52 protein-coding genes (1 of these 52 running past the window's edge) are annotated in these 57,671 nt (G+C 33.0%); 41 read left to right on the top strand and 11 right to left on the bottom strand.

The window, feature by feature from the left end:
• Window positions 1–763 carry the 3' portion of a UDP-N-acetylmuramate dehydrogenase gene (gene murB / locus FHQ18_RS04225; protein WP_149265929.1) on the top strand. 101 nt of this gene lie to the left of the window's left edge, so only the last 763 of its 864 coding nucleotides appear in the window; its start codon lies beyond the left edge, outside the window; the stop codon is at window positions 761–763.
• Here murB and FHQ18_RS04220 read toward each other — a convergent pair.
• From FHQ18_RS04220 to FHQ18_RS04210, 3 genes are all read right to left on the bottom strand, one after another.
• A complete protein-coding gene (locus FHQ18_RS04220; protein ID WP_149265928.1) occupies window positions 756–2,222 on the bottom strand; it encodes a hypothetical protein in 1,467 nt (488 codons plus the stop codon). The two genes, murB and FHQ18_RS04220, sit on opposite strands and share 8 nt — an antisense overlap.
• A gap of 79 nt (window positions 2,223–2,301) precedes the next feature.
• Entirely contained in the window at window positions 2,302–3,522 is a 1,221-nt protein-coding gene (locus FHQ18_RS04215) for a cation:proton antiporter (RefSeq protein WP_149265927.1), read from the bottom strand.
• Entirely contained in the window at window positions 3,506–4,612 is a 1,107-nt protein-coding gene (locus FHQ18_RS04210; protein ID WP_149265926.1) for a hypothetical protein, read from the bottom strand. The genes FHQ18_RS04215 and FHQ18_RS04210 overlap by 17 nt, the downstream gene beginning before the upstream one ends.
• 443 nt (window positions 4,613–5,055) lie before the next feature.
• Between FHQ18_RS04210 and FHQ18_RS04205 the strand changes: the two genes are divergently transcribed.
• The 17 genes from FHQ18_RS04205 (at window position 5,056) to larC (ending at window position 17,297) form a co-directional block, all read left to right on the top strand.
• Window positions 5,056–5,325, top strand: coding sequence for a metal-sensitive transcriptional regulator (locus tag FHQ18_RS04205; RefSeq protein ID WP_149265925.1), 270 nt, complete (start codon window positions 5,056–5,058; stop codon window positions 5,323–5,325).
• Window positions 5,326–5,327: 2 nt separating this feature from the next.
• On the top strand, window positions 5,328–5,837 hold the full coding sequence (locus tag FHQ18_RS04200; RefSeq protein ID WP_149265924.1) for an alpha/beta fold hydrolase: 510 nt from the start codon (window positions 5,328–5,330) through the stop codon (window positions 5,835–5,837).
• A gap of 13 nt (window positions 5,838–5,850) precedes the next feature.
• Complete coding sequence (locus FHQ18_RS12605) at window positions 5,851–6,021, top strand: hypothetical protein (protein WP_188020337.1); 171 nt, start codon at window positions 5,851–5,853, stop codon at window positions 6,019–6,021.
• Window positions 6,011–6,490 (top strand): 2-C-methyl-D-erythritol 2,4-cyclodiphosphate synthase, encoded by a 480-nt coding sequence (gene ispF / locus FHQ18_RS04195; protein ID WP_149265923.1) that lies wholly within the window; start codon window positions 6,011–6,013, stop codon window positions 6,488–6,490. The genes FHQ18_RS12605 and ispF overlap by 11 nt, the downstream gene beginning before the upstream one ends.
• Window positions 6,487–7,227 (top strand): DUF3108 domain-containing protein, encoded by a 741-nt coding sequence (locus FHQ18_RS04190; RefSeq protein ID WP_149265922.1) that lies wholly within the window; start codon window positions 6,487–6,489, stop codon window positions 7,225–7,227. Before ispF ends, FHQ18_RS04190 begins: the two co-directional genes overlap by 4 nt.
• A gap of 16 nt (window positions 7,228–7,243) precedes the next feature.
• A complete protein-coding gene (locus FHQ18_RS04185; protein WP_149265921.1) occupies window positions 7,244–7,732 on the top strand; it encodes a BCAM0308 family protein in 489 nt (162 codons plus the stop codon).
• Between the two features lie 435 nt (window positions 7,733–8,167).
• The gene (locus tag FHQ18_RS04180) at window positions 8,168–8,806 is read left to right on the top strand and encodes a pyrimidine 5'-nucleotidase (RefSeq protein WP_149265920.1); all 639 of its coding nucleotides are present in this window, start codon (window positions 8,168–8,170) and stop codon (window positions 8,804–8,806) included.
• A gap of 3 nt (window positions 8,807–8,809) precedes the next feature.
• A complete protein-coding gene (locus tag FHQ18_RS04175; protein ID WP_149265919.1) occupies window positions 8,810–9,430 on the top strand; it encodes a J domain-containing protein in 621 nt (206 codons plus the stop codon).
• 2 nt (window positions 9,431–9,432) lie between these two features.
• A complete protein-coding gene (locus FHQ18_RS04170; RefSeq protein WP_149265918.1) occupies window positions 9,433–9,984 on the top strand; it encodes an ATP-binding protein in 552 nt (183 codons plus the stop codon).
• Window positions 9,981–10,337, top strand: coding sequence for a response regulator (locus tag FHQ18_RS04165; protein ID WP_149265917.1), 357 nt, complete (start codon window positions 9,981–9,983; stop codon window positions 10,335–10,337). Before FHQ18_RS04170 ends, FHQ18_RS04165 begins: the two co-directional genes overlap by 4 nt.
• The gene (locus tag FHQ18_RS04160; RefSeq protein WP_149265916.1) at window positions 10,334–10,693 is read left to right on the top strand and encodes a hypothetical protein; all 360 of its coding nucleotides are present in this window, start codon (window positions 10,334–10,336) and stop codon (window positions 10,691–10,693) included. The genes FHQ18_RS04165 and FHQ18_RS04160 overlap by 4 nt, the downstream gene beginning before the upstream one ends.
• Window positions 10,693–11,766 carry an HDOD domain-containing protein gene (locus tag FHQ18_RS04155; RefSeq protein WP_149265915.1) on the top strand — a complete coding sequence of 358 codons (1,074 nt, stop codon included), beginning with the start codon at window positions 10,693–10,695 and terminating at the stop codon, window positions 11,764–11,766. Before FHQ18_RS04160 ends, FHQ18_RS04155 begins: the two co-directional genes overlap by 1 nt.
• Window positions 11,753–13,309 (top strand): PP2C family protein-serine/threonine phosphatase, encoded by a 1,557-nt coding sequence (locus FHQ18_RS04150; protein ID WP_188020336.1) that lies wholly within the window; start codon window positions 11,753–11,755, stop codon window positions 13,307–13,309. The genes FHQ18_RS04155 and FHQ18_RS04150 overlap by 14 nt, the downstream gene beginning before the upstream one ends.
• Window positions 13,310–13,325: 16 nt before the next feature.
• Entirely contained in the window at window positions 13,326–14,006 is a 681-nt protein-coding gene (gene ubiE / locus FHQ18_RS04145; RefSeq protein WP_149265913.1) for a bifunctional demethylmenaquinone methyltransferase/2-methoxy-6-polyprenyl-1,4-benzoquinol methylase UbiE, read from the top strand.
• 20 nt (window positions 14,007–14,026) lie between these two features.
• Window positions 14,027–15,490: a menaquinone biosynthesis decarboxylase gene (locus FHQ18_RS04140; protein ID WP_149265912.1), complete on the top strand. Its 1,464-nt coding sequence runs from the start codon at window positions 14,027–14,029 to the stop codon at window positions 15,488–15,490.
• Window positions 15,480–16,127, top strand: coding sequence for an endonuclease III (gene nth / locus FHQ18_RS04135; protein ID WP_149265911.1), 648 nt, complete (start codon window positions 15,480–15,482; stop codon window positions 16,125–16,127). Before FHQ18_RS04140 ends, nth begins: the two co-directional genes overlap by 11 nt.
• A gap of 3 nt (window positions 16,128–16,130) precedes the next feature.
• Window positions 16,131–17,297, top strand: a complete 1,167-nt coding sequence (larC, locus tag FHQ18_RS04130) for a nickel pincer cofactor biosynthesis protein LarC (protein ID WP_149265910.1) — start codon at window positions 16,131–16,133, stop codon at window positions 17,295–17,297.
• A gap of 144 nt (window positions 17,298–17,441) precedes the next feature.
• Here larC and FHQ18_RS04125 read toward each other — a convergent pair whose 3' ends face one another.
• Window positions 17,442–17,834: a NifB/NifX family molybdenum-iron cluster-binding protein gene (locus FHQ18_RS04125; protein WP_188020335.1), complete on the bottom strand. Its 393-nt coding sequence runs from the start codon at window positions 17,832–17,834 to the stop codon at window positions 17,442–17,444.
• A gap of 118 nt (window positions 17,835–17,952) precedes the next feature.
• Here FHQ18_RS04125 and FHQ18_RS04120 point away from each other — a divergent pair, with 118 nt between their 5' ends.
• Entirely contained in the window at window positions 17,953–18,696 is a 744-nt protein-coding gene (locus FHQ18_RS04120; protein WP_149265908.1) for a sulfite exporter TauE/SafE family protein, read from the top strand.
• 29 nt (window positions 18,697–18,725) lie between these two features.
• On the top strand, window positions 18,726–19,373 hold the full coding sequence (locus FHQ18_RS04115) for an FmdE family protein (RefSeq protein ID WP_149265907.1): 648 nt from the start codon (window positions 18,726–18,728) through the stop codon (window positions 19,371–19,373).
• A 773-nt stretch (window positions 19,374–20,146) separates the two neighbouring features.
• Here FHQ18_RS04115 and FHQ18_RS04110 read toward each other — a convergent pair.
• Complete coding sequence (locus tag FHQ18_RS04110; protein WP_149265906.1) at window positions 20,147–21,394, bottom strand: acetate kinase; 1,248 nt, start codon at window positions 21,392–21,394, stop codon at window positions 20,147–20,149.
• Window positions 21,395–21,407: 13 nt separating this feature from the next.
• On the bottom strand, window positions 21,408–22,382 hold the full coding sequence (gene pta / locus FHQ18_RS04105) for a phosphate acetyltransferase (RefSeq protein WP_149265905.1): 975 nt from the start codon (window positions 22,380–22,382) through the stop codon (window positions 21,408–21,410).
• A 268-nt stretch (window positions 22,383–22,650) separates the two neighbouring features.
• Between pta and FHQ18_RS04100 the strand changes: the two genes are divergently transcribed.
• The 17 genes from FHQ18_RS04100 to FHQ18_RS04025 all read left to right on the top strand — a co-directional run bounded on the left by FHQ18_RS04100 (window position 22,651) and on the right by FHQ18_RS04025 (window position 42,600).
• Complete coding sequence (locus FHQ18_RS04100) at window positions 22,651–23,553, top strand: DMT family transporter (RefSeq protein ID WP_149265904.1); 903 nt, start codon at window positions 22,651–22,653, stop codon at window positions 23,551–23,553.
• Complete coding sequence (locus FHQ18_RS04095) at window positions 23,522–24,412, top strand: DMT family transporter (protein ID WP_149265903.1); 891 nt, start codon at window positions 23,522–23,524, stop codon at window positions 24,410–24,412. Before FHQ18_RS04100 ends, FHQ18_RS04095 begins: the two co-directional genes overlap by 32 nt.
• Window positions 24,405–25,277 (top strand): DMT family transporter, encoded by an 873-nt coding sequence (locus FHQ18_RS04090; protein WP_149265902.1) that lies wholly within the window; start codon window positions 24,405–24,407, stop codon window positions 25,275–25,277. Before FHQ18_RS04095 ends, FHQ18_RS04090 begins: the two co-directional genes overlap by 8 nt.
• Complete coding sequence (gene lgt / locus FHQ18_RS04085) at window positions 25,278–26,231, top strand: prolipoprotein diacylglyceryl transferase (RefSeq protein ID WP_149265901.1); 954 nt, start codon at window positions 25,278–25,280, stop codon at window positions 26,229–26,231.
• The gene (locus FHQ18_RS04080; protein ID WP_149265900.1) at window positions 26,218–26,775 is read left to right on the top strand and encodes an HD domain-containing protein; all 558 of its coding nucleotides are present in this window, start codon (window positions 26,218–26,220) and stop codon (window positions 26,773–26,775) included. The genes lgt and FHQ18_RS04080 overlap by 14 nt, the downstream gene beginning before the upstream one ends.
• Window positions 26,775–27,806 (top strand): Holliday junction branch migration DNA helicase RuvB, encoded by a 1,032-nt coding sequence (gene ruvB, locus FHQ18_RS04075; protein ID WP_149265899.1) that lies wholly within the window; start codon window positions 26,775–26,777, stop codon window positions 27,804–27,806. The genes FHQ18_RS04080 and ruvB overlap by 1 nt, the downstream gene beginning before the upstream one ends.
• Window positions 27,793–29,118 (top strand): DNA repair protein RadA, encoded by a 1,326-nt coding sequence (gene radA, locus FHQ18_RS04070; RefSeq protein WP_149265898.1) that lies wholly within the window; start codon window positions 27,793–27,795, stop codon window positions 29,116–29,118. The genes ruvB and radA overlap by 14 nt, the downstream gene beginning before the upstream one ends.
• 88 nt (window positions 29,119–29,206) lie before the next feature.
• Window positions 29,207–29,974 carry an enoyl-ACP reductase FabI gene (gene fabI / locus FHQ18_RS04065; protein WP_149265897.1) on the top strand — a complete coding sequence of 256 codons (768 nt, stop codon included), beginning with the start codon at window positions 29,207–29,209 and terminating at the stop codon, window positions 29,972–29,974.
• A gap of 12 nt (window positions 29,975–29,986) precedes the next feature.
• Window positions 29,987–31,075, top strand: a complete 1,089-nt coding sequence (locus FHQ18_RS04060) for a M20 metallopeptidase family protein (RefSeq protein WP_149265896.1) — start codon at window positions 29,987–29,989, stop codon at window positions 31,073–31,075.
• Between the two features lie 40 nt (window positions 31,076–31,115).
• The gene (dprA, locus tag FHQ18_RS04055) at window positions 31,116–32,219 is read left to right on the top strand and encodes a DNA-processing protein DprA (RefSeq protein ID WP_149265895.1); all 1,104 of its coding nucleotides are present in this window, start codon (window positions 31,116–31,118) and stop codon (window positions 32,217–32,219) included.
• On the top strand, window positions 32,219–32,632 hold the full coding sequence (locus FHQ18_RS04050) for a DUF494 family protein (RefSeq protein ID WP_149265894.1): 414 nt from the start codon (window positions 32,219–32,221) through the stop codon (window positions 32,630–32,632). The genes dprA and FHQ18_RS04050 overlap by 1 nt, the downstream gene beginning before the upstream one ends.
• Before the next feature lie 45 nt (window positions 32,633–32,677).
• Entirely contained in the window at window positions 32,678–35,014 is a 2,337-nt protein-coding gene (topA, locus tag FHQ18_RS04045; RefSeq protein ID WP_149265893.1) for a type I DNA topoisomerase, read from the top strand.
• Window positions 35,015–35,017: 3 nt separating this feature from the next.
• A complete protein-coding gene (gene trmFO / locus FHQ18_RS04040; protein WP_149265892.1) occupies window positions 35,018–36,319 on the top strand; it encodes a methylenetetrahydrofolate--tRNA-(uracil(54)-C(5))-methyltransferase (FADH(2)-oxidizing) TrmFO in 1,302 nt (433 codons plus the stop codon).
• A gap of 584 nt (window positions 36,320–36,903) precedes the next feature.
• The gene (locus tag FHQ18_RS12600) at window positions 36,904–37,788 is read left to right on the top strand and encodes a tyrosine recombinase XerC (RefSeq protein ID WP_246798636.1); all 885 of its coding nucleotides are present in this window, start codon (window positions 36,904–36,906) and stop codon (window positions 37,786–37,788) included.
• Entirely contained in the window at window positions 37,789–38,838 is a 1,050-nt protein-coding gene (ispG, locus tag FHQ18_RS12595) for a flavodoxin-dependent (E)-4-hydroxy-3-methylbut-2-enyl-diphosphate synthase (RefSeq protein ID WP_188020333.1), read from the top strand. It begins immediately after the preceding gene.
• A gap of 214 nt (window positions 38,839–39,052) precedes the next feature.
• Window positions 39,053–40,888, top strand: coding sequence for an ABC-F family ATP-binding cassette domain-containing protein (locus FHQ18_RS04030; RefSeq protein ID WP_149265891.1), 1,836 nt, complete (start codon window positions 39,053–39,055; stop codon window positions 40,886–40,888).
• A 134-nt stretch (window positions 40,889–41,022) separates the two neighbouring features.
• The gene (locus tag FHQ18_RS04025; RefSeq protein ID WP_149265890.1) at window positions 41,023–42,600 is read left to right on the top strand and encodes a DEAD/DEAH box helicase; all 1,578 of its coding nucleotides are present in this window, start codon (window positions 41,023–41,025) and stop codon (window positions 42,598–42,600) included.
• 406 nt (window positions 42,601–43,006) lie between these two features.
• Here the strand turns inward: FHQ18_RS04025 and FHQ18_RS04020 are convergent, their stop codons facing one another.
• Window positions 43,007–44,962 carry a flagellin N-terminal helical domain-containing protein gene (locus FHQ18_RS04020; RefSeq protein WP_149265889.1) on the bottom strand — a complete coding sequence of 652 codons (1,956 nt, stop codon included), beginning with the start codon at window positions 44,960–44,962 and terminating at the stop codon, window positions 43,007–43,009.
• Window positions 44,963–45,413: 451 nt separating this feature from the next.
• Between FHQ18_RS04020 and FHQ18_RS04015 the strand changes: the two genes are divergently transcribed.
• Entirely contained in the window at window positions 45,414–47,027 is a 1,614-nt protein-coding gene (locus tag FHQ18_RS04015; protein ID WP_149265888.1) for a VCBS repeat-containing protein, read from the top strand.
• A 181-nt stretch (window positions 47,028–47,208) separates the two neighbouring features.
• The gene (locus FHQ18_RS04010) at window positions 47,209–48,435 is read left to right on the top strand and encodes a hypothetical protein (protein WP_149265887.1); all 1,227 of its coding nucleotides are present in this window, start codon (window positions 47,209–47,211) and stop codon (window positions 48,433–48,435) included.
• A 244-nt stretch (window positions 48,436–48,679) separates the two neighbouring features.
• On the opposite strand, the gene FHQ18_RS04005 is transcribed toward FHQ18_RS04010, so the two are convergent.
• On the bottom strand, window positions 48,680–48,943 hold the full coding sequence (locus tag FHQ18_RS04005) for a GIY-YIG nuclease family protein (RefSeq protein ID WP_342788482.1): 264 nt from the start codon (window positions 48,941–48,943) through the stop codon (window positions 48,680–48,682).
• 80 nt (window positions 48,944–49,023) lie between these two features.
• Here FHQ18_RS04005 and istA point away from each other — a divergent pair, with 80 nt between their 5' ends.
• Complete coding sequence (gene istA / locus FHQ18_RS04000; protein WP_149265869.1) at window positions 49,024–50,463, top strand: IS21 family transposase; 1,440 nt, start codon at window positions 49,024–49,026, stop codon at window positions 50,461–50,463.
• Window positions 50,464–50,480: 17 nt separating this feature from the next.
• Window positions 50,481–51,227 carry an IS21-like element helper ATPase IstB gene (istB, locus tag FHQ18_RS03995; protein ID WP_223144583.1) on the top strand — a complete coding sequence of 249 codons (747 nt, stop codon included), beginning with the start codon at window positions 50,481–50,483 and terminating at the stop codon, window positions 51,225–51,227.
• Between the two features lie 954 nt (window positions 51,228–52,181).
• Here istB and FHQ18_RS03990 read toward each other — a convergent pair.
• From FHQ18_RS03990 to selA, 3 genes are all read right to left on the bottom strand, one after another.
• Window positions 52,182–53,756 (bottom strand): ATP-binding protein, encoded by a 1,575-nt coding sequence (locus FHQ18_RS03990; protein ID WP_149265885.1) that lies wholly within the window; start codon window positions 53,754–53,756, stop codon window positions 52,182–52,184.
• A gap of 385 nt (window positions 53,757–54,141) precedes the next feature.
• A complete protein-coding gene (gene selB / locus FHQ18_RS03985) occupies window positions 54,142–56,001 on the bottom strand; it encodes a selenocysteine-specific translation elongation factor (protein ID WP_149265884.1) in 1,860 nt (619 codons plus the stop codon).
• Window positions 55,977–57,338 (bottom strand): L-seryl-tRNA(Sec) selenium transferase, encoded by a 1,362-nt coding sequence (gene selA / locus FHQ18_RS03980; protein WP_149265883.1) that lies wholly within the window; start codon window positions 57,336–57,338, stop codon window positions 55,977–55,979. The genes selB and selA overlap by 25 nt, the downstream gene beginning before the upstream one ends.
• Between the last annotated feature and the right edge of the window lie 333 nt (window positions 57,339–57,671).

The following is a 57,671-nucleotide window of genomic DNA, read 5'->3' as shown; positions in this document are numbered from 1 at the left end:
AATTGAAACTATTTCATGGGCAAAAAGTAAAAAATTATCTTATGAAATAATTGGTTTTGGTTCAAATGTCCTTTTTATGGATGAGGGGTTTGAAGGGGTGGTTGTTTCTACAGCTTTATTAAATAGGTGGATTCTGGATAAAAAAGAATTTCTTGTCGCTGGATGTGGTGTGGGTTTGATGGAACTTGTGGAGTTTGCTGTTCATAAAGGAATAGCTGGATTTGAAAAACTTGCCGGTATTCCTGGATCTGTGGGAGGAGCTGTTAAGATGAATGCAGGTGCTTTTGGAATCGAAATGAAGGATATTTTGGTTGATTGTCTGGTTTATGATATAGATAAAAACGATGTTGAAGTAATTAAAAATGAAGATTGCGTTTTTTCATACAGAAAGGCAAAAGGACTGGAAAATAAGATAATTTTGAGTGCCAGGTTTCTACGAAAAAGAGGTGAGATAAAAGAGTTAGAAAAGATTAAAAATGATATCCTTGTTAGGAGGGAAGATAAGCAACCTCTTGAGTTTGCTTCATGTGGTTCGGTTTTTAAAAGGCCAACTGGAGATTATGCTGGTAGGTTGATTGAAGAAGCCGGATTAAAAGGGTTTTCCATTGGTGGAGCCAAGGTTTCTGAAAAACATGCGAATTTTATTGTAAATTGTGGCGATGCAAAATCAAAGGATATTCTTGCAATAATAGATCATGTACAATCAACTGTTTATAAAAAATTTGGTATACTTTTAGAGCCTGAAGTGAAAATAATCAAATAATGTGCTCATTTTTTATTGTTAGGTCATACTCTGGGATTTCTATTCTCTTTATCCCTTCTTTTGTTAAAATAAGTCTTACTTTGTAAAGATGTTTTTTATCTTCAGACTGAAATTCAATTACTAGATTAATGTGATATACTTTTGAGGCTTCAATCTTTTTAAGAGAATCTTCAGAGATAGAATATAAAATTAATGTAGGATCATCCATTTTTTTTGTAAATTTATTAATATTAAAGCGTACAATGTCATTTAATCCTTCAATTTTATCTTTAAAAGAATTAGTTATTTTATCGTTATAAAGTTTGATTTTTTTCTCATATTTTAAAATATTTTCTCCTAAATACCATGTTGTGAGATTGCTATCAGTTTTTTTTAGCCTAGTTTCAAGAATTCTTTTTGGTACGTCATTTTCAGAAACAAAGCGTACCCTTTCTTTATAAAAGCCAAATAGTCGAAATCTTTCAAGGTCATATATTTTATTTCTAAAATCATAGACTTTTTTGAAAATAAATCTATTGTCAAACATTTGTTTAAAGAAATCTTTTATTCTATCTTTGAACATATAGCTTACAACGAGAGCAACAAAAAATGACATGGTCAGGTTGCCATATTTTTTTTGTGAAATGAAAGCTATTGAAGTGGCAAATATCATTGCAATGCCTGCCGCAATAGCATAGGCGAAATGTCTAAGTTCTGTGGCATCTTCTTTTCTCTTCTGTGATAAAAAAAGAATGTTGTAAAAAAACTTTTTATATACAGAGTATTTGTAAATGAGCTCTTCATTGTTTGCATCGTTTGATGTCACCACTGACATTCCTTTTTCAGCTCTATATTGGGATTCTTTTTTTAGAAAATCCTTAATTTTTGATGTTATTTCAACTTTGTTTTCAGGAAGTAAAAGTTTAAGAATACGGAAAAGATAAACATCTGTTAAAAGACTACTGTATTCATCTGTAAATTTGAATAAATCAATTAATCTTTCATTTTTTGCATACTGGTAAAAAAGTGAAATTTGCTTGATGACTTCTCTGAAAGTACTTACATCTTTAAGAAGCTCTATTATAGATTCTTTTTTACACTCAGCTTTATTTAAAATTTTTGAAAAATCTCTTAAATATGCTCTATAAGAGCATATAGTCATTTTAAGTTCATAATTAATGTGATCAAAATGCTTGTCTATAACTAGTTTTTGCTCTTTTAAAAATATGTGAAGTTTTTCAAGCCTTGAAATTAGACTTTTAAGTGTGTCTTTTGGTGTAATTAATCTTACGTAGCTATAAAAGTCTTCAAAAAAATGATGATTTGTATATGTGTATTTATTTATACCAAGATTTTTAGGGATAAAAAAATAAATATTTATATTGTATTCAGTATTTTTCTTTTTATTGTTAATAAGGTAACCTAATTTTATTTCAAACTGATTTTTGTCATGGATTCTGACAAGTTCATTAATATTCACAGAAGTCTCCTCATCGATATATAGTTAATTTATATTATAAGGCACTATTTAGCAAATGAATATTATCAAAATGGTTTTTTTATTCGTATTTGTTGAGATAAATTTTGAATAGAATTGGACCTATAATTTGATTAATACTGATAATAGCAAAAAGAAGGGTGCTGAAATGATTTCCCCACTGGAATGAATCTGCAATGATTTTTGTAAAACCGATACTCACTCCAGCTTGGCTTATAAAACCGAATGTGGAATATGAGGATGCTTTTTTATCGATTTTACAAAGATTACCTGATAGGTATGCGGAGATATAGAGTAACAGCGTCCTCAAAAGAAATATTATAACTGCAATAAAAATCATGTTTTTCAGTGCTCCCAAGTTGATAGAAGCACCTGCTGAGAAAAAGAAAACAAGAAGGATAAGCTCAAAGTTTGTCTCGAAAATTTCATTAATTTGATGTCCAAACTTAGAAAGATTGTTTACAATGATGCCTGCGAAAAGAAATATTAGCAAGTTATTTAAATGAATAACGGATGAAACAAGGCTTGTACCAACAAGTATAAGCAGAAAGAAAGAACCATTATTAATGTTGATAAACTTCATGTAAAGGATAATAATTATTCCTATACCGATTCCGAAAAGGCTTGAATATACTTCTTTTAGAAAAACAGAAAATACAGAGTTTCCACCTTTTGTAGAAAAAAAGGAAAGGATTGAGGTAAACAATAAAATTATCATTATATCTTTAATTATAGCTGATGTAAGAACCAATGAGGAAAGTGTGTTATGAGCTTTAGTCTCTTTTATTATTGATACAGTGGTGGAAGGAGATGTGGCATTGAAAATTAATGTAAGAAAGAGAATTGGGGCTAAAAAGGCAAAGTCGGGTATAAAAATTTTAAAAACCAGAAAAAGCAACGGTGCTGCAAATATGGATAGAATGATTACTTGTAAAATTGTAAACTTTCCAAAATTTAAAAATTCTTTTAGGTTACTTTTAAAGTCTATTTCACATCCAGCTACTAATGCAATCATTCCTAAGGCGATTGAATCTAAAAACTTTGTTTTTAGAAGAAGTTCATTGTTAAAAATATTCAATACAAATGGGCCTAATATTAAACCAATTATGAGAAAAGAGGATAATCTTGGAATTCCTATGGGATAAAATGTTTCTGCTGTGATAAGTGCAATGAGAAATGAGATTCCAATACTCAGTGTGTAATGCAATTCTATGGTATTATTAATAATAATAGCAATTAATGTTAATATAATAATAAGAAAAAGTCTATTGACTAAGTTCATTTTTCAGTTCCACAAAGTTGTAAATTTCAAGGATTATAAAAGTTATAATCAGAGGGACTAAAAAGATTATCAGATTGGATATATTCATAATTTTTAGGTCAAAAATAATGATTGCCGGTATGATTCCAATATTTGAAAGATTTATTTTTGTATCACTATCTTTGTAAATTAGCTTTTCAAAAAGAATTTTTGCTAACATTTTTCGAACTATCAAAAATGATAGGCAAATTAATATGGATAGAAGTAAATAATTAAAATTAAATATACTAAAACTTGATGCCAGGAAAATTCCCGTAATTATAAAAATAATGATATAAATGAATTTGTCTATAAAACTGATGGTATTTAAAAATATATCACCAAGTTGAATATTTGCCATTAACAATCCGGCAATAAATCCGGTCATGAGTGGGGATAACTTTATAGACAGAGAGATTCCTGTAAAAATTATTACAATTAAAAAGTTCAATGTATAAATTACTCTTTTGTCGTTAAAATGCATTGTTTTGGTTATTACAAGAATTATTATTGAAACTAAAATAAGAGTAAAGATGAGATTGTAATACTGTATTTTTAATGAAAAGAAGATCGTATATGAAAGGAGAGAGAAGAGAGGATATAAAGAGATTAATACCATATTATTGTAAGTATTTGTTTTTTTATTTTTTAACAATTTGTTAAGTAAAATATAGCTAAAAGGAAAAGTGGTATTAAAAGCAATGGATAAAGAAATGTATTTATCGCTGAAGAATGAGAAAATTGTACAAAGAAATAAGAGATGTAAAATATATATCAAAAAAAGAAAAATGTAAAAACGGTAATTTATACTTTTCAAAAGAGATAATTTAAACTGGGAGCCAAGCAACATACCAACAAGGACATTTAAAAACGCTAAATAGGGTAAAAAATCGTATTTATCAGTGAGATAGTATTTTGATAAATAGTATATAATTATTCCAACTAAGATATATTCGAAGTTAAGATTTAGTAAGTATGACAGAAGGTTATCTTTTTTACCTTTAGCAAGGTAAAGGAGTGAACTAAAAAAAGCAATTGCGAAAATAATCATCGAAGCGAAGAATTCATTCATAATTAATTAATATCATAAACAAAATCTTTAAACAACTAAAAACATTCTTTTTACTTTAAAGTTCAAAGTTCAATGTTCAACGTTCAAAGTTCAATGTTCAACGTTCAAAGTTCAATGTTCAATGTTCAAAGTTCAATGTTCAATGTTTAAGGTTGAGGTTAAGGTAATTGATGATTTTTGCTGAGATGTTAGTTGATGGTTATTTGAGATGGGAAATAGATATTTATAGTTATTCATGGTTATTTCACGCATCACGTGTTACGATTTACGAGAAAAGATTTACACAGTTTTTGTTACAGAGTATCTTTTTCTATTTCTCCACCTCTCCATTTCCCTACTTTACTTGAGAAATAGGGTTATTAGCAAAAATTGAAGGGACATCAGGTTTAATAGTGTTGACTTCTTATAATTTAAAAGCCAAATTAAAAGGAAGGGAGGTTATTATGTTTGGTGAAGATTTGAAAAAGGATTTATTGACAAGACTTGCCAAAATTGAAGGACAGGTAAGAGGGATTGCAAAGATGATTGAAAGTGATAAATACTGCATTGATATAATAAACCAAGTTTCAGCTGTGCGGGGAGCTTTGGATAAGGTGGCTTTAAAAATTTTAAAGAAACATGTTAATACATGTGTTGTGAATGCTATAAAATCAGATAAGTCAGAAGAGATAATTGAAGAGCTCATTAAGACCATTGATAGGTATTTGAAGTAAATATGAAGTTAGTAGTTTTTTCTCATGGTAAAGAAGGAACACCAGACGGAATAAAAATTAAGAAATTATCCAATGTAGCAATTGAAAGAGGTTGGAATGTTATTAGTATAGATTATCAAGGTATTTATGACCCTGAAAAAAGGGTAAAAAAGCTTTTAAATTACATTCCTGAAAATTATAAAAAAATTGTTTTAGTTGGTTCAAGTATGGGAGGTTATATTTCTCTTGTAGCAGGTAAAAAGATTAAGCCTGATGGGATATTTTTACTAGCTCCAGCTGTGATGATAGAAAATGAAATTTATTGTGAAAAGGAGCCTTTTGTAGAGAAGAGTTTAATTGAAGTAGTTCATGGTTATAAAGATAGTATTATCTCTGTAGACAAAATCTTTAATTATTGTAAAAAATACAGTATACCTCTTCATCTAGTTGATGATGAACACAGATTATTGAGATGTATAGATGAGATTGTAAAAATTTTTGAAAACTTTTTAATAAAAGTAGACTCAATTTAAAAGGGGTGGTTGAATGGAGAAGAGTAAGATAACATGTGCTGTTTGTGCATGGAGAGAGCACTGTCAGAAAAAATACTATATAAAAGATCCAGCACGTTGTCCTGATTTTACAAGGGATTTGACAATTCCTGAAGAAGATGAAGAAGAAAAAGAAGAAATAGAAGAGAAAAAAGATGAAGATTAAGACTGGGATAGGCTTTGATGTTCACAGGTTTTGTGAAGGCAGAAAATTGATTCTCGGCGGTGTAGAAATTCCATATAAATATGGGCTTCTTGGGTATTCGGATGCTGACGTGCTAATTCATGCCATTATTGATTCCATATTATCTCCAGCCTGTGGACTTGATATAGGGAAAGTATTTCCTGATAACGATAAAAGATATAAGGATATCGATTCAAAAGTTTTGTTGGAACATGCTGTCAATATGGTAACTGAAAAAGGTTTTTATATATCTAATGTTGATTGTACAGTTATTGCTGAAGCACCCAAGATTTCACCATTTATTGACAGGATGCGCGAAACTCTTTCAGCAATATTAAAAATTGAGTATAATGACATTACAATTAAAGGAACTACAACTGAAAAATTGGGGTTTACTGGTAGAGGTGAAGGTGTAGCTGCTTTGGCTGTGAGTACTTTGATAAAAGAATGAAAAATATTTTTTTTATAGTTTTTATTATTTTTTGTATAACTTTTGCTTCGCAAGTATTAGCGGAAGAAAAGTTAACTGTATGTTATAAAGCTTACTACTTTATACCTCTTGGTGAAGCTTGTATTGAATACAGTTTTGATTCAGACAAAATTAAAATATCAAGTTATATCAAGACGAATACGCTGATTTCATTAATTAAACGGATTGATAATAAAGGATATTCATTCCTTGATTTGAAAAGAGGGGTATATCACTTTAACTTTTTTCAGAGGGAAGGAAATTATAAAAGGGATCATATTTATACGTACAGCCATACAAAGCTTAATTATAAGATTATAAAGTTTAAAAAGGGTAAAAAGCATATTAAAGAAGGAGTGGTGAACAAAAAGTATGTTTTTGATCCGTATTTTTATTCATTAAATTTACAGTGTGGGTTACATAGAAATAATTTTAATCTTTTTTACGATAAAAGGACTTATAACATTTCAACTAATGAGACTAAAAGAGAAGGTTACAGAAAAATTAGACTAAAACCTGACATTAAAACTTCTGGTTTATTAGTGCCTAAAGGGTATTGGTGGATTTTTGTTAATGAAGATATGATGATGGAGAGAGTGTGGGTTGAATTCACGATAGGTAAAGCTAAGTTGAAAAGTGTGAGTGTGGATGGGGACAGAAATTTGATAAAGAAAATATGCGATAAACTGGTAAATGTTTATTTATTGTGGTATAATTAAATAATGGGGGTGTCCTATGAGAAGAGAAAAGATAAAAATGCTTTCATATTTGAAGTTTACTGAAGATTCTGACGATCCTTACAGATGTGAGTATCCAAACAATTCATATTGCACAGAATGTGACATTGTCTATATTGACAAAAACTGGAAACTTAAAGCTGATAATGAGTTTAAAAAGAATCCCATTGTGTGTCCTGCATGTAAAAAAATAAAAGAAGAATACTACGAAGGTATTTTGTATTTAAAAGGGAATTTTGTACTCGGTCGTAAAGATGAAATATTGAATTTAATAAGAAATGAAGAAAAAAAACAAAGAGCTAGGACTGCACTTTCAAAAATTGGTAAAATTGTAGAGAATGCTGAAGAAATAGTTGTTTACACTACAAATGATAGACTTGCTTATAGAATAGGAAAAGCCCTCTTTAAAGCGTATAAAGGTGAATTAACAATAAGATGGTCAGATGATAATATATTTACTAGGGTTTATTGGGAGAGAAATGACTAAAACCTTTAAAGATTTTTGTGGGTAGATAGGAAAGAGTAGGGAAGGTTAGAGTTTTTCCAACTTTTATTAACAGGAGAATTATTTCTTATAGTTGTCAATTATAAAAGGGGATATAGAAAAAGTTCAAAGTTCAAAGTTCAATGTTCAAGGTTCAAAGTTCAAGGTTGAAGTTAAGGTAAATGATGTTTTTTGAACGTTGAGACGTTAGTTGATGGTTATTTCACGCATTACACTTCACGTTGTTACAGCTTTCCTGTCACGCTTCACGATTTACGAAAAAAAATTACGCAGTTTTTGTTACAGAGTTGCTTTTTCTATTTCTCCACTTCTCCACCTTCCTACTTTCCTTGAAAAATAAGGTTATTTGAAAAAATGGGTTAACGGCAAAATTTATATAAATATTGAGTTATTTTATTTTTCATTTAAAATATAGTTATGAATGAATTTGAGTATCTAATTTTTGATTTAGACAATACCCTTTATAATCCTAAGAAAAATGTTCTTAAAGAAGTGGATACCTTAATTAATGATTATATGATTAAAAAGGTTGGTATCCCGCCGAATATTGTAAATGAATTAAGAAAAGAATACCGTGATAATTATGGAACAACCCTGAATGGATTAATAAAGAATTATTCCATCAATCCTAACGATTATTTAGATTATGTGCATGATATAGATTATTCCAGATTGATTAAAAAAGATGAGTTGCTTCTAAAGATATTGAGAGAATTTGATCAGAAAAAGATTGTTTATACAAACGGTTCAAGAAAACACGCTTTCAAAGTTTTAAAACATTTGGGAGTACTTGAAGAATTTGATGCAATTTATTCTATTGAGGATCTAGATTATAAACCCAAACCTTTTGTGGAAAGTTTTTATAATTTTTTAAAAAAGAGTAAAGTGAAGCCGGAAAAATCCTTGTTTTTTGAGGATATGGAAGTAAACCTTAATGGAGCTAAAAAGATTGGCTTTAAAACTGCTTTGGTTTGGAAAAAAAATGTAAACTTTGATTATAATTTTGATTCCATTTATGATATAATTCAATTGAAGTTACTTACTAACAAGGTTTGACAGATGAATGATATCAAAACATGCCTAAATTTGTTGGGTTTGGATGAAAAGGCATCTATTGCAGAGGTAAAAAAAAGGTATTTTGAACTTGCAAAATTGCTCCATCCAGATGTGAATAAAAGTACACAAGAAGAATTTATTGCAGTTACAAAGGCTTATAAATATTTAATGCAGGTGATGAAAGGAGAAGAAGTAACGGACCCAAATATAGAGATATATGAAACAAAAAGAGAAATAAATTATAAACAGATTGCGAAAAAATTTTTTGCTACAGGTGTAAAGCATTATAAAGAAGGTGATATAAACAATGCGCTATATATGTTTGAAGAAGCATACAGAAGAGACAAAAATACAAAGTATAAGAAATGGATAATAAAGTGCTACATGTATAAAGATCGACGTCTTTTTGATGCAAAGCAACTCTGTTTGGAGTTGATAAGGGAAGAGCAGTGGGATCCAGAGAATTATGTATTATTGGGAGATATCTACAGTAAGAAAAAATTATATAAAGCTGCAAAAGAGTATTATAATAAAGCTATAGAGCTTGGTTATCCAAAAGATAAGTTAAAAGATAAATTGGTTGAAGAGAAAAAAGGGGTGTTTGGAAAATTCTTTAAAAAATAGATATGGATAATTGGAATATTTTAAAAGAAATAAACAATTACTTTTTACATAATATCAGAACGCAGCTTTCTATAATAATAAGTGGTATAGAATTATTAGACTTTGATGAAGAGTTTGAAAATTTGCGAGATTCTATAAGTTTTTCAGCTTTTTTGTTAGATATTTATGATGCTTTAATGGGTAACTTATTAGATATTTTAACAAATAAAATTCAAGCTGAAACAACTTTGTTTGAGTTATCTGATCCTGTTGAAAAGCTGATTGGTATGTTTAACAGTTTTAAATCAAACAATGTGAAATTTATTTTAGAGAAAAAAGAAAATTGTAAGGTAAAATTAAATCTTTATGTTTTCAAAAATGTTATAGGGGTTCTTTTGGCAGAATGTGTTAAAGAATCTTTTGGTGAAGTAAAAATAGAGGTTGATAAGATGTCTGTCAACTTATTAGTAGATGGAGATAAGTTGAACTCTTTTCTCTTTAAAATAAATAATTTGCTGGAAAAATATAACATATCGATATATAAAAATGGATACGTTAAGGTAAAAGTATTATGAAAATAGTAATTGCTGATGATGAACTGAGACTTAGAAAAATTGTTGCTATGCATTTGAAAAAGAGCGGTTTTGAGGTTTACGAAGCAAATAATGGAAAAGATGCCGTTGAGTTAGTTGAAAAAATAGTTCCGGATGTAATTGTTTTAGATATTAATATGCCTGTTATGGATGGATTTCAAGCTGCAGAAGAGATTAAAAGGAAAGATAATTTAAAAAATATACCGATAATATTTCTTACTGCAAGATCTGATATGGAATCGATGCAAAAAGGGGATGAGCTGAATGCTGCTCATTATCTGACAAAACCTTTTAGTCCAAAAGAATTAATAAATAAAATTAGGGGGTTGGTATGAAGAAGATGATTTTTGTACTTGTGTTTGTTTTTATGGTAGGAGTTTTTAGTAATTCTTATGCAGAGACAAGAGGTGGAGTAATACTCCAAGATACTGCATACGGTGCATTAACCGGTGCAATAATAGGGACTGCTCTTTTAGTTTTTCAAGAAGATCCAGGAGATCATCTTGAATATATTACTTATGGTGCTGCAGCTGGTGCAATTGTGGGAGCTATTTATGGTGTTTACGAAGCGACTGCATTAGTGGAGATAGATAAAAACAAAAATGTAAAAATAGCTATGCCTACAATCATTAATGAGAAAAAAGGGAGAGAGCTTACTTCTAGTGTGAATATATTAAAAGTTCATTATTGATGAAGTATAGAGTTTTTGGGACTCTGGAAGATATCGCTCATTTTAAGAGGATTCTTCCAGAGTCCCTTATAGTTAGTAGTGATGATTTTGATTTTCAAATATATGTGATTGATGATGTAAAGACTTTATTGAAAATACCTAAGTCATTTCAAAAAAAGACTTTTTTTTATGTTAAAGTCAAGGATCAGAAAATCTTTGAAAAATTAAGTTTATATAAAGTGAATGGTATAATATATCCACCATTAGATAGGGATAAAATCATAAAAAAGTTAAATATTAACCTAAATAGATTGTCAGAAAGTGTTGAAATCATAAAGTCAAAAGTGATTGCTAAAGCTGAGAGTCTACCCGCTTTACCAAGTATAATCCACAGGCTGTTACAATTGACAACCAATGATAAGTCCACTTTCAAGGAAGTAATAGTTGAGGTGAAAAAGGATCAGGGGCTTGTGGGAAAAGTTTTAAGAATTGTAAACTCTCCTTTCTATGGGATTAGAAAAGAAATTACAAGTATAGATAGAGCAGCGATACTCCTTGGTATGAACACAATAAAAAATATTGCTCTTGCGGCTTTTAGTATGGATCTTTTTAATAAAAATTTAGCTAACTATAACACAGATTCTAAAAGCTTGTGGTTACATTCATTTGTTGTAGCAAGGATTGCTGAGGAGATAGGCAAATTACATAATAATTTAGATGCAGATTCATTATATTTAGCTGGTTTGATGCATGATTTAGGGAAAATTGTTTTGGTGGACTTTTTAACAAAACCAATTAGTTCTGCTAGAGAAGAAGATGAGATGTTTGGTATAAATCATGCTGAAACTTCTGCCTTAATTTTAAAAAAGTGGAATGTGGATGATTCTATCGTAAATGCAGTGAGAAATCATCATACAATAGTTAATGATGACCATTATTCTTTAGCAATTTATTATGCAAATTTGTTGAGTAAAGCTGATGTTGATTTTGAAAATATTATAAATGAATTATGTGAAAAGCTTGGTATCAGTCTTTTTGACTTAAGTCCAAGGGTGGAAATGGTGTTAAAAGAGAATTATGATGAATTTTTCTGATTTAAAAAGTTTGGTATCATTATATGAAACGGAATCATTAAATATTTTTATCCAAAAGTTTTCTAAATTTCTTAAAAATCTTTCTATAAATAAGTTTATCATCTTCAAAGTTGAAGGGGTTATAGCAAAACCTGTAATAAATAATGGAATTGAGTTCAATTCGTTTATAGATTTGAGCGATATTGAAAGGGACTTTGTTATCTTAGAAGACGTGAGGTTAAATGTTTTCGATGAGCTTTTAGAAGCTAATCTTATTCTAAATTTAAAGTATAAAAATCAATTTTTTTACACAGTTTTTATACAAGAAAAACTAGATAATGAGATTATTGATTACTTAGATATGGTGATGCCTTCCATTGGTAGAAAAGTTTATGAATTGGTTGCCTCTAAAGAGAGATTAAAAGCATTTATTGGATATCAACAGAAGATAGAATTTATTAAAAAAGCAAGATATATATTGGGGCTATTAGAAGAAGATGAAATACTATCAAAGTCATTAATATTTTTTATGGATACTTTTTCTGCAGAAGCGTCATTATTAAAGAAAGGAGAAGAATATAGGTTTATTGGTTTACAGGAAAATGATTTAGATGAGATTTTTCTAGAAGGTGAATCGTTGAAAAATTATATTGATAAGAGTTTTGATACTGTTTTTATTGAAGGTGGAATATCTACAAATAAGTATAATATAGATAATATCTTTTTAATTCCTCTTGAAGCAGAGCAAATAAAAATTTGTTTATTTAATATTAAGTACGATTTTATTCCAGACAAGGAGTTTGCAGAGCTTATTTCCTTAATCTTAAAGATTGCTTTAGAAAATGCTAAAAGACTGAAGGATATTTTAAAGTATAAATTAGAAGAGCAAGAGATTAACCATACAATAGAAATTTTAAATAAATTTAGTAGGCAAAAAATCGACTATGAAGATGAAAATATAATTGTTACTGGTATAAATATCCCTGCTAAAATGGCTGGTGGTGATTATTTAGAATTTAGGAAAATTGATAATGATTACTATTTTGCTATTGCGGATGTTTGTGGAAAGGGGTATTCGGCTTCTATCTTAACTGTAGTATTAAGCACTTTTTCAGATTTAGCTTTTGATAAAAATGACTTTGTAAAAAAATTAATGAAATTAAATAAATTTTTATGTGAAAAAAATTTGGATGGTAGGTTTATAACAGCCTTTATTGCTTATTTCGATAAGGTAAGTTCCTGTCTTTATTATCAATCGTTTGGCCATGAACCAGTTTTCTTGTTGAAAAAAGGAAAAATTGTAGAGTTAGATTCAGAATATTTACCTCTTGGAATTTCCGAAGAAGAGTATGTTGTGGAGAAGATAAAAATAGATCCTGGAGATACATTTTTTATATATTCAGATGGAATTGTAGAGTATATTCAATATGATGAAATAAAATTTAAATTGAAAAATAATGGAAAATATGAAAAAAATTTTGTTTTGAATTTATATAAAGAACTTGTAAAAAATAAAGATACCCAAAGGGATGATTTTACCTGCATGTACACTTATTTCAAATGATTATTGAGGAGGCTGTGTGAACGAACAATCCGAAAAAATAAAAAATATGTTTGATAGCATTGCGCATCGTTATGATCTGTTAAACAGACTACTTTCTTTCAGAAGGGATGTTTATTGGCGTAAAAAAGCAATTGAGCTTTTAAATATTCATGATGGGGCAAAAATACTTGATCTTGCATGTGGTACAGGGGATATGCTCATAGAGTTGCAGAGAAGGACTAAGAAAAGCATACTGATTGGTGGAGATTTCAGCTTTAATATGCTGCAAATTGCTCAGAAAAAAGTTGATAACGTGTTTTTGTCTGTTGCTGATGCCCATAGGTTACCTTTTAAGGATGAGTCTTTTGATTTTATTACAATAGCTTTTGGATTTAGAAATGTTACTGATAAAGATGTTGGATTGAAAGAAATGTTTAGGGTTTTGAAAGAGGGTGGGAAAGTATGCATTTTGGAGTTTTCTCAGCCTGAAAAGAAGTTTTTTTCCTCTATTTACAGATTTTATTTTACTAAAATTTTACCATTTATCGGTGGTTTGATTTCAGGTAATAGAAAGGCTTATGAATATTTACCAGATTCCGTATATAAATTTCCCAAAAAGGATAAATACAGGGAGATGATATTAAACGCCGGATTTAAAAGAGTTGAGTTTAACCCTCTTACTTTTGGGATTTGCGATGCAACCATTTGTTGTAAGTAAAAGAATGTTAGGAGGTATTGATGGCTTATAAAGATTTAAGAGAATTTATAAAGGTTTTAGAACAAAAAGGTGAACTTGTACGAATAAAAACAGAAGTAGATCCTATTTTAGAAATTACCGAAATTACAGATAGAGTGTCAAAAAAATATGGTCCGGCTTTGCTCTTTGAAAATGTAAAAGGGAGTGAGCATCCTGTTTTGATAAATGCTTTTGGCTCTTTTAAAAGGATGAACCTTGCCCTTGAGGTTGAGAGCTTGGATGAGCTGGGCGAGAGAATAATTAATCTTATCGACAGAAATGTTCCTCAAAACTTTTTTGATAAAATAAAATCTTTGCCTATGTTAATGGAACTTAATCAGATTATCCCAAAAATTGTGAAAAAGGGAGTTTGTAAAGAGGTTATTTTAAAAGGGGATGAAGTAGATCTTTTCAAATTTCCTATTTTACAATGTTGGCCGAAAGATGGGGGGCGTTTTATCACATTGCCTTGTGTTTTTACCAAAGATCCGGAAACAGGGGCAAGAAATTGCGGAATGTATAGGATGCAGGTTTATGATAAAAACACCACAGGTATGCATTGGCACATTCATCATCATGGTGCAGATCATTTTAGAAAAGCAAAAAGAATGGGGCTTGATAAATTAGAAGTGGCTGTAGCATTGGGTGCGGATCCTGCTGTGACTTATGCAGCCACTGCTCCGGCTCCAGATGGTATTGATGAAATGTTGCTTGCCGGATTTATCAGAAAAAAACCGGTGGAGCTTGTAAAATGTGAGACGGTTGATTTAGAAGTGCCAGCAAATAGTGAAATTGTCATAGAAGGTTATGTAGATGTAAATGAATTGAGGTTGGAAGGTCCTTTTGGGGATCATACAGGTTATTATTCTTTGGCTGATATGTATCCCGTTTTTCATGTCACTTGTATTACTCACAGAAAAGGTGCCATTTATCCTACCACTATTGTTGGTAAGCCCCCTATGGAAGATTGTTATATGGGGGTTGCAACAGGAAGAATATTTTTGCCGCTTTTGAAGAAACAGGTGCCTGAAATTGTGGATATGGCGTTGCCATTGGAAGGAGTTTTTCACAATATCATGTTCATTTCCATTGATAAAAAATATCCAATGCATGCAAAAAAGATTATGAATTTTGTCTGGGGTACAGGTCAGATGATGTTTACAAAGATGATTGTGGTGGTGGATAAGGATGTAGATGTACAGAATACTTCTGAGGTGCTCTGGAGAATGGGTAACAATGTGGATTGGAAAAGAGATATTGTGATTATGGAAGGTCCTCTTGATGCTCTTGATCATTCATCCCCTTATGCATTCTGGGGTGCAAAAATAGGTATTGATGCCACCAAAAAATGGCCTGAGGAGGGGCACAATAGAGAGTGGCCTGATGATATTGTGATGAGTGAAGATATTAAAAAACTTGTTGATGAAAAATGGGATGAGTACGGAATTAAATTAGATGATAAATAAAAAGAAAATAGTTGAAGAATTAATCAGATTTCTTGATGAAAGATATTCTGATGCAAAATGTAGTCTAGATTATGTAAATCCTTTTCAACTATTAATTGCCACGATATTAAGTGCTCAATGTACAGATGAAAGAGTGAATAAGGTGACATGTACACTTTTTAAAAAGTATAGAAGTTTTGAAGATTTTGCTAGGGCTGATATAGAAGAGTTTATGGAAGATATAAAACCCACAGGCTTTTACAGAAACAAAGCAAAAAATATAAAAAAGTTGAGCGAAATTGTAGTAGAAAAATATGATGGTAAAATGCCTGAAGATATTGATGAGCTTGTTAAATTGCCTGGAATTGGTCGAAAGACTGCAAATGTGGTGTTGGGAAACTGTTTTGGCAAGCCTGGTATTGTGGTGGATACCCATGTGAAAAGGATCAGTCAAAGGTTGGGCCTAACGGATAATGATAACCCTGATAAAATTGAGAGAGATTTGATGGAGTTAATACCTGAAGAAAAATGGACAAAATGGTCTCATCAGATGATAGAATTTGGTAGAGATATTTGTAGTGCGAGAAAACCTAAGTGTGAAAGTTGTCCATTATCAAAATATTGCGGATTTTATTTGGACAAAAAGGGTGTGATGTAAACAATGAAGCTGTATTTGGATATAGTTTCAGGTATTTCAGGTGATATGTTTTTAGCTTTGCTTTTGGGGTTTAAAGATTATTCTAAAGAATTAAGTCTACTTTTCTCAAAAATGCTTGGCGGAGAAGTAAATATTTCGATAGAGAATGTTATGGTAAATGGTATTGTTTGTAAAAGGTTGGGGATTGATGAGAATGTTAAAAAACCTTTTAGGCATTTGCATAATATTGTTGATATGATTGAGAGTGTTGATTTGCCTGAAAAAGTGAAAAGTGATGCTGTGGATACATTTGAGATTATAGCAAGAGCAGAGGCAAAGGTTCATAATACAACCCTTGACAAGGTACATTTTCACGAAGTGGGAGCGGTGGATACTATAATCGACATTGTGGGTGTATCATATATGCTGAATAGACTTGGTATAAATAAACTTGAGGCTTCTCCTGCAAAAGTGGGGTTTGGTACGGTTAAAATGGAGCATGGTATTTTACCTGTTCCTGCACCGGCCACCGTAGAAATTTTAAAAGGCTTAAATATAGAAAGGATAGATATTAACGATGAAATTACGACTCCTACGGGAGCTGCACTTTATAAAAAGTTTATAAAGAGTGTTAAAAACAGCTTCTCTGGTAAATTGGTGGAAACATCATATTCTACGGGGACAAAACAGTTTGAAAATTTTCCAAATATGTTGAGAGGTTTTTTACTTGAAGAAGATTCTCAGTTGCAAGATGTTATGGAGTTGGAGTTCAATGTGGATGATACCAATGGGCAGGTGTTGGGTTTTTTGATGGAAGAGCTTTTTAATAGAGGTGCAGTGGATCTATTTTTCTCCCCTATTTTTATGAAGAAAAACCGTCCGGCGTATAAGATAACCGTACTGTGTGATGAATCAAAAATTAATGATATGATATCCACTGTTTTTAAGATTAGCTCTACCATCGGAGTGAGATTTATAAGGAAAAACAGGGTTGTTATGCAGAGAAGCTTTGATGAGATTGAGTATGCCGGTGAAAAGGTAAAAATAAAAAAGGCAGCGTGGAACGGAATTGAGAAAAGAGCGGTAGAATGGGAAGATTTAAAAAAAATATCAAAAAAACTAGATGTTTCACCTTCTGATTTAGAAGTTGAAATTATGAAACAGTACAATTTTAAGAATGAAAAATTATAAAAAGAGATTCTTCGGTTCAAGCATCTTTTACATTGCCTAATTTTATTGATCGTGTGGCTTTAATAAAAATTAGAACTGAGGTGAGGTGCTCAGTCTTTATAATAACGGGAGAAATGTCATTCTTATCTGTCAGTTAAAGTTATATTACTCGATAAAGTAAACTAAATTTTCTTTTCCAGAGAAAAATTTCATAATTTTTTGTAGGTTATCTTTTAAATACTGGATGGTGTTTTCAAGGTCTTTTTTGGATACGATGGGGTATAAATTGGCATTCGTTTTTAATCTTTTAAAATTTGGACTCATTGCGCCGGAAATCACAATTTTGACATCTTGTAAAACTTCCGCAGCAAATTTCATTTTTCCGTGACCACCGTGTTTCTCTTCATTAAAATTCTTTAAAATATTTTCTTTTTTTTCAGAAAATGTAATTTCACCATTTTCCATTTGAATATATTGTATAAAATCCGCATCACCAAAATGTGTTTTTGCAAGGTTTCCATTTTTATCAAGAGCTATGGCTATCAAAACTTTTTCCATGACATCCTCCATTTCAAGCATATTCTCATTATACAATAATATCATAGAAATTTCCACTTGACATTGATAATATCTTATCTATATTTCTACAATTATAAAAATATAGTAGGAAAAAAGAATGATTGCTGTAGTTGTCCTGTTGGCGTTTGTTTTCAGTTTTCTCTTTGCTTTGGGTGGGGTTGGTTCTGCGATAGTCTTGGTTCCTTTGATGTATTGGCTGGGCTTTCCTTTAAATGAAGCAAAACCCACAGGCTTATTTATCAATACAATTAGTTTGTTAGGTGCTACATATTCCAATTTTAAAAATAAGCGCCTTGATGTGAAATTGGGAGTACCTATTATAGTTTCATCTTTATTATTTGCACCTACAGGCGCTTATTTTTCCACAATAATACCTAAAAGAGTTGTTATTGTTGTTTTTGTTACATTTTTATTATTTTCAGGCTTGATGATGCTTTTTTTTAGATCATCTAAGTATGAAAATCAATTTAGAGATGATAGGCCTATTATAGTTTTGAGTTTTATAGGCGGTATGGCTGGATTTTTATCAGGACTCCTTGGTGTGGGTGGTGGCGGTCTTATATCATCACTTATGATTATGCTTGGTTTTAATCCCAAAAAGGTGGCAGTTGTGACCGCCTTTGTTGTACCTTTTTCATCCCTTACAGGATTTTTTGCTTACCTTGTTATGGGGCATGTTGATTTTATTCTGCTTATAGCTGTTGGGTTTGCCGCGTATGCAGGTGGTTATCTAGGTACTCACTTTATGCATTTTAGGTTGAAACCTGCCACAGTTAAGAAGTTGTTAGGAGTGATATTGTTGTTTATGGCGATAAAGATGTTGCTTAAGCTGTTTGAATAAATTTAAAAATTTAAATTATGGAGGTAGTTATGTTTGATAGGCACAGAGAGATTGTTAATTCTATTGAAGGGCTTGATGATAGGGAAAAAGAATTTCTATATTCGGCTCTTAATTTGCATGGGCATATTTGCGGAGGTATGCCTATGGGATATGTGGCAGGTCTTGCGGCTTTGAAGGCTCTGAGTTGTGAGAGAGAAAAAAATATGGATAAATTTGTCATTATAAATGTGGGGGATAAACATGCTGCTGGCTGTTTTGCAGATGGAGTGCAGTTTGCTACCGGTTGTACTTTTGGTAAAGGGGTAATGAAAAAAGAGGCAAAAGGGAAATGGACATTTATGCTTGTTGATAAGGTAAATGAAAAGGCTGTTAAAGTAAAAATAAAACCTGAATTGCTTAAAAAAGCTTTTTCTGCTCCCTTTATAACCGAATATAGGATAAAGGGCGTGAAGCCTACAGATGTGCCGGCTGAAGTAGCTGAGCCTGCATTTAAAAGACCTTTTGCATTAAAACTCGAAGATATCGTTAATGTAGAAGGACCTTTTGAATTTAAGGTTTCTAAGGGGAAATCGTGTTTCAATCTTCAAATTTGTGAAATTTGTGGTGATGCTATAGCTGAAAATTATGCTAGAATTGTGGATGGTAAAATAGTTTGTTTGGATTGTTTTCCATATTAAACAGTTGCCACTGAAAAAGTGGCAACTGTTTAATAATAATTGATCTTTTTATAATATTCTTGAGGGCATTGCACAATAAAAAACGTTTCAAGTGTGTAACTTTATGATAAACAAGAGATTGCTTCGCTGACGCTCAGGGTGTCAACATTATTTGCGTCATTGCGAGGAGCGTAAGCGACGAAGCAATCTCATTATTATCAATATGTTAAACACTTGGCTGTGCATTCATGATATTTAACTGTGTACTGTGCAATATTCTCATTCTTATAAAAATTCCACCATTTTTGGATAGTTTTCACAGGACATAAAGGGGGTAAACCCCCTTTAAATCCCCCAAAAATAGGATAAGATTGTAAATAATTATTTTTAGGAAATTAGTTTTCTAAAGAAAACTAATTTAGGGGGTAACCCCCCTTTAAATCCCCCAAGATATGGTAAAAATTATAGATATAATTTTTTATTAAACAAATATTTTTTTTGGGAGCATTTGTAAGGGTATAACTTAAAGGGGGATACCCCCTTTAGAACCCCCCGAAAAGTGGATAATACTGTAAATACTTATTTTTAGAAAATTAGTTTTCTAACGAAAACTAATTTAGGGGGATACCCCCTTTAGAACCCCCGAAAATACTGAGTTTACAAAAAATTATATAAAATATGAAATTTTATTAATTGTTGGATAAAAACTAGTAAAATCATAAAAAAATATTATTTGTTAATTAGTTGCCACTTTTTCAGTGGCAACTAATTAGTTCTCACTTTTTCAGTGAGAACTATTTAAGAAATGTATAAGGATATTCGGTATGTTCTTTGTAGGTGCCATTTAAAATAGCTACTACATCTTCAATAAAAACTCTTTCTTCGTTTGTAGGGATAACGAAAACTTTTATTTTTGAATCAGGTGTGGATATCTCTGTTTCTCCGTCTTTGCTTCTTGTTTTCAAATTTTTCTCCTTATCTACTTTAATTCCCAATTCTTCTAACCCTTCTAATGCCATTTGTCTGATGATTCCAGCATTTTCTCCAACACCTGCGGTGAATACTATGGCATCTACTCTTCCAAGTACAGCCATGTAGGCACCAATGTATTTTTTAAGTCTGTAAGCTTCCACTTCAAGAGCAATTTTGCAGCGTTCATCCCCTTTTTCGACACCTTCAAGGACATTTCTTCTGTCAGTATATTTACCAGTGAGTCCTAGTATACCAGATTTTTTATTAAGTAAGGTATCCATCTCTTTCGGACCCACATCTAAAATTTGCTGCATAAAAAGAGGAATAGCAGGGTCTAAATCACCACATCTTGTTCCCATCACGGCACCTTCAAGCGGTGTAAGTCCCATAGACGTGTCAACTGATATACCATTTTTTATGGCTGCGTGGGAAACGCCGTTTCCTATATGCATTGTAATTATATTGCAATCTTTTGGATCTTTACCAAGTAGCGCGGCAGCCCTTTTAGATACATAAAGATGACTTGTACCGTGAAAACCGTATCTTCTTACACCATATTGTTCATACCACTCATAAGGCACTGCATAAAGGTAAGCATGTCTTGGCATAGTTTGGTGAAAAGCTGTATCAAATATAGCCACATGAGGAACGTCAGGTAACACTTTCTGTGCAGCCCTTATCCCTGCCAGGTTTGGTGGGTTGTGAAGTGGTGCAAGATGTTGAACTTCCTCAATGGCCTTTATAACTTCATCATCAATCAATGTGCTTCTTTTAAACTTTTCTCCTCCATGGACAACTCTATGTCCAACCGCTGAAATTTCACTCATATCGCTTATAACACCATGTTCTTTGCTTGTAAGAGTATGAACTACTAGGTTGATGGCAGTGTTGTGGTCATGGCATTCATACTCTTCTCTCCATGTTTCGCGTCCTGGAACTTCATGCACGATAAAAGAGTCTCCAATTCCCACTCGTTCTACAATACCTTTTGCCATCAGTTTATCGTTGTCCCAGTCAAATAACTGATATTTTACGGATGAACTGCCACAGTTTAATGCTAAAATTTTCATTTTCACCTCCGGATTATTGTGCTTGCAGTGAAGTGATTACTGCCACGTTTACAATGTCCATATATTTACAGCCTCTTGATAAATCGTTTACAGGTTTTTTAAGCCCTTGAATAATAGGACCAATTGCTTCGGCAGAGGCTACTCTTTCTACCAGTTTGTAAGCGATATTTCCTGCATCAAGATCAGGGAATATTAAGACATTGGCTGAGCCTGCCACATCGCTTCCAGGAGCTTTTCTTTCACCTACGGATTTAATTAATGCCGCATCAGCTTGCAGTTCTCCATCCACATTCAGTTCGGGGGCGAGTTCTTTTACTATTTTTGTTGCTTCAATTACTTTCTCCACATCAGGATGTTTTGCACTGCCTTTAGTAGAGAAACTAAGCATTGCAACACGAGGTTCTTCGCCGAGGAAAGCTCTGCAGCTATCCGCTGTGGCAATAGCGATTTCTGCCAAGACTCTTGCATCGGGATTTGGGTTTACTGCACAGTCGGCAAACAATACTGCTCCGTCTTTTCCGAATTCTTTTTTTGGTGTAACCATGATAAAGCAGCTTGAAATGTTATTCATACCAGGTTTTGTACCGATTACTCTTATTGCTGCTCTTAAAACATCTGCAGTGGTATGGCGAGCGCCGGTTACTGCCCCATCGGCATAACCTTTTTCAACAAGCATACAGCCAAAATAATTTACATCTTTCATAGTATTTAAAGCTTCTTCTTCAGTTATCCCTTTATTTTTTCTTTTTTCATAGTATGCAGCAGCAAACTCTTTTAAATATTTGCTATTTTCAGGATTGATAATTTGGATATCATTTTTTAATTTCCCTTTTAATTCATCTTCATTACCAAGTACGATTACATTTGCCAGCCCATTTTTCACTAGTGTGTTTGCGGCATCAATAGTTCTTTCATCATTTCCTTCTGGTAGTACGATTGTTTTTTTTAATTCTTTTGCTTTTTCCCAATATTCCTGCATCAAAGACATATTGACCTCCTTATAGGTTGAAATAAAATATTTTTTTTATTTTAAGCGCAAAATTTCCTCTGTCAAGTTTTAATGTAAAATTTTTAGTTAAATTTAAATAATTTACATTCATTCAGCAATATCATATTGTTCTAAAATAAATGAATAGTCATTTTCTTTTCTCTCAATTATATTATTTTATAGAATAACATAACATAATATGAAAATTATTGAACAAATTTTTTAAATAAAATATAAACATTTTCTTATATAGTAAAATGAGGACAGAATGGAAAACAGGTTTTTAAAGGGGATTGTTTTTTCTATTTTATCTGCTTTATGTTTTGCATCTTTGGCAATTTTTGCAAAATTAGGTTATATAAAGGGGTATAAGACAAATACTCTTTTGTTTTACAGATTTTTCTTTGCGACATTAATATTCTTTGTATTTATTTTGTTTAAAGATAAAAGATTGTTCCTAATAGATAAAACAGGACTTTTAAAATGTTTCATAGTGGGGTTTTTATTTTACGGGTTACAGGCTTCTTTCTTTTTTTTGTCGGTTAAATATATTGGTGCGTCAATGACGTCTTTTATACTTTATATGTATCCATTTGTAGTCACAGTTTTATCTGTAATTATTTTCAGACAACGTATTGAAAGAATCATAATTGCTACGTTGATTGTTACTTTTACGGGTATTGTTTTTATTTTTTTTGATATGTTGAATTTTCATCTTCCTATTGTTGGAGTTATGTTTGGACTTTTAGCTATGTTAACATTTTCCAGTTATTTGATAGTGGTTCAACTTTTTTTAAAGGATCTTAATTCTTTTACTTTTACATTTTATGTATTGTTGTTCGGTACACTTTTTTTCGGTTTATTTGGTTTTAATAATATTAATATATTGTTTTGGAATGATTTGTTTTATTTTGTAATGTTAGGTTTAATTCCAACATCTCTGGGGATTATTTTACTGTATGTTGCTGTGGATAAAATCGGTAGCAGTCTTGTTTCAATATTTTCCACAATCGAACCATTTGCTACCTTACTTTTTTCTTATATCTTTTTTCAAGAAAGAGTTGGATTTTTTCAACTAATCGGTGGCATATTAATAATTTCAGGTATAATATTGCCTAATATATACAGGATGAAAGTTTATGGCTGGGAAAACAAAAGAGTATCTGGCTGATTTATCACTAATTTTTATAAGTTTAATATGGGGTTCTACCTTTATTATTGTAAAAGAAGCATTGGAAAATATCGATGTATTCAAATTTCTGACCTTAAGATTTGGTCTTGCAAGTATTTTGATGTTGGTTTTCGTTATTAAAAAGTTTAGAGATGTGAGGAGATCTTTTATTCCGGGTGTAATTTTAGGATTAGTGCTCTTTAGTATATTTGCCTTACAAACTCTAGGATTGAAATATACCCTTGCATCCATTGCAGGATTTCTTACAGGGTTATATGTTGTTTTTGTTCCGTTTTTAAGCATAATACTACTCAAACAATTTCCCAGAAAAGCCTCAATAGTTGGCGTATTTCTCGCATTTTTTGGACTAATGCTTATATCTTACAATGGTGGTGATTTTGAGATCAATATTGGGATAATATATCTAATATTGAACGCTTTTTTTATTGGTTTACATATAATTATGATAGATAAATACTCCAAAATTTACGATGTTACAGCCCTAACTTTTATTCAGTTAACAGTTGTATTTTTACTTTCTTTGCTTTTTTCACTGTTTTTTACAGATAATTCTAAAGGGATTATTTTAAATAGTAATGTTATTTTCGCAGTTATTTTGACAGGGGTTTTTGCTACTGTGGTGGCATTTTTTGTTCAAACAGCAATGCAAAAATATACCACCCCCACGAAGGCAGCCGTAATTTTTACTTTCGAGCCGGTTTCATCTGCATTTTTTGGATATTTTATTGGAAAAGAGATTTTGACATTGCACCAATACATTGGTTCAGCTTTGATAGTATTCTCTATCATAGTTTCTGAAGTGGGTTCATATATTTTTAAAGGTGAAAGTGATGCTTAAAGTTTATTTTATCCTTTTATTTGGTATTATCTCTGTATCCTTTGCAGCTATATTTGTGAGATTTTGTGATGATGTGCCTGCAATAATGATTGCAACCTATAGACTAGTTATTGCATCAGTAATTTTGAATGTTATTTATTTTAGAAAAGGGAAAAAGAGATTTCAGTTTCGAAAAAAAGATTTTGTGTATGGGTTTCTTGGAGGTGGATTTTTAACTCTTCATTTTATCGCATGGTTTCAGTCATTGAAGTATACTTCTGTAGCAAGTAGTGTTGTATTGCTTTCCACAGGACCTATTTTTGTGGCAATTTTATCTTATCTGATATTAAAAGAGAAACAGGAAAAAGAGATTATCATTGCCATTATTTTTGCAATAATAGGTACCGCGGTTCTTGCCTTTGGGGATACCAATTTTGAAATTAGATTTGGTGAAAAAGCTTTAATCGGAGATAGTTTTGCCATAATGGCAGCATTTTTTGTGAGTTTGTACCTTTTAATAGGTAGCCGTTTGCGTGAAAAAATGGATATTATGAGCTATATTGTGCTTGTTTATACTTTTGCTGCTATTATTTTACTTGTTACGTCTTTAATTTTGCGAATTCCTTTTACTGGGTATGAGCCAAAGTCCTATGTTTTTATGGTGTTACTTGCTGTAGTATCTCAAAATTTGGGGCATACAGCTTTTAATTGGGCACTGAGGTATTTAAAGACAAGTATGGTGGCAATTACCACGCTAGGGGAACCGGTAATCGCATCAGTCCTTGCTTATTTCATATTTGGTGAGTCTATTGACAAATACAAATTTATCGGGATAATTCTTATATTTGCAGCGATTATAATAGCTTCTAGGAAGGGGAAAAAGTAGATGTTTCCATATTTATTTAAAATAGGTGCTTTTGAGCTCAGAATTTACAGTTTGATGTATCTTATTGGAATTTTGATAACCATATATTTTGTTAAAAAGAAAGGGCAAAAACTTGGCTTTCATCCTGAGTTGATTGAAAATATCATTATCGTGACTTTTATCGGAGCGATTATCGGAGCAAGAATTTATTATGTGGTTTTGAAATGGGATTTTTATAGTAGGTATCCAAAGGAGATTATTGCTATTTGGCATGGGGGGCTTGCAATTCATGGGGGGATTATAGGTGGTATCCTTGCTGCCTATTTTTATTGTAAGAAAAAAGGGGTAAAATTATTGCAGTTTGGTGATATGTTGCTTCCTTTTTTGTTGCTTTCCCAAGGTATAGGACGATTTGGAAACTTTGCTAATGGGGAGGCACATGGAGTCCCCACAATTACGCCACCATCCATAATTTTCAGAATGAAAAATGTTTTTCCAGAATTTTGGCAACAGGTGTTAAACAGTTTCGGATTGAAGAATACACCTGAGGAAGTTTCAAAACTTATGGATTTTATTAAAGAAAAGGGAGTGTTAACAGTTAAATTTCATGATAAGATTTACCAATTAAAAGAATATGTACCCTGGGGGATTAGTTTTCCACCGAAATATAATCCACCTGCATATCAGGATTTTGGAACATTGCCGGTGCATCCTACTTTTTTTTATGAAATGATTTTAAATTTTATTGGAGCCTTTATACTACTTTTACTCTGGAAAGATGATAAAAATATGGGAAAAGGTGTCATTGCCGGTTTGTATCTTATTTTTTACGGAGTCATTAGAGGGGTTGTGACTTTTTTTAGAGCGGATGATCTGATGATAGGATATTTTAGGGCACCGCATCTGGCAAGTTTTACAATGATAGTGATTGGTCTAATAATCGTGTTAAGGGGGTATAGAAATGGAGTTGAGTAGAGGAAAGGCTTATGAGTTGTTAACTGAGTACACAAAATCTGAGAGCCTTATTAAACATGCTCTTGCGGTGGAGACAGCTATGAGAGCTTATGCTGAAAAGTTTAATGAGGATGTGGAAAAATGGGGGATTGTGGGATTGTTACACGATTTTGACTATGAAAAATATCCATCGGCAGAGGATCATCCGTACAAAGGGGCTGAAATTTTAAAAGAAAAGGGATATCCTGATGATATTATAGAAGCAATACTTGGTCATGCGGATTATACAGGTGTAGAGAGAAAGACATTGATGGCTAAGACACTTTTTGCTGTGGATGAGTTGTGTGGTTTTCTGCTTGCCTGTGCTTATGTGAGACCTGATAAGAAAATAGCAAATGTGAAAGTGAAAAGTGTAAAGAAGAAGTTGAAAGATAAATCCTTTGCAAGGGGCGTAAACAGAGATGATATTTTCAAAGGGGCCAGTGAGCTTGGAGTTGATTTAGATGAACATATTGCATTTCTTATTGAAGCATTGAGTAAAAATGCAGATGAGTTGGGTGTTTAATGGATAATATTTTTGATAAAGAAAGAAGGGAAGAGGACAGGGAAAACTTAAAAATTAGGCCACAGTCATTTTCTGATTATATCGGTCAGAAAAAGATTATTGAAAATCTCAAAATTTTTGTGGAAGCGGCAAAGAAAAGAGGGGACAGTCTTGATCACTGTCTCATTTATGGCCCTCCAGGACTTGGTAAGACAACATTGGCTCACATTATTGCCAATGAACTTGGAGTAAGTATAAAAGCCACCAGCGGACCTACAATAGAAAAACCTGGAGATCTAGCAGCAGTTTTAACTAATTTATCTGAAGGGGATGTTTTGTTTATTGATGAAATTCATAGATTGCATTCCTCTGTGGAAGAGATTCTTTATCCGGCTATGGAGGATTACAAACTAGATATAATTATTGGACAGGGGCCAGCAGCCAGAACGATTAAAATCGATCTACCAAAATTTACACTTATTGGTGCCACTACAAGGGCTGGTTTACTTACCTCTCCTTTGAGAGATAGATTTGGTATGATTTTTCGCCTTGAGTTTTACGATGAAGAGGATTTGAAAAAAATAGTGCTGCGAGGTGCAAAGGTTTTAGATGTTACCATAGATGCAGAGGCTGCCTCCATTATTGCATCAAGATGCAGAGGAACACCAAGGATTGCTCACAGAATACTACGGAGAATCAGAGATTTTGCTGAGATTATGAACAATGGTATTATTTCAAAGGAGATTGCGGAGTTTGGATTAAACAGACTGGAGATTGATAGTAAAGGGCTTGATGTGAATGATAGAAGGTTCTTACTCGCCATTATCGATAAATATAATGGCGGTCCTGTGGGGATTGATACTTTATCAGCCACGCTTTCTGAAGAGAAGGATACATTAGAAGATGTGATTGAGCCTTATCTGATATATAAAGGTTTTATTAAGAAAACCCCTAGAGGTAGAGTGGTTACGCAGCTTGCATATGAGCATTTAAATATCCCCTTTAAAGGGTATCAGATGACCATTGAAGAGTTTTTAGATGAAAAAGAATAAGACGTATTTCATTTGTCAAACCTGTGGATACAAAACGCCAAAATGGGTGGGAAGATGCAGTGAGTGTGGCAGTTGGAACTCCTTTGTGGAAGAGATAGAAGTAAAGAAAGAAACCATTAAATCAGTTGAAAAGGTAGAATTGAAAAGGCTTGATGAAGTAGAAGGGGTGGAGGTTGAAAGATATTCCAGCGGGATAAAAGAATTTGATCAGGTATTAGGTGGTGGGGTTGTTAAAGGTGGTGTGGTTTTGATTGGAGGTGAGCCTGGAATTGGTAAGTCCACTGTTATGCTTCAGATATCTTATTATATGGGGAATAAAGGGAAAAAAGTTTTTTATTTTAGTGGTGAAGAGTCGTTGCCACAATTGAGGATAAGAAGTGAGAGACTTAATTTAACAAAGGGTGATGTCTTTTTTTCAGCTACAAATAGTTTTGAGGCAATATATGATATTCTTCAAAGAAAAAGACCAGATGTGGCTGTTATAGATTCCATACAGACCATTTATTCTGATGAATTAAATTCTGCGGCAGGAACCGTAAGTCAGGTAAAATTTGTTACTCATAAGCTTGTGGAAGTGGCAAAAAAAAATGGTATTTCTATTTTTATAATCGGACAGGTTACAAAAGATGGGGTGATTGCAGGGCCAAAGGTTTTGGAGCATCTGGTAGATACAGTCCTTTATTTTGAGGGTGATTATGAGAGAGGCCTAAGGATTTTACGGGCTGTAAAAAATAGATTCGGTTCTACCAATGAAATAGGTATTTTTGAAATGTCAGAATACGGGCTTGTGGAATATACGAACAAAGCATTAGTGGATGAGGATGAAGGGGCAAGTGGTAGAGCAATTACTGTTGTCATGGAGGGTTCAAGGGCTTTCCTCGTAGAAATTCAGGCATTGGTTTCCCATACTTACTTTAATTATCCGAGAAGAAATGTAACAGGTTTTGATTTGAATAGATTGAATATGCTTCTTGCCATACTGGAGAAAAAGTGTGGTTTTAACCTTTCAAGTTGTGATGTTTATCTGAATGTAGTTGGTGGATTGAAAATTACCGAGCCTTCAGTGGATTTAGCTGTTTGTGCTGCCGTTATTTCATCCTTTAAAGATATCCCTCTTGAACAGAGTATTGTCTTTCTTGGAGAAGTGGGGTTGACAGGTGAAATTAGGACCCCTTTTTCCATGAATTTGCGTGTTAAAGAGGCAAAACGTTACGGTTTTAAAAAAATTATCGCAAAGATGAACGATATTTCAGACTTTGATGTTGAAGTTATCAATATCAACAATATAAATGAACTTGTGAATTATATATGAATTGTGAATGCGAATGTGTGGGTTTCTTCGCCTTTGCCTACACCTACACATTCTCTTACACAAAAATAATTATTCGTAGGAGGTTATTATGGGATTACTTGCTGGGAAAAAGGCTTTGATTTTCGGTGTGGCAAACAATAAATCTATTGCCTATGCAATTGCAAAAAAATTTAAAGAGGAAGGTGCCGAGCTTGGTTTTACATATGCAGGTGATGCTCTTAAAAGAAGGGTTGAGCCTATTTCAGAGGAGCTTGGTGGTAAATTTTGTGTAAAATGTGATGTGACAAATGAAGATGAATTGCAAAGTACATTTGAAGTAGTGGAAAAGGAGTTTGGGAAATTTGATATTTTGGTTCATTCCATAGCCTTTGCACCTGCTGAAGACTTAAAAGGGAGATTTATAGATACAAGCAAGGAAGGGTTTCTTAAGGCAATGGAAATAAGTGCATATTCCCTTGTGAGACTAGCAAAATTGTCAGAGCCTTTGATGAATGAAGGGGGCTCTATTGTTACAATGACATATTATGGTTCGGTAAAAGTAGTAAAAAATTATAATTTAATGGGGGTGGCCAAAGCTGCTCTTGAATCATCTATGAGATATCTTGCCAATGATCTGGGTGAAAAGAAAATCAGGATAAATGCTATTTCAGCAGGGCCTATTAAAACATTGGCTGCAAGCGGTATAGCAGGTTTCAGGACAATTTTATCACTTATTGAAGAGAGAGCCCCTTTAAAAAGAAATGTTACTCAAGAAGATGTGGCAAAGGCGGCTTTGTTCCTTTGTAGCGATATGGCAAGCGGCGTAACAGGTGATATTTTATACGTGGATAGTGGTTATAATATTCTCGGATTATAATCGGAGGAGAATTTGGATAGATACGAAGTATTACATGATTTGGAGTTGCTTGCGGAGCCTTCATTTAAAGAATATAAAACTACCGAATATATTGCTAAATTTTTAGAAAATATTGATGTTAAGGTTGATAAAAGACTTGAGACGGGGTGCTTTGGCACCCTTAATTTTAATGCCAAAAGGACTGTGGCTGTTAGGGCTGATATCGATGCATTGCCTATAAATGCTGAAAAAACGGAATGTAGGCATCTTTGCGGTCATCATTTTCATACTACAGCTCTTCTATTTACCCTTTATGAGATTGTTACGAAAAAAATAAAGCTAAATGTAAATCTTAGATATATTTTTCAGCCTGCTGAAGAAATAGTATCAGGTGCAAGAGTGATTATAGAAGAGGGCGGGCTTGATGGAGTAGATGAGATTTACGGCCTTCATGTGGATCCTGATATTGAGCTTGGGGTTATGGGGATAAAACCTGGAGAGTTGATGGCAGGCTCTAATCATTTTGAAGTGGATTTTAAAGGTAAAAGCACTCATGGAGCATATCCTCATCTTGGAAATGATCTTATTGTGGCTGCGGCAGACTTTATAAATATGGCTCAAAAGATTGTATCAAGGAAGATTGATCCGTTGAAAGAGAAATTAATTACTTTTGGTAAAATAGAAGGCGGAACAGCAGGTAATATTTTGTCAGATAGATTGAAAATTTTGGGTACTTTCAGATATTTTGATAAAGAGCTTAAAAGTTTTTTAATGGATGAGTTAAAAAAATGTGCTGAGTCGGTGTCGAGATTTTACGATATAAAAATAGACGTGGATATAAAGGAGGGAACACCTCCTGTGATAAATGACGGAGTATTAACAAATTGTGTCCAAAGCATTTGTGATGAAAATGGGATTAAATATGTATCTGATATTCAAAAAAGTATGGGGGGTGAGGATTTTGCACTGTACCAGGAAAGAATTCCAGGTCTTTTTGTAAGGCTTGGTATGAAGGAGAGTGATGAGATAATACCTTTGCATAATATAAATTTCAAAGTTTCAGATAGGGTGGTTGATTTTGCTATTAATTTTTGGTTAACACTTTTGAAAAATTTAGAATAAGGTTTGATTGTTTAGTTTATTGGTAAATTATGGATAATTTATGGTTAGCAAGGAAACTGTAAAAAATTATCTTTTATTAAAAACCATAAAGGGAATATCTGATAACATTATATTTACCCTTTATAAAAAGTATACGAGCTTAAGCGGGATATTTGAAGTTGATAAAGCAAACCTTGCAGAGGTGGTGGGGGAGCGTACGGCATCTTTGATTGATTTGAAAAATGCCGATGTTGATTTTGTAAATAATGAGTTAGAGAAAACGAAAAAATATTCCATAAAAATTATAACGCTAGAGGATGATTTTTATCCGTCTCTTTTAAAAGAGATAAATTCTCCGCCTGCTTATCTTTATTGTCTTGGGGATTATGAAACTTTGAAAATGCCATCAATAGCCATTGTAGGCTCTAGAAAGGCTACTAAAAAAGCTGTTAATTTTACAATGAAATTAGCTCAGGACTTGGCTGAGCTCGGATTAAATATAGTAAGTGGTTTTGCAGCAGGAATAGATATTGCAGCCCATCTTGGTGCTATCAAGAAAGGGAAAACGACGGCGGTTTTTGGTAACGGTTTTTTATATGTTTATCCCGAGTCAAATAAAAAATATTTTAAGGAGATTATTAAAAAGGGATGTATTATTACTGAGTTTTCTCTAGATACTAAACCTGATGCATACAATTTTCCTAGAAGAAATAGGATTATTGCAGGGATGAGCTATGGAGTGATTGTGGTAGAGGCGGCAGAAAAAAGTGGTTCACTGATTACTGCAAGCTTGGCGATGGAGGAAAACAGAGAGGTTTTTGCAGTACCGATCTGGCCAGAAGAAAAAAATAATGGTACTAATAAACTGATTAAAGAAGGTGCAAAACTTATAGAAAATTATTATGATGTAGTGGAAGAGCTTGTCAAATATGTGGATTCTTTGAAAATGATTGACAAAAAAATTAATGACAATAATATAAATTTTAATGATGATTTTGAAAAGGTTCTCTACCAGCTTATTGCAGAATCTCCAAAAAGCATAGATGAGATATGTATTGAAACAGGGAAAGAGTTGGTGGAGATAATGAACAAGCTGAGCGAGATGGAATTAAAAGGGTTATTAAGCCTTGATATAGATGGCAAATATTATGCTAGGAGAGTTTGATGGATAAAATATTAATTGCACTGAATCTAATAATAGATTTTGTGGAAGCTTACGATAATATAGATGAGATGGGTATAACAGATATGCTTTACAACTCTGGATTTGAAGAATATGAAATCGGGCAGGCATTAACTTATCTTGATTTCGGAAATTTCACCGAAGTAAATGGTGTGAGATATTTTTCTCCCTCGGAGAAGGATAAATTCAGTGAAGGAGCAATGCAATACATTCAGAAGTTACAGCTCAGTGGAGCTGTTGATTTGATGGTGATTGAAGAGGTGATTGATAGGTGTATGGATAGTGATAATAAAGTTGATGTGGAGATGGTTAAACAAACTTTATTGATGACACTTATAGAAAAGCGAAGATTTTATATGGATATAAATAAAAATATTGATGAATTATTGAATTGATAAAGATTAAAGTGGTTTTTGCAAAATTGTTTATAAAGGTTGATTATGTCTAAAAATCTTGTGATTGTGGAATCTCCTGCCAAGGCAAGGACGATTGAAAAGTATCTTGGAAAAGATTTTAAGGTCATGGCCAGTGTGGGGCATGTGAAAGATTTACCTGAAAATGAACTTGGGGTAGATATAGAAAAGGATTTTAAGCCAAAATACAAAATCATAAAAGGGAAAAAAAAGATAATTGATGCTCTAAAAAAAGAAGCTGAAAAAAGTGATGTGGTGTATCTTGCTCCAGATCCAGATAGGGAGGGGGAAGCTATAGCATGGCATATTGCAGAGGAGATAAAAAAGAAGAATTCCAATATAAAAAGGGTAGAATTTCACGAAATCACAAAAAAAGGGATTAATGAGGGGATTAGTAATCCCAAAGAGATAAATCTCAAGCGGGTAAATGCACAGCAATCAAGAAGGATCTTGGATAGGCTTGTGGGCTATCTTGTAAGCCCTCTATTATGGAAGCCTCTAAAATACGGTCTTTCTGCCGGTAGGGTACAAAGTGTAGCTTTAAGACTCATATGTGAGCGTGAAGAAGAGATAGAAAAGTTTGTCCCTAAAGAATACCATCTTGTGGACGGATTGTTTTTAATTGGTGAAAACAGTATTAAGGCAAGATTAGAGAAGAAAGATGGTAAGAAGTTTGAAATACCTGATGAAAATAGTGTTAATAAAATAAAAGAAGAAGTTTTAAAAAGCGTTTTTGTTGTTTCGAAAGTAGAGCGTAAAGAGGCAAAGCAATCTGCACCACTTCCTTTTATCACATCTACTTTACAACAAGAAGCGGTAAGAAAGCTTGGTTTTAGTGCGAAAAAGACTATGATGATTGCTCAACAATTGTATGAAGGTGTGGAGCTTGGCAAAGAAGGTCCTGTGGGTTTAATTACCTACATGAGAACTGATTCTACAAGGGTTTCCGATGATGCAAAAAATGAAGCACTAAATTATATAGTAACTAAATTTGGTGATAAATACGTTGGAAACTCAAAGGGAAGGAAATCAAGTGCTAAAAATGTTCAGGATGCCCATGAAGCTATAAGACCTACATCGGTTTTGAGGGAGCCTGAGCAGGTAAAAGAATTTCTTTCTAACGATCAGTATAGATTGTACAAGCTTATCTGGGAAAGATTTGTAGCAAGTCAAATGGCACCTGCAAAGTATGACAGAAGTGTTATAGAAATCAGTGATGGTACTTACACTTTTGTGGCAAGAGGAAAAATTTTAACATTTGATGGTTTTATGAAGTTGTATACTGAAGGGAAAGATAATGGTGATGAGGAAGGGGAAAACGGGCTGATATTTGATGTGAAAGAGGATGAGAAGGCAGTATTGAAGGAAATAAGTTCAAAGCAGATGTTTACCACTCCTCCTCCGAGATATACCGAAGCTACTCTAGTGAAAACTCTTGAGCAAAAAGGGATAGGAAGACCCAGCACCTATGCGACTATTATTTCTACCATTGTTGAGAGAGGGTATGTCACCATTAAAGATAAAAAGTTTTATCCCACAGAGCTTGGTAGGATTGTAAATAGCCTGCTTATTTCTAATTTTCCGAAAATATTCGATGTGAAATTTACAGCCAATATGGAAAAGGATCTGGATGAAATTGAAAAAGGGGAAGTTGATTGGAAAAAGGTTTTGAGGGATTTTTATTCAAGCTTTGAAAAGGAGCTTAAAAAGGCTGAAGACAAGCTTGTTATGGATTTGACCATTGATAAAAAGTGTCCTCAATGTAATGGAGATTTAATGATAAAATATGGTAAAAACGGGGCGTTTGTAGCATGCAATAACTATCCTGAGTGTAAATTTACATCCAATTTCAAACGTGATGAGAATGGTCAGATAGAGCTTGTGGAAAGTAAAAAAGGAGAGGATACTGGGATAAAGTGTGAAAAATGTGGTAAAGATATGGTGATAAAAAAGAGCAGATTCGGGGAAATACTTGCCTGTAGCGGTTATCCTGATTGTAAAAACATTAAAAATTTTATAAAGCTTGAAAGTGGAATTAAAGTTATTGAAAATAATGAGAAGATAGATGAAAAATGTCCGGAATGTGGTGGTGATCTTTACATAAAGAAAGGGAGAAACGGTCTGTTTATAGGTTGTAGTAACTATCCGGAGTGTAAGTTTACCGCCAATTTTAGAGTGGAAAATGGTAAAATTGTACCTGTAGTGAAAAAGGTGGATGAGATTGAGTGTGAAAAATGCGGCGGTAAGATGGTGTTAAAGCGAGGCAGAAGGGGAAGTTTTTTTGCCTGTGAAAATTATCCTGAATGTAAAAATACAAAAAGTGCCATAACCCTTGATGATGGTACCATAACCGTAAAGAAATAGACTATGAAGCAAAAAATAGTAATCATAGGTGGCGGATTAGCCGGATCCGAGCTTGCATATCAGCTTGCTAAAGCAGGTTTTCAAATAACTCTTTATGAAATGAGACCTGTGAAAATGACAGAGGCTCATGAGACGTCCTATTTAGGAGAGCTTCTTTGTTCAAATTCTCTTAAATCAGAATCTCTTGATACTGCAGCGGGACTTTTGAAGAAAGAGATGGAAATGATGGATAGTCTTATTATCAAAGTAGCGAAGGAAACAAGGGTGCCTGCTGGTAATGCTCTGGCTGTTGATAGAGAGAAATTCGGCAAAAGAATAACCGAGATTTTGGAAGGTTTTGATAATATATCAATTATCAGGGAAGAAGTGCAAGATATTCCTGATGATAGACCTTGTGTAGTGGCGTCTGGTCCTTTAACATCAAGAGTTTTAAGTGAAAAAATAAAAAAACTTTTTGGCGGTGGCCTCTTTTTTTATGATGCCATATCACCTATAGTGGATGCTGAGTCCATTGATTATTCGAAATGTTTTTTCAAAAGCAGATATGGAAAAGGTGATGACGACTATTTAAATTGTCCAATGACTGAAGAGCAATTTGACAGATTTTACGATGCACTGATGAAGGCTGAAAAAGTGGAGTTTAAAGAGTTTGAAAAAGAAGCTATTTTTGAAGGATGTATGCCCATTGAAGTAATGGCAAGCAGAGGCAAACAGACTTTGCTTTACGGTCCGATGAGGCCTGTGGGGCTTGAGCATCCTGTTACCGGTGAAAAATATTTTGCAGTGGTTCAATTAAGAAAAGAAAATCGAGAAGGCACAGCTTACAATATTGTAGGGTTTCAGACCAAAATGAGAATCGGTGCTCAAAAGGAAGTTTTCAGATTGATTCCTGGTCTTGAGAATGCCGAGTTTTTACGTTACGGTTCTATTCACAGAAATACCTATGTTAGAAGTTGTGATTATCTGGATAGTTTTTTCAGATACAAAAATTCACTTCTATTTTTTGCAGGTCAAATTACTGGAGTGGAAGGTTACATTGAGTCTGCTGCCACGTCATTGATAATCTCTTTTTTCTTGAAAAATTATTTTGCAGACAAGAAAATTTTGCCTTTTCCTGAGACCACCGCATTGGGTGCTCTCTCAAGGTATGTTTCCACACCTAAAAAGGATTATGTTCCCAGTAATTTTCATTTCGGGATGCTACCACCACTTACCAAAAAAATTCGCTCTAAAAAGGATAGAAAGATAGCATTGAGCAAAAGGGCGTTAAAGGATTTAGAGGATTATTTAGTTAAAAATAGTTAAAAAAACCTTTAACTTTTCTGTTCTGTTATATATAGTAGAAATATTGAACTTTGTATTCTGGGGTCACCCCATTTTTTCGGAGACTGTTTTGAATTATAATTATATATCAACAAATTGAGAGTATTGCACAGTAAAATATATATAAATCATGTAACTGTTTGATGTGTAAAAGATTGCTTCGTCGCATCCGCTCCTCGCAATGACGAAGAAGGGAGCTGTCATTGCGAGCGAAGCGAAGCAATCTCAACGCTATCAGTAAATTATTACCATAGCAAATAACTGTGCAAAACTCTTAAATTATGTTGAAATGTTTTCCCACAAACTCATTAAAAAAAGTTTTGTAAAAAATGGGGTGACGCCAGATTTTGTATTTTGTTGTTGGTAAGTGCACAAATTCGCTCTGTTGAGCACCTCAATAGACATTTTAATGTTGCTTAATTTGTAGGTTTTATTGTATATTCTGTTAATAAACAGTAAAGATAAAGCGAGATATTCAAAGGTGCGAGGGTTTTGCCCCCTGCATTTTGTTCGAAAGGATTTTTTCATAGGAATTGGTTATTATGTTACGATTAAATGATGCAATAATGAAATTTGAGCAGTATCTTATAAATGAGAGGCAGTGCAGTCAGCATACCGTTAAATCGTATTTGAATGATTTGAATGATTTAGTTTTGTATCTTGAGGATGAAAATATAATGCTTAATAAAATAGATTATTTCATGCTCAGAGGGTTTGTGGCTTTTTTGCATGAGAAGGGGCTTGCTAGAGGAAGTATTGAAAGAAAGATTGCCTCGTTGCGTTCATTTTTCAAGTTTCTCATAAAGCGTGGATTTATTGAAGATAATCCGGCAAGGATGTTAAAGTTCCCAAAAAAAGATAAAAAACTTTTAACGGTATTTGATATAGACTCTATTTTCAATTTGCTTGAATTGCCTGATAAAAGCAAGCCCATAGGATTGAGAGATGCGCTGATTTTGGAGTTTCTTTACGGAACAGGAGTAAGGGTTTCAGAATTGGTGGGAATAAAAGTGGATGATATCGATTTTAGTGGTAAAAGGGTGCGTATTTATGGAAAAGGTAAAAAGATGAGAATAATTCCATTATCGGACTATATACTTGAGTTATTATCAAAATATTTGAGTGAAAGGGAGAGAATAGCAGTAAAAAGAATGGTGAAAACAGATAAGGTTTTTATAAACAGACTTGGTACCGGGCTTACGGATCGCTCTGTAAGAAGGATTGTGGATAAATATTTGAAGATAGCAGGATTGCCGCTAAACTATAGTCCTCACTCATTCAGACATACATTTGCTACTCATCTTCTGGAAAACGGTGCGGATTTGAGGACAATACAAAAACTGCTTGGGCATTCCAGCCTTTCCACAACGCAAAAGTATACTCATCTCAACCTGAGTGAGATTTTAAAAGTTTATGATAAAACTCATCCTATGAGTAAAGGTGAAATATAAATGAGAAGAGTTACAAAGGAAATTACACTTGGAAATTTGAAGATAGGCGGGAAAAATCCCATTACCGTCCAATCAATGACAAATACGGATACCAGAGATGTAGAGAGCACTCTGGCGCAAATTAAAAGACTTGAAGAGGTAGGGTGCGAGATTATAAGAGTGGCCGTGGTAGATGAAGAAGCGGCAAGATGTATCAAAAGAATAAAAGATGCTATAAAAATACCTTTGATAGCTGATATACACTTTGATTACAGGCTTGCTATTCTATCTATGGAAAATGGTGCAGATGGTATCAGAATAAATCCTGGAAATATTGGTAGCGAAGATAAAGTGAGAAAGGTTATTGATGCGGCAAAAATACATAATGTTGCCATTAGGATAGGGGTGAATTCCGGGTCATTGGAGAAAGAATTTAGGGAAAAGTATGGGGTTTGTGCTAGGGCAATGGTGGAATCTGCTCTTAAATATATGCGCTTCTTTGAAAAGGAGCGTTTTTACAATATGAAGTTTTCATTAAAAGGTAGTGATGTCATGACTACCATTGAGGCATACAGAGAATTTTCAAAAATATCAGATTATCCGCTTCATCTTGGAGTAACAGAAGCGGGTACGCTTTTTTCTGGTACCATGAAATCAGCAGTAGGGATCGGGACACTTCTTGCAGAAGGAATAGGGGATACAATTCGGGTATCACTTACCGCTGATCCCGTAGAAGAAGTCAAGGTAGGTTTTGAGATTTTAAAAGCTCTAGGACTACGTGATAGAGGTGCTGAAATTATATCATGTCCTACCTGTGGTAGATGTGAAATAGATTTGATGGATTTGGCATCTAAAGTGGAAAATGAACTCGCTAAACTTGATAAAAAGGTGACTGTTGCAGTTATGGGGTGTGTGGTAAATGGGCCTGGTGAGGCAAGGGAAGCTGATTATGGGATTGCTGGTGGCAGAGGGGTAGGTATAATCTTTAAAAAGGGCAGAGTTTTAAAAAAGGTTAAAGAGGAAGAACTTTTAGAGGAGTTTTTAAAAATTATAAAAGAGGAAATAAATTAAAGAATAGTTCAATGTTCAAGGTTCAACGTTTGATGGTTAGAGATTGGAATAATGGGAGAGTAGGTTGCGTAAAAATATTTTTACGCAACCTTATGATGAATAGTTGTGATTTGTAAAAATGGATTTTAGAGTTAAAAATTGTTTGAAGTTTAATATTTAAAAACTTTGAACATTGAACGTTGAACTAAGAACTAATTCGTGTAGGGTGAGTGTTGTGATAAGTGTAGAGAATTTGAGTAAAACATTTGGGGATAAAGTTCTTTTTGATTCAATATCGTTTACCATTGGTAGTGGTGAGAAAGTTGGGCTTGTGGGAAGAAACGGGGAAGGGAAGACCACCCTTTTCAGGATAATTACAGGAGAAGAAGAGCCTGATACGGGTAGAGTAAATATTCCTAAAAATTATAAAATTGGTTATTTAAAGCAGCATCTGGAGTTTACAAAAAGCAATTTGCTTGATGAAGTTTACAGTGAGGTAGAAAGTAATCTGGAAGATAATAGATGGAAGGCAGAAAAGGTATTGTTTGGTCTTGGTTTTACCAAAGAGGATTTACAAAAAAATCCTCATGATTTTTCTGGTGGTTATCAGGTAAGGATAAATCTTGCAAAGGTGCTTGTGGCTGATTCGGATATGCTTTTGCTTGATGAACCAACAAACTATCTTGATATCCTGTCTATCAGGTGGCTTGCAAGGTTTTTGAAAGAGTGGAGAAAAGAATTTATTTTGATTACCCATGACAGAGGATTTATGGATGAAGTATGTACCCATATACTTGGTATTCATAGGAAAAAAGTTAGGAAAATAAAGGGAAACACAGAAAAATATTACCAGCAAGTAGCTTTGGATGATGAACTGTATGAAAAGACAAGACAAAACGTAGAGAAAAGGAAAAAAGAGATTGAGCAGTTTATTTCAAAGTTTAGAGCAAAGGCAAGACAGGCCAATCTTGTTCAATCTAGGCTTAAAACACTTGAAAAGTTGGAAGGAATCGAACAGTTGGAGGAGATTAAAAACCTAAAGTTTCGGTTCAGTTATAAGCCCTTTGAAGGGAAAAACCTGATGCATGTAAAGGATATATCTTTTGGATATTCAGAAGATAAAATATTATTTCAAAACTTATCTTTTACAGTGGGGAGTAAAGATAGGATTTGTATTGTGGGACCGAACGGAAAAGGGAAAACAACGTTAATCAAGGTGCTTTCCGGGAAATTGAAACCGTTGCAGGGTGAAATAGTGGTCAACAACGGAGTGGAGCTTGGTGTTTATGAACAGAGTAACATTTCAAGTCTGGTGGATAATAGAAGTATTGAGGAAGAGATTATGTATTCGGCGCCGGAAGTGGACAGGCAAAGAGCAAGGGATATTGCAGGTATTATGATGTTTGGTGGGGATGATGCATTAAAAAAAATCAGTGTTTTGTCAGGTGGAGAAAAAAGTAGGGTAATGCTAGGAAAAGTTATTGCAAAATCTGTAAATTTGCTTATGTTAGACGAGCCCACAAATCATCTGGATATTTATTCCACCGATGCGTTGCTTGAGGCGTTATTAAAATTTGAAGGTGCCGTATTGATGGTAACCCACAATGAAACTTTTTTGAGAGAAGTGGCAAATAGGCTAATTGTATTTAAAAAGGACGCAGTTTTTTTGTTTGAAGGAACTTATGATGAGTTTTTAGAAAAGATTGGATGGGATGAAGAGGATTTTGAAAGGGACAGGAAAGAGGAGAAAAATAAACTTTCTAAAAAGGATATTAGGAGACTTAAGGCAGAACTGATTGCCGAGAAGTCAAAGGTACTGAATCCTCTGGCAAGAGAGGTAGAAGAGCTGGAAAAAGCTATAGAAGAAAGTGAAAGTCGTAAAGAAGAGTTGAACAGTTTGATTTTAAAGTATTCAGTGGAAGGCAATTTTGAAGAGATTGCTTCTTTGAGCAAGGAATTGAAAAATCTTGAAAAAAATATCGATGAGCTTTACAGTCGATACGAAATCAAACTGAGTGAGCTTGAAGAGAAAGAAATCTATTTTCAAAAAAAATTAGAGCAACTTATCTAAAGTTAATCGATTTTCATTTTCTTCTTACAATATGCAAACAGAATTAGGTGTTCTAAACAGAATGGGTTTGTGTAGAAGTTTGTTTAAAAATGCCGAATTCGTTTGCCAATAAAAAAAGAAGGAAGGTTATATTTATGCAAAGTATGAAAGAATTTGAAAAACTTGGAGTATCAAAAAGTATTATTGAAGCGCTTAAAAAGAAAGGATTTGAAGAGCCCACTGATATTCAGAAGCTTGTAATACCTAAAATATTAAATGGTGAGAATGACATCGTTGCTCAAGCGCAGACCGGGACAGGAAAGACAGCTGCCTTTGGAATTCCTGTGATTGAGAAAATTGACAGAAAGAATGAAGGAATTAGTTGTTTGATTTTAACTCCCACCAGAGAACTTGCAAATCAGGTGGCTGAAGAGATAAATTCTTTAAAAGGTAGAAGAAGAATAACCGTTGTTCCGGTTTATGGTGGTCAATCTATGGAGTTGCAATTAAAAAGATTGAGCGGGAACGTGGATATTGTAGTTGGAACACCGGGCAGAATTCTTGATCATTTGAAACGTGGCAGTTTGAAGATTTCTGGTATTGAATATTTCATTCTTGATGAAGCTGATGAAATGTTGAATATGGGGTTTATAGATGACATAAAAACAATATTCCGGTATACGCCTGAAAATAGAAGAGTATTGCTTTTTTCGGCTACAATGCCGAAGGAGATTTTGAATTTAGCTAAAAACTTCATGAAAGGGTATGAAGTTGTCAAAGTAGAGAGTAAACAACTTACCACCGCTTTGACTGAACAGATTTATTTTGAAGTGAATGAGGAAGATAAATTTGAAGCTTTATGTCGTATAAGGGATTTGTATCCGGAATTTTACGGATTGATTTTTTGTAGAACAAAGGTAGATGTGGATAAAGTGGCAAACAAGTTAATTGACAGAGGCTACAATGCTGAAGGTTTGCATGGTGATTTGTCCCAGTATCAAAGGGAGAGAATTCTTCATAAGTTTAAGACAAAAAGAGTAAATATGCTCGTGGCCACCGATGTGGCGGCAAGAGGGATAGATATTGATAATCTTACCCATGTTATTAATTATTCTCTTCCTCAAAATCCCGAAAGCTATGTTCACAGGATTGGCAGAACGGGGAGGGCTGGTAAAAAAGGGATGGCTATTACCTTTGTTACGCCATCGGAGTATAAGAATCTATTGTATATTATGAGGATATCAAATACGAAGATAAAAAAGGAAAAATTGCCCGGTATCGATGAACTGATTCAAAATAAGAAGGAGATGATTAAGCAAGATATTACTTCAATAATTGAAAACGGGGAATATAAAGAATTTGAATTTTTTGCCAAAGAGCTATTGCAAAATTTTGCGCCAGAATCTGTGGTGGCTGCTATGTTGAAATATAGGTTTAGTGATGATTTAGATATTCAAAGTTATAAAGAGATTGAGGAAGTATCAGTCAATAGAAAAGGAAAAACCAGACTTTTTGTGGCAAAGGGTAGAATGGACGGTATGAATGAAACTGATATTAAGAAGTTTATAGCTGATAAATGCAAGGTGGATTTAAAGAAGATTAGGGACGTAAAGGTTTTTGAAAAATTTTCATTTATTACTGTGCCTTTTGAAGAAGCAGAATATATTTTATCAATCTTTAAAAAGAACAGAAGAGGTAGAAAGCCACTGGTAGAGTTGGCAAAAGCTAAGTAGTGTTAAGTGTAAGTGTAGGTGTAAGTGTACGTGATAAGTACTAAGTTTTAAATGTTAGAACGTTCAAACGTTAGAACGTTCTATTTCCCTCCTTTCCCATCTTCCCAATTTTTTAATTCATTAAGCTTGTAATTTATTGGTATTAAAGCTAACAGGGTGTTGCATAATACAAAAATATAAAATATGGTTAACACGAACTTTAGCCGTAACACAATGATGGTAAAGAGATTGCTTCGCTGCGCTCGCAATGACATCATGTCTACGTCATTGCGAGGAGCGATAGCGACGAAGCAATCTCACCACTGCGTCATCGCGAGGAACAAAGTGACGAAGCGATCTCATCCTTTGACCAATTTTACATTTTTTATTTGTTTTTTATGAAAAAATGGGGTGACTCCAGTCATATTTAACTTGTCTTTATATTAATCCCTAATAGTGTCATTACCGTGGTTGTAATTTCTTCCCTTTTTGTTAGCATTGTTGTGGCGCTGTTAAGTAACATTTGATTTACAGTGAGTTTTGCAAGCTCCTCTGCTATATCTGTATCCATATGATTTGAGTAAGATGAATTAAGTGCAGTGTTGTTTGACGTAATCTGATCCAGGTGGTAGCTCAAAACGTTTTCCATACTCCCCACTCTTGAAGCTTCAGTTGAGACCTTTTCAATAATTGAATCGATTAGACTTAATGATTTTTCGCGACTACTGGATGTGGAAATGTCGATGGCATAATCACCATTTACATCCTTTAATCCAAGGGCCTCTGGTGTCATATCTTTAATATATACTTCTAATGGAGTGGTCCCATTGATATTTAGTGGAATTATGGTGCTTTTATTGATTATAGAGATTACTGCATTATTTACATTTGACTCATCTTTTACTTTAATTAAAATATTGTTTACAACATTATTAAACTCTCCATTTGGTGATGTATAAGTGATACCATTGTAGGTTAATGAAGCGTCAACTCCTGTGTTAGATACCTCTGATAAGCCTAGAGTAGATGTGAAATTGCCTAATGAATCGTATATTCTGATTTTTCCCGCACTTCCTTTTTCAAGCGATTTTATTACAAGATAAGTATTTGAACCAGAAGTGGTTATTGTGGCAGATGCTACATCATTATAACTATTAATTCTATTTACAATATCACTCAATCTATCATTACCATTCCAGCTTACGGTAATAGAGTTGTTCAGTCCTTCAATTACAAATGTGCCTCCTGATGTTGAAAGGGAGTTATAAGAGCCAAAATCTATTTTCCAGATGTCTCCTTTGCCGGGATCTGTTACGTTGAAGGTAAATGTACTTCCTGCAAGTTTTGAATCGGAAAAAGCTGTGAACTGAGAACCAATGGTTGTCCAATTACCCATTGCGTTGTTGTCTTTGTCAAAAACGTTATATTTTAATGTACTACCATCAAAATCTGTTTTTATATAAAAATAAGAATTTAACATGACATCAGATGACCATGTAGCATTTGAAATGCTTGGTGATGTTCCTCTGTTGCCTTCTGCATAAGAAACTGTGGCAGATCCGCTAGTTGTATCAAGATAGATTTTATAATTTGCTGAATAAGTGCCACCAGAGCTAATGGTGATGGTTACTCCATCGAGAGTAAAAGGAGTGTCAGTTGTGCTTGAAGTGACGAGAGTACCTGTACTGTTATCGTATACATTAAATGATGAGCTATCTTGAAAAATAATTTCATAGCTGTTTGATGCTGAAGCAGTACCGGAAGTACTTACAGTCCCCAAAGTACCTAGTGTGGCCGTATAATCGGTTGTTGCTGAGACTGTGGGGTTGGGTTGCACGCTGTTTTGGTATTTATGATAGCTTGCACCAGTAATGGTTGAAAGTTCAATAGTAACTGTATCCATTTTATCAAGGGGGTAGGCATTTATGTATGGGGAGCTTGAAGTTACTGTGGCAAGATAATCACCGTTAAACACTTTTTTTGTATTAAATTCGATTGATGTGGTGATATTGTCTATTTCATCAATGAGATCGTTGATTTCATTTTGTATGTTATTTATATCACTGGATGTAAGTGTAACATTTCCGGCTTCCACAACTTTTTCGCGAATAGTATTCAGAATATCAAGGAGTCCTGATGAACCACTTAAAGAGTAATCGGCTGTTTGAAACAGTGAGATTCCATCCTGAATATTGTTTAAAAGCGTTTTTTGAGAGTCGATGGCAGCCTTTAATCTTGCTGTGAAACTAATTTCACTTGGTGAATCACTTGCATTGTTTATTCTTTTTCCTGTAGATAGTTTTTCAACTGAGCTGTTTACTGCATTAGTGAAATTATTGATACTGTTTAAAATACCATTTGCAGGGATAAAATCTATTTTCATGGACACAACCTCACGGTCACATCCATGTCAAAATTTTCGCATCCCTGCAGTTACTCTATCGACAATAACTTTAAAAACTTTAGCAAATTTTAGCCATTTTTTTATTTTTACCCACCACCTATCACCTAACACCCATCACCCACCAACTGCACCCACACTTCCACCCACATTTCCACCCACACTCACACCTACACGAGAAGTTATCAAAACCATTTGCATTTTTCATCATCTAGTATTAATAATATTTAAGGGTATTGCATAGTTAATTGCTATGGTCATAATTTACTTGTAGCATTGAGATTGCTTCGCTAACGCTCGCTGGTGACAGCCTTCTTCGTCATTGCGAGGAGCGTAAGCGACGAAGCAATCTTTAACACATCAACAGTTACGTAATTTATGTATGTTTTACTGTGTAATACTCTGTATTTTTTTGAAATAAAGAGGTGGTGATATGTTAAAAAGATTTTTTGTAATTCTATTTTTATTGGTTCCCTTAGTGAGTTTTGCAAGATTCGAAAAACTGGTAGGAGAAATAGATAATTTACTTGCCCCCGTAAAAGGGTATGTGGTAGCTGTGGAAGGTGATACGGTTTATACTGATTTGACAAAAGAAGACGGTGTTACCAGGGGTAGAGTGTTAAATGTATACAGAGAAGGAAAGAAGATAGTTCACCCAATTACGGGAGAGGTTCTTGGAGTAAAACGCTCATATTTGGGTAAAGTTAAAATAATTGAAGTTTTTGATAAATACTCTATAGCATCTGTATTTGATAAAAAAGAGGATTTTAGAAAAGGAGATGTGGTAATCAGTGAAACTCCTGTCAAGGTTAAAGTAAATTATGAAAATTTCAATAGAAGATTAGAATTATTAATGAAACAAGACTTGGCTGATGCTACAAACTTTATTGTTTCAGATAGTGGCAATTATCTGATTAATTTTGTGCAAGATGAAAAAGGTGGTATTGAATATATGATATTTTTTGATGGTAAGTTGATTGCTAAAAAATATTATGCAGATGTCAATTTAAGCTATTTGTCAAAAGGTAAGCCATCATTGATGACTGCTGATATTTTGAGAAGCAAGCCAATTGATAAAGAATTACGGACTATCAGTGTTGGTCATATTTTTAACGATGATTATGAATATATTGTTACAGCTGATGAGGATACGGTATATATCTATAAATTTACTGGAGATGATTTTGAGTATGTGACCAGGATTGACGGTGATTTTGATGAAATTTTGAATGTAGAAACAATTGATTTAAATGGAAATGGTATTGATGAAATTTTTATTTCAAATTTGCAGAATGGAAGAAATATAAAATCTGCAATTTACGAATTTGATGATAATAAGCCAAAATTATTGAAAAGAAGTATTCCATATATTTTTAGGACAATTATGGTGAATGGCCATAAGAAACTGGTATGTCAGAGAATATCAAGAGATGGTGAATATCTGGGTAAGATTCATTATTATGAATATAAAGCTGATTATGTAAGAGGAGATGCCATTGACGGGACAAATGGTATCGGAATTTTTGGCTTTGGATACGGTGATATTGATAACGATGGGAAAAAAGAAATATTATATTTAAATAAACAATTCAGGCTTATTATCATTAAAGATGGTAAGAAAATCTTTAAAAGTCATAATTATTTTGGTAAGACCCCATATTATTTTATGTTAGAAAATGAAAAAAAAGTTAAAAAAGAGTATATAAATAGAAATGAAGATGATCCTTTTGAAATATTGCATTATAAAAAATTTTTAAAGGGGAGAGTTTATGTATATGATGGTGGTAAAATATATATATTAAAAAATGAGCAAGTTTCAGATGTGTTGCCAAACTTGTTAAAGTTTAAAGGTTCAGTTTTTGAAGGGTTGATATGGCAAAGGAAAATGATAAGAAAGATATGGGAGTCAGATACATTTAAGCCGACTATTGTGGATTATTATGGGGAAGAAAGATTTGGTAAGAATTATGTAGTCTTGCTTAGAAATTTTGGTAGTGGTTTATTCAAGGGTACAAAAAGTGAATTTATATATCTTGAAGTAAAATGATAAAAAATACACTCTTCTTGTTGACACCGTTAAAACATTATGATAAGAAATATATGTGTTATATTAATTAATAATGAAAGGAGGGATGAAGAGAAATAATAGTGATGAAGGATTCTAGAACATTGGTTTTGAAAATGGCAATTATAGTAAGAAAAAATAAAAACCTACAGGAGGAAGAAGTATGAAGAAGTTTTTAGTTTTTTTAGCGTTGTTAGCATTTGCAGCAACATCTTTTGCAGTTGAGCTTAAGCTCAGCGGTAATTTTTATGTAAGAGGTAGCTATATTAAAAACGGTTCTGACTTAGACGGTGATAAGAAAGTTGATTTACAAACAAGTAATGCTCCATCTTTTTCATATTTTGATCAAGATATGAATCTTTGGGCTAAGTTAGTAGTTGATGAAGACACATGGGTGACAACAAGATTTGCTATTCATGATGAAGATTGGAAAAATGCAAATGAAAATGATACTGATGACAATATTGCTGCTGAAAGAGCTTGGTTGACACATAAATTTGCTACAGGTACAAAACTTGATGCTGGTCTTATGTCTGGTGGAGGCTGGGGAACAGCTTTTGGTAATGATGTTGGCGGAAAATATAGAGTAAAGATTACTCAGGCTTTACCTTATGGTTCTTTAGTGGCTTGGGTTCAAAAAAACGCTGAAAAAGGTAAAGAACTTCAATATAAAGATGCTGAAAAAGATGATAGCGATTCTTATGCAATTGGTTTGACTTTCAAAGCTGGGGATATCACAATTAAGCCACTGGTAGTTTATACTGTTGATAGTGCTGGCACAAACAATGCATATGTTGATAACAGTACAGATGGTAAGAAAACTACATCATTTGATATTGCTGCAATGGGTAAGTTTGGAGTGATAGGTTTTGAAGCTGAGTTTGATTATGACAACGTTGAATTTGATAAGAATTATGGCACAGATTATGATGTATATGGAATTTATGTAAATGCATATACTATGATTGACAAAGTTAAAGTAGGTGGTATTTTTGCATACGGTAGTTATGATAAAGATGCTCAAAAAGGTTACGACTTTGATGATGATTTTGATTTGACACTTGTATTGAGTGACTGGGTTGGTTTTGGTGGCGGTGATGGCCTTACAGGTATGACTGCTTATCAAGTTTACGCAAAAGCTCCTGTTATGGATAAGTTAACAGCTAATGCATCACTTACATACGTAACTTCTAACCAAGAAGGCAACTCAACAACTACTAATTATCTTGAAGATGCTACAGCTTATGAAGTAGATCTTGGTGCTGCATATACTATTAAGAAAGGGCTTGTATATTCTGTAGCTTTCGGTTATGCAAAAATTGATCTTGATGGTCAGTCTGATCCAGATCCAGTTATTAGAGCATATCATAAAATCAGCTTAAGTTTCTAATTCCTTTATAAGTCTTAAGCAAAAAGCCCGCCATATGGCGGGCTTTTTTTGTAACACCAGCACATCTATGTCATTATTCTCATCAGAGAGTGTTTTAGCGAAGCGATCTCACCACGACGACACACTTTATTTGCCACCACCGAGCGGTAGCGAAGCAATTTCTCTTCCAGTTCCTCTTCTTGTCATTGCGAGGGTCGTAAGACCCGAAGCAATCTCTTAATCAATAATAAAATAGGTAAAGAATTTAATCCAATTGATAATACAAATCACTCCAATTAGGATTTATACTTTCAATCAGAGCAATCTTTTTCTTCCTACTGCCACCTTTTATCTGTTTCTCCCTCTTTATTGCCTCTTCAATCGAATCAAAAACTTCATAATACACAAGTTTTTTAATCTTATATCTTTTTGTAAATCCATCAACTAATTCATGCTTATGTTCATAAACTCTTTTCAAGAGATTACTTGTAACACATGTATATAAAACAGTTGTTAAAGGTACAATAATTCCCCAGTAAAAGGCCCTTAAAAATCCCCACCTGTGTATGTTAACATCCTCCAACAAATACACAGGTTGGAGGAAATAAAATGCTGGGGGTAGAAATGTATTACACAGTAAAGACATTGTTGTCGCAAGGCAAAAATATTTCCCAAATAGCCAGGGAATTAGGGATCGACAGGAAGACAGTGAGAAAGATAAGGGACAAAGTGAAAGACGGTAAAGTAGAAACACCCAAATTTTCAAGAGTAAGTGTTTTAGAGGCTTACAAAGAAGAAATAATCGAATACCTCTCAGAAGGTTTAACAGCAGTATTAATCCATCAGAAACTAATAAGTGATCATGGTTTATCCGTAAGCTACAGTTGTGTGAAAAAGTATGTTAGGAAATTAAAAGGCCCGGATGGAATTTATGTCCCATTAATTTCCCCACCAGGCGAAGAAGCCCAAGTGGACTTCGGTTACATAGGTTATCTTTATGATAGCGAAAAAGGTAAAAAAGTAAAGAGCTGGATATTTTGCATGGTGCTATCTCATAGCAGATATAAATATTATGAAATAGTTAGGAGTCAGGACGTAGAAACATTTTTAAGATGCCACATTAATGCATTTGAATATTTTGGAGGAATTCCTAGAGTAATCAAGATAGACAATTTAAAATCTGGAGTATTGAAAGCAAATTTTTATGAACCTGTAATACAGAAAGAGTATGCTGCAATGCTTGAATATTACGGTAGCAGTCCATTTGCTTGTAAGGTGAGATATCCCCAGGAGAAAGGGAAAGTGGAAAGCGGAATTAAATATGTGAAGAATAATTTTTTCAAATCAATTCAAGAAAAAGATTATTATAAAGTCAAAGGTCTTCTACGAAAGTGGCAAGACAATGTATGTAACAAGAAAATACATGGCACGACAAGAAAAATTCCTTTTGAACAATTTGTAGATAAGGAGAAAAGTAAATTGCAGCCTTTACCATCTCAGAGATACGAGGTTTATGACATATCGGAAAGAATAGTAAACCGCTATGGTCACATTACTTACAGATATAATTACTACTCAGTACCCTACAATTACATAGGCAACAAAGTAAGTATTCGCAGCAATGGTAATATATTAAAAATTTACAATGATAAATATGAAGAGATAGCAATTCACAATATATCTAAATCAGTAGGAGAATTCATAACAAAAGAATCTCATAATCCGAAATTAAAATCTGTAGATTATGAAGCAAAATCGCTTGAGATAGGTACAAACACCTTTGAATTTTATAACAGGTTAAAGGAAGAAAAGCCCCATCATTATCACCGTATGATGCAAGGAATTTTTAATTTGATGAAGAGTTATGATAAAGATACAGTGGAATTGGCATGTAAGAGAGCAAATGAGTTTAATTCCATTAGTTATTTGTCAGTAAAGAGGATATGTGAAACTGGTTTATATACTCAAAAAGATGCGTCATCTAAAGAATCGGTTAACTGTGGTGGTTTTTCGAATGATTTAAGTAAATATGATTTATTAGTTAATTGATGAGGGGGAGGGTATAAATGCAAGATATTTTAAAAAAACTAACAAATTTTAAGTTATCCGGAATGGCAAAGACATTAGAAAGCCGAAATCAATATGCAATAGAAAACAGTTTGAGTTACCTGGATTTTCTTGAATTGTTACTTGATGATGAGTCAGTGAACAGACAGAATAATTCTTTTAAGAGAAGATTTTCAAAATCTAAGTTGGATTCATCCAAAACATTATCTATGTATGATTTTACTTATCAGCCTGAACTGAATAAGCAAGAAATACTTGATATAAGTAGTTGCAGATTTATAGAAGAAAAGAAGAATATAATATTCATGGGTAATCCAGGAGTTGGCAAAACACATCTTGCAAATGCCATAGGATTAGAGGCTTTAAAGAAAGGATACAAGGTTTTATTTATTCACGCCAATGACATGGTATCAAAATTAATATCATCGAAAGGAGATGGTAGTTATTTTAGTGTATTAAAACAGTTTTTAAGTGTGGATTTACTGATAATTGATGAGGTTGGTTTTAAGAAAATACCTTTAAACCATGTTGATGAATTTTTTGAAATAATCAGACATAGATATGAAAATAATTCTATAATTATCACTACTAATAGGCCTTTCGAAGAGTGGGGTAATATATTTGGTGATGTTGTTTTAGCTTCTGCTATCATAGATAGACTCGTACATCATGCTCATATTTTTAGAATCAATGGTGAAAGCTATAGAATCAAAAGTTTACAATCTATGAAAAATACTAAAAGGTAACTGGGGAATTTTAAGGGCCCTAAGGTGGGGATTTTTACTTGACTTTAACACAGTATTGTTCTTGTTTGTCATTATGTAAACATACCCTTTCTTTTCCATAATTTCATTTTATAAAATATGAACTAAAAATCAAGAGATCGCTTCGTCACTTTGTTCCTCGCGATGACGGAGAATAGGGTTGTTGCGATAACGGCGAATAGTTTTGTCATTGCGAGCGTAGCAAAGCAATCACTCGTTCAATTCCTCTCCTCGTCATTGCGAGCGTTAGCGAAGCAATTTTTTGTGTGAAAGATGATAGTTGTCGACGGAGAAGATTGCTTCGGGACTACGTCCCTCGCAATGACAAGGGAGCGGAACAACGAGGGAGATTGCTTCGTCGCTGCCGCTCCTCGCAATGACAAAGTAGAGGGAAATCGCTTCGTCGCTATCGCTTTTCGCAAGAATGCATTAGAACCTTGAACCTAAACTAGTAGCCACTGATAAAGTGGCTACTAGTTAATTTTTAAAAATCGTTTGTTTTCCTTTTTTGTGAAAAGATTGGTGGTGTCGAGATAATCCAGTATTGCGATTAAACGGTAACTACGCAATTTTACGGAATATGATAAAACATAGAAGATTACTTTTCTCAAAATTACCTGTAGTTGTTTTTACAGCAGATTAGAGTAACGAAACAAAACATGTCCATAAATAGGCCATAGTTAAAACAGTAAACCAAGAATATTTTATTCATGTTAACAATGTGTAAAGTAAAATCATATTGTCTAAATATAGCGGAGTTAACGGTTAATATTTGTTTTTAATTAAAAAATCTATAATTTACCCATTTACATATTTACCATTCACTCATCCGCACCACAGCTCATAAAGGCTATATAGCGTTTACAATATTATTCAATCATCGAGCAACATATACACGCAACTGGGCGGGGTTGTCACATTCACTCATCTACGCATCTATCCAATCACTTCAGACTTCCAATCAGATATGTTCCTTATGTTTGTATCAAAATTTATACCTATCAGATACAACTTTGAACCTTGAACTCTGAACCTTGAACTATAATTTTTTTCTTTTATTTGCTCCAAAGCCTTTTCCGCACTCTGATCGCATTTAAACTCCATAATGAATATCTTATCCTTCCAGCTTACCACCATATCTATCCTGCCATCACAACTAAGAATTTCCATCTCAGCAGGCGCTCCACCTGCACTCACCATCAAATAAAATAATGTGTGAAAATTAGCTTCATTCAACTTACTGCCCACACTGTACGCTATTCTTGAAAATATTAGTTTCGCTAGCTCAATAAATTTATCTATATTTCCTGACCTCAATGCTCTGCCTAATTCTAAAAAACGATTATCATTGTCAATATCATTCGTATAACTCTTATACAGTATCTCCAAAAATGAGTATTTCACCTCTTTGTTAGGATAGCTTAATACATATTCATTTGTATCAATATAGTAATCTTTAATAGTTAAATAACCTGTCTGGAATAACAACGCTGTAGGGTCCAAATCCTCAAGTTCATAGGTGGAAAATATGCTCTCTTTTACTATTAAATTCTCCACCCTTGGCAGATAAAAGTCCTCCTGCTTTAACAGATTTACCAAAAATGTAGGTGTACCACTCTCAAACCAATAGTTCCTAAACATCCTGTTGTCAAATAAGCATAAAAGAGAATATGGATTTATTACTTTCAAATTTTTCTCTGAGAATCTATAACCGTTGTAATAGTCAATTATCTTTGAAATTAATTTCTCATTTTCTATGCCAAGCTCATCCGCTGTCTCTTGCAAGTAATCGTCAAAATGAAGTCTCAACTCATCCTCTGTCACCCCTAACAAATCAGCATACTTTGAATGCATCGAAATGTCGTTTAGATTGTTCAACTCAGAAAATACACCAGCTTTAGAAAACTTACTAACTCCTGTCAATAATACAAACCTCAAATTCTTTATTACATTTTCACCTTTTAAAGTGCCATAAAAACTTTTTAATATGTCTCTATTTTCTTTTGCTATTTTTAATCTCTCTTCACCCACTCCAAGATGGGTTATTATCGGTTTATCGTACTCATCAATCAAAACTACTACATCATGTTCATATTTACCTTTTAATTTTACAATTAACTCTTCAAATTTATATTTATATTCAACTTCACACAATTTAATTTCATAATAATTGGCTATTTTATCTAGTGTTTTAGCCAGACCTTGAAGCAATTTAGGCGAGGTATCTAAAAGTATTTCATTGAAATCGATTGTAATTACAGGATGTTTTTTCCACTCATAATCAGATTCATAAATCCACAACCCTTTGAAAAGCTCTTTGTTGCCAAGAAATATGTTTTTTAAAGTTGAAACTAGGAGTGATTTGCCAAATCTTCTCGGACGGGATAAAAAATAAAATTGACCAGTTGTAATTAGCTGATAAATTTTCTCTGTTTTATCTATATAAATACAATTATTTTTAATAAGATTTTCAAATGATGATTGCCCAATGGGTAATTTTTTGATTTTCATACTAATAGCATAACAAAACAGATGGGAAATTCAAGATAATTTTTATACTGACGTTATCCTATTCTTTGCAAAAAAATTGGTGAATGAGTAGATGGGTGAATAGGTGAATGTGTACAAATAACTACAAACATCCATTTCACATCTCAACCTTGAACACGTGTAGTAAAGCATTTGTATAGTATATTGACTAAACACAACTCAAGTTTTATTGTTCGGTAATTACAATGCGTACGGTATTATTTCACGTGTTGAACCTTGAACCCATGGAATAAGGTTTTTGCATATGTATTTTTTTGATATACAAGTATAAGGTTCGCCGATGAAATTATTTTGGTTGTTTTATACCAAATCCCGTAACTTTGTGGAATTACTGTTAATTTTGAAGCTATAAGTTTTTACTCAAATTAGATAAAAATCGTTTGTTTTCCTTTTTTGTGAAAAGATTGGTGGTGTCGAGATAATCCAGTATTGCTATTAAAGTTTTTCTTGGTGCGTTTACGATAGATTTTATGTTTTTTATGTCAATATAGCCATCTTTTTTTGCAAGATCGATTGCAGAAGTTATAATTTTATCCAGTCTATATGTTGGGATGTATATATTTTCAGAAATTCTTTTGATTCTTTCACGATTTTGCAAATAAGTAAGTATTTTTTCAGCTTTTTGTCTGTCTATATATAATCTTTCAGAAATATTGGCAGAATTTGTAATAGAAAGATCTTTTTTCATTAAAGATAAGACCTTATCTGCAAGCTTTTCAAACTCTGATTGTTCTTTTTTTTGTACTATACTGCCTACAAAAAAATAATTTTCATCTTTAAAGTTTGCTTTTAGTTTTGAAATAATTTTTTCTTTTAATGATTGTGGCAAATTTCTGAATGAATTTATTGAATTTAGATCTAACTTATTAGTATTTTTAAGTATGTTTAATGTTTCTTGAATAATATTTGATATAAATAATTCAGGATAGATTATGTTTGAACATGTATTTAATTTTAAACTACTTAATAGATGAATAAATTCTTTTTTAGGAATGTGAAAAAGTTGATGTAAGTTTTTAAAGGGATAGTAAGATTGCTGTGTAATTAGAAAATCAAGAGCAGATTTGAGGTTATTATCATCAATATATTTTAGAAAAGTAAGTAAGTCATTTTTTTGTAAATTTAGCTTGTCACAAAACAATACTGTTAAACCTGCAACAGTAATTTGTGGAGATCCGCTTCTTATTAGCATTTTTTCAGTTGGGTAAGTGATTATTTCTTTATCAGGTTTTATTATAGCAAAAGCTGATTCGTCGTTTTTAATTTCCTTTTTATCAAGAAGAATGATTTTAGCATAAAAAAAGTCAGTACCATAAAAAATAAGATATTTTTTGTTTGATTTGATGCTGAATTCAGAGTTAAGCTTTTTAAAGATCTTTATTTTTGCATAAAATATGTTAGTAGAATAATAATCCCCTTTGTGAATAACGTAGCCTCTTGAAAGATCAGATTTTTTTACATCACTCAAATTTAAGGCAGTACGCATGTTAGGTAAGACGTTTGAAACTAAATCATTGTGATTGTGAATGGATTTAACTTTTGCGTGAAAATTTATTGGAAAAATGGTGACTGTTTCACCTTGTTTTAAACTACCAAAGTTTGTGGTCCCAGTAACAATGGTACCATGACCTTTTAAAGAAAAAACTCTATCAATGTGCATTAAAAAAGGAAAGTCTAATCTGTTATCTTCATATTTTTTAGCATAATTTACAATTTTATTTTTAATAATATTTATTGAATCAGATTGTTTGATTGAGGTTGGGACTATTTCAACGTTTTTAAAGTTATAATTCGTAAGGAATGTCTCAATTTCAGATATTCTATGCCTAACAGTAGATTTATCTACAAGATCAATTTTATTAAGTGCAATTATAAGATTTTCAACATTTAGGTAATCGATTATATTGCAATGTTCAATAGTTTGAGCCTTGATCCCCTCCTTGGCATCAATTACTAAGAGACAGATATTAAAATTAGTAGCTCCAGCTATCATATTTTTGACTAAAGCTTCGTGACCTGGAACATCGATAAAAGATATTATCAAGTCATCAGTTTTGAGATGAGCAAAACCAAGGTCTATAGTAATCCCTCTTGTTTTTTCTTCCTTTAATCTATCTGGGTCTATTCCTGTGATAGCTTTGACAATAGATGACTTGCCGTGATCAATGTGTCCAGCTGTGCCTACGATAACTGATTTGTAGCCCATACTAGTGCGTCCTTAATCAAAACAAATTCATCTTCAAATATAGTGCGAACGTCAAGAACAATTTTATTATCTACCAATCTTATAATGACAGGAATGTGATACTTTCGTAAAAAATTTTCAATTTTATTTATGTCAATTTTTTTGGACTTGCAAATAACAGCATAAGATTTAATCTCATGCATAGGACAGCTACCTCCGCCTGTATAACTGGTGATTTCTTTTGTTTCAAAATCAAAGTAATCAGATAGATGGCGGTTTAAAATTCTTTTCAATTTTTTTGCTTTTTTTAATAAATCGGTTAAAGGGGTGCCTAGAAGATTTACGGATCTGATATTATTGTAGCTATCTGTTAGGTAAGCCTTCAAAGTTTCTTGAAGAAGAGATAAAGTAATTTTATCTACACGAAGCATTCGCAAAAGTTGATTTTTCTTTAATTTTTCGATTAATTTCTTTTTTCCGATAATAATTCCTGCTTGCACAGATCCAAAAAGTTTATCTCCACTACAACTAACTAAGTCATAGCCATAATTATAAATCTCAGACAAAGTTGGCTCATTACAACCAATACCAGGTATAATACTTCCACTTCCAAGATCACAATAAGATAATAGACCGAATTTTTGAGCAATCTTTGGGATTTCTCTGTATGGCACTTCGTCAGTAAAACCTATAATTGCATAATTGCTTTTGTGAATTTTTATAATCATTGTTGTATCTTCATCAATTGCATTTTCATAATCACTAATTTTTGTTTTGTTGGTTGTGCCTACTTCCTTTAAAATAGCGCCACTATTTGCTATAACTTCCGGTATTCTGAAACTGCCTCCAATTTCCACTAATTCTCCGCGAGAAATAATAACTTTTTTCCCTTTATTGAAAGTATTATTTATAAGAAAAACTGCTGCCGCATTATTGTTTACAACCAGAGCATCTTCGCAGTTTGTAATTATTTTTAAATATTCCACAACATGATGATATCTTTCACCTCGCACTCCTTTTTCAAGGTCATATTCAAGATTGGAATATCTTGAAACAATATCCTTAATATTGTGAATAAAATCTTCAGATAGGGGAGCTCTACCAAGATTTGTGTGAAGAACTATTCCTGTAGCATTTACAACTCTTTTAAGAGAGCCACTTATAAGCTCATTATATCTTTTATCGATATTTTTAATAAGTAATTGTTCGTCTATTTTATGAATTTTGTTATCAGCAATAAGTTTTCTAAGATTGCTTAATTCCTGATCAATTGCATAATTTAATATTGTTTTAGCATAATCATCATTAAATAGTGATAAAAGTTTATCTTTTCTAGGTATATTTCTGTATAGATCCATTTTTCCATTATACTTATTAATGAATTTAATACCATATATTAAATCAATCTTGAAAATATGCAAGGTATTTTCACTTCTGGAGTCACCCCATTTTTTTATTAGATGTATTGAATTTTACAAAATTGACAGTTATTTATGACATAAAATTTACGGAAAAACATTTTTCTCATCGTATATTAGAAATATGAAGAAAATGGTTAACAAAAGATTAAAAACAGCTTATGTAATTTATAGAGCACTGAAGGTGATAAAGGACTTTTTCTCATTGGTTGGAAGAAACCGTCGAGAATGTTGTCCCCACCTTCAGCTTTCCAAATACTGGACGGAACATTA

The organism is Deferribacter autotrophicus (assembly GCF_008362905.1).
GTDB lineage: Bacteria > Chrysiogenota > Deferribacteres > Deferribacterales > Deferribacteraceae > Deferribacter > Deferribacter autotrophicus.
Note: the sequence above shows the minus strand (reverse complement) of the source record. Positions and strands in the feature narration are given on the sequence as shown.

Bases quoted from the DNA above. Each gene is read 5' to 3' on its own strand.
- selA (WP_149265883.1), bottom strand. From the start codon at position 57,338: ATGGATCTATACAGAAATATACCTAGAAAAGATAAACTTTTATCACTA.
- FHQ18_RS04080 (WP_149265900.1), top strand. From the start codon at position 26,218: ATGGAGTTGAGTAGAGGAAAGGCTTATGAGTTGTTAACTGAGTACACA.
- topA (WP_149265893.1), top strand. From the start codon at position 32,678: ATGTCTAAAAATCTTGTGATTGTGGAATCTCCTGCCAAGGCAAGGACG.
- FHQ18_RS04190 (WP_149265922.1), top strand. From the start codon at position 6,487: ATGAAAAATATTTTTTTTATAGTTTTTATTATTTTTTGTATAACTTTT.
- FHQ18_RS04160 (WP_149265916.1), top strand. From the start codon at position 10,334: ATGAAGAAGATGATTTTTGTACTTGTGTTTGTTTTTATGGTAGGAGTT.
- FHQ18_RS12605 (WP_188020337.1), top strand. From the start codon at position 5,851: ATGGAGAAGAGTAAGATAACATGTGCTGTTTGTGCATGGAGAGAGCAC.
- ispF (WP_149265923.1), top strand. From the start codon at position 6,011: ATGAAGATTAAGACTGGGATAGGCTTTGATGTTCACAGGTTTTGTGAA.
- FHQ18_RS04095 (WP_149265903.1), top strand. From the start codon at position 23,522: ATGGCTGGGAAAACAAAAGAGTATCTGGCTGATTTATCACTAATTTTT.
- FHQ18_RS04150 (WP_188020336.1), top strand. From the start codon at position 11,753: ATGAATTTTTCTGATTTAAAAAGTTTGGTATCATTATATGAAACGGAA.
- FHQ18_RS04100 (WP_149265904.1), top strand. From the start codon at position 22,651: ATGGAAAACAGGTTTTTAAAGGGGATTGTTTTTTCTATTTTATCTGCT.
- FHQ18_RS04020 (WP_149265889.1), bottom strand. From the start codon at position 44,962: ATGAAAATAGATTTTATCCCTGCAAATGGTATTTTAAACAGTATCAAT.
- FHQ18_RS04180 (WP_149265920.1), top strand. From the start codon at position 8,168: ATGAATGAATTTGAGTATCTAATTTTTGATTTAGACAATACCCTTTAT.
- fabI (WP_149265897.1), top strand. From the start codon at position 29,207: ATGGGATTACTTGCTGGGAAAAAGGCTTTGATTTTCGGTGTGGCAAAC.
- larC (WP_149265910.1), top strand. From the start codon at position 16,131: ATGAAGCTGTATTTGGATATAGTTTCAGGTATTTCAGGTGATATGTTT.
- dprA (WP_149265895.1), top strand. From the start codon at position 31,116: ATGGTTAGCAAGGAAACTGTAAAAAATTATCTTTTATTAAAAACCATA.
- FHQ18_RS04185 (WP_149265921.1), top strand. From the start codon at position 7,244: ATGAGAAGAGAAAAGATAAAAATGCTTTCATATTTGAAGTTTACTGAA.
- FHQ18_RS04210 (WP_149265926.1), bottom strand. From the start codon at position 4,612: ATGAATGAATTCTTCGCTTCGATGATTATTTTCGCAATTGCTTTTTTT.
- istA (WP_149265869.1), top strand. From the start codon at position 49,024: ATGCTGGGGGTAGAAATGTATTACACAGTAAAGACATTGTTGTCGCAA.
- FHQ18_RS12600 (WP_246798636.1), top strand. From the start codon at position 36,904: ATGAAATTTGAGCAGTATCTTATAAATGAGAGGCAGTGCAGTCAGCAT.
- FHQ18_RS04170 (WP_149265918.1), top strand. From the start codon at position 9,433: ATGGATAATTGGAATATTTTAAAAGAAATAAACAATTACTTTTTACAT.
- ispG (WP_188020333.1), top strand. From the start codon at position 37,789: ATGAGAAGAGTTACAAAGGAAATTACACTTGGAAATTTGAAGATAGGC.
- FHQ18_RS04120 (WP_149265908.1), top strand. From the start codon at position 17,953: ATGATTGCTGTAGTTGTCCTGTTGGCGTTTGTTTTCAGTTTTCTCTTT.
- lgt (WP_149265901.1), top strand. From the start codon at position 25,278: ATGTTTCCATATTTATTTAAAATAGGTGCTTTTGAGCTCAGAATTTAC.
- radA (WP_149265898.1), top strand. From the start codon at position 27,793: ATGAAAAAGAATAAGACGTATTTCATTTGTCAAACCTGTGGATACAAA.
- FHQ18_RS04125 (WP_188020335.1), bottom strand. From the start codon at position 17,834: ATGGAAAAAGTTTTGATAGCCATAGCTCTTGATAAAAATGGAAACCTT.
- FHQ18_RS04025 (WP_149265890.1), top strand. From the start codon at position 41,023: ATGCAAAGTATGAAAGAATTTGAAAAACTTGGAGTATCAAAAAGTATT.
- FHQ18_RS04090 (WP_149265902.1), top strand. From the start codon at position 24,405: ATGCTTAAAGTTTATTTTATCCTTTTATTTGGTATTATCTCTGTATCC.
- FHQ18_RS04010 (WP_149265887.1), top strand. From the start codon at position 47,209: ATGAAGAAGTTTTTAGTTTTTTTAGCGTTGTTAGCATTTGCAGCAACA.
- FHQ18_RS04215 (WP_149265927.1), bottom strand. From the start codon at position 3,522: ATGAACTTAGTCAATAGACTTTTTCTTATTATTATATTAACATTAATT.
- trmFO (WP_149265892.1), top strand. From the start codon at position 35,018: ATGAAGCAAAAAATAGTAATCATAGGTGGCGGATTAGCCGGATCCGAG.
- FHQ18_RS03990 (WP_149265885.1), bottom strand. From the start codon at position 53,756: ATGAAAATCAAAAAATTACCCATTGGGCAATCATCATTTGAAAATCTT.
- FHQ18_RS04140 (WP_149265912.1), top strand. From the start codon at position 14,027: ATGGCTTATAAAGATTTAAGAGAATTTATAAAGGTTTTAGAACAAAAA.
- FHQ18_RS04115 (WP_149265907.1), top strand. From the start codon at position 18,726: ATGTTTGATAGGCACAGAGAGATTGTTAATTCTATTGAAGGGCTTGAT.
- FHQ18_RS04155 (WP_149265915.1), top strand. From the start codon at position 10,693: ATGAAGTATAGAGTTTTTGGGACTCTGGAAGATATCGCTCATTTTAAG.
- pta (WP_149265905.1), bottom strand. From the start codon at position 22,382: ATGTCTTTGATGCAGGAATATTGGGAAAAAGCAAAAGAATTAAAAAAA.
- FHQ18_RS04200 (WP_149265924.1), top strand. From the start codon at position 5,328: ATGAAGTTAGTAGTTTTTTCTCATGGTAAAGAAGGAACACCAGACGGA.
- istB (WP_223144583.1), top strand. From the start codon at position 50,481: ATGCAAGATATTTTAAAAAAACTAACAAATTTTAAGTTATCCGGAATG.
- ruvB (WP_149265899.1), top strand. From the start codon at position 26,775: ATGGATAATATTTTTGATAAAGAAAGAAGGGAAGAGGACAGGGAAAAC.
- FHQ18_RS04205 (WP_149265925.1), top strand. From the start codon at position 5,056: ATGTTTGGTGAAGATTTGAAAAAGGATTTATTGACAAGACTTGCCAAA.
- FHQ18_RS04015 (WP_149265888.1), top strand. From the start codon at position 45,414: ATGTTAAAAAGATTTTTTGTAATTCTATTTTTATTGGTTCCCTTAGTG.
- FHQ18_RS04050 (WP_149265894.1), top strand. From the start codon at position 32,219: ATGGATAAAATATTAATTGCACTGAATCTAATAATAGATTTTGTGGAA.
- nth (WP_149265911.1), top strand. From the start codon at position 15,480: ATGATAAATAAAAAGAAAATAGTTGAAGAATTAATCAGATTTCTTGAT.
- selB (WP_149265884.1), bottom strand. From the start codon at position 56,001: ATGGGCTACAAATCAGTTATCGTAGGCACAGCTGGACACATTGATCAC.
- FHQ18_RS04110 (WP_149265906.1), bottom strand. From the start codon at position 21,394: ATGAAAATTTTAGCATTAAACTGTGGCAGTTCATCCGTAAAATATCAG.
- FHQ18_RS04165 (WP_149265917.1), top strand. From the start codon at position 9,981: ATGAAAATAGTAATTGCTGATGATGAACTGAGACTTAGAAAAATTGTT.
- FHQ18_RS04175 (WP_149265919.1), top strand. From the start codon at position 8,810: ATGAATGATATCAAAACATGCCTAAATTTGTTGGGTTTGGATGAAAAG.